Raw genomic sequence first — 56,359 nt, 5'->3', positions numbered from 1 at the left:
GTGTTTTCGGTTTGGGTATTTGCTGGGCTGATCGGCGCCGCCGGATGCCCATCGCGGACGGAGTCCGCTCCTACGTAACCGTCTGGCGTAGGAGCGGACTCCGTCCGCGATGTTTCACCGGCCGCTGCGGCGCCGAGCCGGAATCAGGCGCGCCCCTGCCGGGCGGTAACCTTCGGATACTCGCCGAACAGCGCGAAATACGACTGGGAAAACCGCCCCAGGTGCCAGAACGACCATTTCATCGCTACCTCGGCCACGCTCATGCCGGACTCGGCGGCGGCCAGCAGGTCGCGCCGCGCCGCGTTCAGGCGGCGGTTGCGCAGCCAGACGATGGGCGGAATGCCGGCGTAATGCAGGAACGACTGCTGCAGCGTGCGCGGTGAAACGCCCGTTTTGGCGGCAAGGTCGGCCATGCCGAACTGCTCGTCAGGGCAGTCGTTCACCACTTCCTTGACCCGCTGCACCACGCGCTTGGCCTGGACGATGGAGCGCGCGCGGCGCTCCTCTTCCAGCGGCGCCTCGCAGAGCAGCGAGAAACAATGGGAGACGATGCTCTGCGCCACACCCGGCGCCTCCGTCGGATCGCCGCCCCTGGTCGCGCCGGTGAGCAGGTTGCTCAGCGAGGTCGCCACCGACTGGCAGTGCCCCGAGCGCAGCGGCGTCAGCACCAGGCCGGCAAAGGTATCGGCAGGCGGGCCCCAGTTCGCCGCGTCCTTGATCACCACCGCCACCTCGCGGTAGTTCTCCGGCGTGACCCAGGCGTTGCGGGTGTCCCCGTCGAGCAGATAGAGGGCGTTGTCGGACATGTCGAAACTGAACACCAGCGCACCGGGCGGGGCGTGGAACTCCTGCTCCACGCGCAGGTTCATCTGCTCCTCGTAGAGCTCGATCCCCTCGACCTCGGCATGCAGGATGCGCCCGGCGAACCGCCCGGCGGACATCTGCGTGTACTGCTGCTCCCAACCAGGAATGGCTATGCGCTGCTGGTCTACTTCCTGTGCTTCGACAACCCGGATCGCCATACCCAGCCCTGCTGGTTTTTTCAGATGCGGAAGGCTAACAACCGGCGCGACACCCGTGCAAGATCTCGAACAGCAAAGGCGAGCAGTAATTACTCGCTCAGACGGGAAATCCGCCGACCGGAGCTGGCGATCAGCCCGGTCGCCCGCGCACGCAGCTGGCCGCACCCGCCCTCGACCTCCTGCCCGGCGCTGTTGCGCACCTTGGTCAGCACGCCGCGACTGTGCAGGTAGCGGACGATCTCGACGATGCGCTCGCCGTCCGGGCGTTGGTACTGGTCGCCCTCCAGCGCGTTGAAGGGGATCAGGTTGAGCACGCCGAACTTGCCCTTGAGCAGGCGCAGGATGCCGTCGAGCTCTTCCTGGCTGTCGTTGACGCCCTTTAGCAGCGTCCACTGGTACTGGATCGGGTAGTCCGTGGCGCGGGCATAGGCTTCGCCCTGCTCTACCAGTTCCTCCGGCGTCAGCTTCGGCGCGCGCGGCAGCAGGTGCTCGCGCAGCTCGGCATTGCTGGTGTGCAGCGAGAGCGCCAGTGCCGGCTTGATCCGTTGCAGCGGCAGGCGCTCGAAGACGCGCGGATCGCCCACGGTGGAGAACACCAGGTTCTTGTGGCCGATGCCGCCGTCGGTGCCGAGACGGTCGATGGCCTCGAGCACGTTGTCGAGGTTGTGCGCCGGCTCGCCCATGCCCATGAACACCACCTTCTTCACCGGCCGCACGCGCCGCGCCAGCACCAGCTGGGCGACGATCTCGGTGGTGGAAAGCTGGCGCAGCAGGCCGCTCTTGCCGGTCATGCAGAAGCGGCAGCCCACCGCGCAACCGACCTGGGTCGATACGCACACGCCGCCGCGTGGCAACAGCACACTCTCCACCATCTGCCCGTCGGCCAGGCGCACCAGCAGGCGTTCGGAATTGTCGCCCGCAGGATGACGGGAATGGAGAGTCGCCAGCGCATCCAGCTCGGCGGCGATCTGCGCTACAGCGTTGCGCACGCTCAGCGGCAGGAAGTCCTCGGTGGCCTGCCGTTTGGTACCGGCATCCAGCGGCCGGCCCTGCAGCCAGGCACGCAGCATCCGCCCGCGGTGCAGGGGCAGCGCGCCAAGGTCGGCAAGGCGTTGGTCGAGGTCGGAGATTCGCATGGGGCGCGAATCCTACCATCAGCGCAGGCCCAGGCGTAGCGCTGCCGGTCTGGCTGGAGACCTGAGCGCAGCGGTGCTAGGGTCAGCCCATTGACTGCCCAGGAATTCGTCATGCACCGGACCGCGCCGCTCGTATTCAGCCTCACCTCCCTTCTCTTCGCCGGCCTCGCCCAGGCCGCCCCGCCGGACTTCGACGCCAAGGTGAACAAGCTCGCCGAGCAGGTCATGCGCGAACAGAACATCGCCGGCCTCGCCATCGGCATAACCGACCATGGCGAACAACGCTTCTACAACTTCGGCGTGGCCTCGAAGGAGAGCAAGCAGCCGGTGAGCAGCGACACGCTGTTCGAGATCGGCTCAGTGAGCAAGACCTTCACCGCCACCCTGGCCGGCTTCGCCCAGGCCGCCGGCAAGCTCAAGCTGGAAGACAGCCCGACGCGCTACCTGAAGGAACTGCACGGCAGCGCCCTGGACAAGGTGACACTGATCCAGCTCGCCACCCACGTCACCGGTGGCTTCCCGCTGCAACTGCCCGACGAGGTGAAGACGCCCCAGCAGCTCACCGACTACTACAGGACCTGGCAGCCGCAGTATCCCGCCAATACCCAGCGCACCTACGCCAACCCCAGCATCGGCCTGCTCGGAATCGCCACCGCGCGCGCCCTCGACGTGCCGTTCAAGACCGCGATGCAGCGCAACATCTTCGCGCCGCTGGGCCTGAGCAACACCCACATCGACGTACCGGTGACCCGCCAGGGCATCTATGCCCAGGGCTACGACAAGGACGATGCCCCCGTGCGGGTCAACCCCGACCAGATCGCCGACGAGGCCTACGGCGTGAAGTCCAGCAGCCGCGACCTGTTGCGCTTCGTGCAGATCCAACTGGGCGAGGTGAAGCTTGGCGACAAGCTGCGCTCGGCTGTGGACGCCACGCGCACCGGCTACTACCAGGTCGGGCCGATGACCCAGGACCTGGTCTGGGAGCAATACGCCTACCCGCCCAAGCTCGCCGAACTGCAGCAGTACAACGGCAGCAGCATGGTGCTGCAGAGTCAGCCGGTAACGGCGCTGCGCAAACCGCTGGCACCGCAGCAGGCGGTCTGGGTGAACAAGACCGGTGCCACTGGCGGCTTCGGCGCCTACGTGGCGTTCGTCCCGGCGAAGCAGCGCGGCATCGTCATCCTTGCCAACCGCAACTATCCCAACGAGGTGCGGGTGAAGCTGGCCTGGGACATTCTGTCGAAGCTGAACTGAGCCGGTTCCATCGATGACGGTGATGTTCTGAATCAAAACGCCGGTAATGATCCCTGGCGGCGGAGTCTGTAGCGTGCTCAGCTGACAGACTCCGCCACCAGAGGATCAGTGCCTTGCCCCGCCTCCCACTGCAACGCGCGCCCATCGACGACTACAGCCATTCGCCGCATTACATCGCCGGGAGGTTCCGCAATCTCAAGGCGCGCCCGGCCGATATGCCCGAACCGAGCGCGAAGGTGCTCTGGGATGTGCTGTTCAACAAACCGAAGAACACCGTGCCGCGCGCCCCGGTGCCCGTGCGCGCACTAACGCCGGAGGAACTGGAGGCCGCACCTGATCGCAGCCTGTACCGCCTCGGCCACTCCACCCTGCTGCTCAAGCTGCGCGGCGGCTGGTGGCTGACTGACCCGGTGTTTTCCGAACGCGCCTCGCCGTTCAGCTTCGCCGGGCCCAAGCGCTTTCACGCACCGCCCATTGCCCTGCAGGACCTGCCGCCGATCCGCGGCGTGATCCTCTCCCATGACCACTACGACCACCTCGACCGCACCACCATCGCCGTGCTGGCCGAGCGCGCGGAAGTCTTCCTCACCCCGCTGGGCGTGGGCGACCGCCTGCTGGATTGGGGCGTACCGGCGGAGAAGATCCGCCAGCTGGACTGGTGGCAGAGCACCACGGTGGACGGCCTGTGCCTCACCGCCACCCCGGCGCAGCATTTCTCCGGCCGCGGTGTGCGCGATGGCAACCGCACCCTGTGGTGCTCCTGGGTGATCGAGGATGACAGCCTGCGCATCTTCTTCAGTGGCGACACCGGCTACTTCGACGGCTTCGCCGAGATCGGCCGGCGCTTCGGCCACTTCGACCTGACACTGATGGAAACCGGCGCCTACAACGAACACTGGCCCTACGTGCACATGCACCCGCAACAGACCGTCCAGGCGCACCAGGACCTGAACGGCCGCTGGCTGCTGCCGATCCACAATGGCACCTTCGACCTGGCCATGCATGCCTGGTACGAACCCTTCGAGCGCGTGCTGGAGATCGCCGGCGAGCGTGGGCTCATCGTCACCACGCCGATGATGGGCGAGCGCATCGACATCGAGGCGCCCCATCAGGGCGAACGCTGGTGGCGCGGCGTGGTCGCCGAGGAAGCCCGCGCGCCGGCGCCGCGTTGTGGCTGCCGCACTGCCCGCGAGGGTTGAGTACACGCCCTTGCAGGATGGCGTGGAGCGCAGCGGCACCCATCGACGCCTCACGCCAACCGCATGGGTATCGCTGCGCTCCACCCATCCTGCGCTCAGGGTTTCCGAGATATTCCACCGTCGGTTGAATCAGTCGCTGGCCAGCTCGAACAGCTGCCAGCGCACCGAGCTGACACCCTTCTCCAGGCTGATGCGGCTGACCATGCGTTCCAGCTGGCCGGCGGCGCCGTGGCCGCCGAGCAGCTCGGCGCGCACTTCGAGTTTCGCCGGGTTGGCCTGATCCTCGCTGTGCAGCGATTGCAGGCGCAGCTCGCTGCTGTCCAGGCTGTGCAGCATCAGGCTGCGCACCTGGATCTCGTCCTCGGCGCGGCAGACGATGGCGACGCCATAGCGCTGCTCCACCTCGTTGGCTGGCAGCACATCCTGATGGTTGATGCGCTGGGCGATGTCACGCAGCAGGATGTTGGCGCAGAGCACCACCACGCTACCCAGCGCCGCCTCCAGCAACAGCCCCATGCTGCACAGCACGCCGATGGCGGCGGTGCACCAGAGCGTGGCGGCGGTGTTCAGGCCGCGCACGTTCAGGCCATCGCGCATGATCACGCCGCCACCCAGGAAGCCGATTCCGGACACTACGTAGGCAGCGATGCGCGGTGCATCCGCGGACAGCCCCGGCATCGCCTGGGTCATCAGCACGAAGAGGCAGGCACCGGTGCTGACCAGCGCGTTGGTGCGCAGGCCGGTGAGACGCTGGCGCAGTTGGCGTTCAGCGCCGATCAGGGCGCCGAGGATGAGAGCCGCGGCGACCCGCAGCAGGAAGATTTTCCAATCCATGTTCCACCTCGTTCGCGGCGCAGGGCCGCTCCATGCGCCGAGCTATGCCGGCGCGCATTCGGGGGATGGATTGCGAGAGTGCGAAGGGCCAGGCTGGCCCCGCAGGGGAATGGTGAGACGTCATCCCTTGGCGGGATGCGTATCGCCACTGTCCGCAACGCAGCGAGACAGTGGCAGGGTTCTGCCGGACGGCTCGCTGTTCAGGCCTGTCGCAATCGACCAGGGCAAGTGTCCAAGGCAGGACTCCTCTGTGATTCAAAAAAAGCGACCGGACCCGGTGTGAGCACTGCCCGGGACAGCTCCGGCCGCGAGTCGTCATCATCCCGGAGCTGCCTTAAGGTTTTCTTAGCGGCTCTCAGGAAGCGCCTTCGCGCCAGCGCGCCGGGGTGGATCCGACGCGCGCCTTGAACAGGCGGACGAAGAAACTGACGTTCTCGTAACCGACCCCGGTGGCGATCTCGCGTACCGACAGCTGGGTCGCCAGCAGCAGCTTCTTCGCCTTGTCGATGCGTACCTGCTGCAGATAGAGATTCGGCGGCAGCTTCGTCGCCTCGCTGAAGCGGCGCTTGAAGGTCCGCTGGCTGACGCCGGCCTGGCGCGCCATGCGCTCGATGGTCAGGGGCTCGGCGTGGTGGCTCTCGATCCAGTCCTGTACCCGCAGTACCGTGTCGTCGCAATGGTTGCGATGGCCCGGCAGGATCGGCCCGAGGCGGTGCGGATCGGCAACCAGCAGGTGGGTGGCGCAGAGCTGGGCGAAGCGGTCACCGCGGTCGCGCGCGAGAATGTCCAGCAAGGCGTCGAAGCAGCCATTGAGCGAGCCGGTGCTGTAAAGCCCGTTCTCCTGCAGGAAGGACTCCCGCGCCACAAAGCGGCACGCCGGGTAGCGCTTGCCCAGCGGCCGGACGAAGGCCCAGTGCGTGGCCAGCAGTCCGCCGTCCAGGCGCCCACTGGCTGCCAGCCAGGCGGCCCCCGTGGTCAATGCCAGCACCCGCGCGCCGGCGTCGATGTGCTGGCCCAACCATTCCAGCACTCGCGCATCCGCTTCGAAGCCGGCCAGGCGCGGTCCCTCGATGGCCGGCAGGACGATCAGAGAAGCTGCCCTGACGTCCTCCAGCGCAGCGTCCGGTGTAATGACGTGACCGCCTGCTGCGGACACTTGCGCGCCATCGACCGACACCACCCGCACAGTGAAGGAAGGTTGCATCCCCAAGTGCTTCTCCAGCAAAGCCGCAATGCGGAAGAAATCCGCGGCCGAGAACAGCCCCATCGCCCAACAGCCGTCATAGGCCAGTATCGCTACCTGTTCCAAACCCCCTCCTGGCCCGATCGGACCATGCATGAGCCCATCTGAACATCGCCTTGGTCACCTGCCGGGAATACTATGACCGAACCCACAGCGAGTCAGTACAGGAGCGTGTCATGTCGTTGCCCGTCACCACCCGGGAACACTGGATCAGCAGCGAAAAGGGCCAGTTGTTCGCCCAGGACTGGACGCCCGCCGAAACCGTCGGCGAGCCGATCCTGCTGCTGCATGACTCGCTGGGCTGCGTGAGCTTGTGGCGCGATTTCCCGCAGCAGCTCGCGCGCACCACGGGTCGCCAGGTCATCGCCTACGATCGCCTCGGTTTCGGCAGTTCCGATCGCTATCCCGGCGCCCTGCCCCTGGACTTCATCGACGACGAGGCGCGCCGCTTCTTCCCCCTGCTGCAACAGCACTTCGGCTTCGAACACTGTGTGGTGTTCGGCCACAGCGTCGGCGGCGCCATGGCCGTGGCCTGCGTGGCGCAGCATCCGCAAGCGTGCGTGGCGCTGGTCACCGAGTCGGCACAGGCCTTCGTCGAGCACCAGACCCGCGACGGCATCCGCGCCGCCGAGGTGGAGTTCGCCCGCGATGGCCAGCTGGAGCGCCTGCAGAAGTACCACGGCGACAAGGCCTTCTGGGTGCTGCGTGCGTGGGTCGATACCTGGCTGTCCGACGATTTCAGCGACTGGAACCTGGACGCCGAACTGGCACAGGTGAAGTGCCCGATCCTCAGTCTGCATGGCGAACAGGACGAGTACGGCTCGGCCGCGCACCCTGAGCGTTTCACCTCGGTCCCCGGCGTTCCGACCATGCTCCGGCTGCTGCCCGATTGCGGCCACGTGCCACACCGCGAACAGCAGCCGGCGGTATTGCAGGCTGTTACCGAGTTCTTTCAGCTCCACCTGCTGCAGGCCACGGCATCCGGGGGTTAGAGGCGTTACCGCCTGGCTGGAAAATTGAATCAAAACTCACCGCGTACAGTCACATCCAGCAGGCGCAGTCGCTTCGCTTTTCCCACTCCGGGAGCGGCCTCAAGGGCGCCGTCGCAAAGGCCTGAAGCAGGCTGTCGACGGCCGGACGGGCTTCGCTGCGCAGGTAGGTTTGACCATGCACCGCCAATTGCTTCCGTTGCTGCTGTTCGCCTGCTGGACGACCTCTTTCCCCGCCGCCTCAATCGGCACCTCAACCGACGAGAAAGCCCAGGCCGCGGTGAACAAGGCCGAAGTGCTGGAGCAGCAGGTCGCCCACCCAGCCAACGCCGTGGCCAGCCCGGCGCCCATCACAAAATCCGAGGTCAAGGCAGTGGACCCGGCCGGCAAGGCGCCACTGGACGACGCTCTCACGTGCCTGTCGCGGACCCTCTACTGGGAAGCCAAGGGCGGCGGCCAGGCGGACATGGAGGCAGTGGCCAACGTGGTGCTCAACCGCATGGGCCACGGTGGCTTCCCCGACACGGTGTGCGGCGTGGTCAAGCAGGGCCAGGCGCAGAAGCACTGTCAGTTCTCCTGGTGGTGCGATGGGCGCCCCGATCAGGTGGAAGAAAAGAACCGCTACGACATCGCCAAGGAAATCGCCCGCCGGGCGCTGAACCAGCAACTGAACGACCGCACGCGCGGCGCCATGTACTTCCATGACCGCCACGCCTCGCCGTCCTGGGCGAAAAAGTACATCCGCACGGCGGAAACCGACGAGTTCGTCTTCTACAAGCCGCGCGGCGGCGATGCGCGCTAGCTGAGGGAGCAGGGACCGTCACGCTGGGCGTCCATCCAGCGCACCAGCGCTTCGCCGAACTCCGGCGGCGCCTTGCGCCCGACGCGGCGTGCGAGATCGAGCACGGTGTGCTGGGCCAGGGCTTCTTCCATGCGTTTCTGCGCGGTGAGCATCACCGCATGGATCGAGCAGGTGCCGCAGGTTGCCCACTCCGGCGGCGAGCCTTCGAACACCGCGCAGCGCCCACGGATATCGCGGCACTCGAAAATCACCTTGTCGCCGTCGATGGCCTTGACGATATCCAGCACGGTGATCTCGTCCGCCGGCCGCGCCAGGCGGAAACCGCCGCGTACGCCTTCGGTGGCTGCCACCAGCCCGGCCTTGGCCAGCTTGGTGAAGACCTTGGCGAGCAGTTCCTGGGGCACGCCCTGCAACTCTGCCAACGCCCGCACGCTGGAGTCGCGGCTGTCGCCCTTCTCGTCGGTCAGAAAGAGCAGGCAGTGAATGCCGTACTCCACCCCCGCACTGTACAAAGCCATTACAAACTCCGACTAATTCAGTCGCACTATTTTCAAGCCACGCCGGGCACCCAGCAAGCACTTAAGCACGCATCCTGACGAGCTGTCACCCACGCCACGGGCATCTCCAGACTTCCCGGTGTTTCGCCAATGAACAGAAGCGGCGCCTCCTCCCGGAGCGCCGTCGTGACCAGCGGTCGGAGTTTGATGCAGAAACCGCTTGCCTCGGATAACTACGACCAATATAGTCGCAGTTATCCGAGGCAAGCCGGGAAGCAAAGCGCTCCGATGTCGGGCACTCGGGAAACCCACACCCTGGATTCATCCTTTTCGTCGGAGACCACCATGAAACAACGCATCCTGATCGTCGGCACCGGTTTCGCGGGCATGTGGAGCGCCCTGAGCGCCACGCGACTGCTCGACCTGCACCAGCGCGGCGACATCGAAGTCGCGGTGCTCGCCCCCCAGGCCGAACTGCGCATCCGCCCGCGCTTCTACGAGCCGAACGTGCACCAGATGGCCGCACCGCTGGGCGAGCTGTTCGCCGCCGTGGGCATCACCTTCATCCAGGGCAGCGCCGAGAAGATCGACGTCGATGGCCGCCAACTGGACTACCGCAACGCCAGCGGCGACATTGCTACCCTGGGTTTCGACCGCCTGATCCTCGCCAGCGGCAGCAAGGTCGCCCGCCCCGCCCTGCCGGGCATCGAGCACGCCTTCGACGTGGACGACATCGACCAGGCCGTGCGCCTTGAAACGCACATTCGCTCGCTGCACCAGCTGCCGGAATCCGCAGCGCGCAATACCGTGGTCATCGCCGGCGGCGGCTTCACCGGTATCGAGACCGCCACCGAAATGCCGGCTCGCCTGCGAGAAGTGCTGGGCGCGGACGCCAAGGTGCGGGTCATCGTGGTCGATCGCGGTGCCGAGATTGGCAGCGCACTGGGCGTCACTTCGCAATCCGTGGTGGCCGAAGCCTCGGCCGAGCTGGGCGTGGAATGGCGCCTGAAATCTTCGGTGGAATCCATCGACGAGAACGGTGTGACGCTCTCCAGCGGCGAGCGCATCGACGCGAAGACCGTGGTCTGGACCGCGGGCGTGCGCGCCAGCTCACTGACCGAGCAGGTTCCCGCCGAGCGCGATCGCCAGGGTCGCCTGCACGTGGACCGCAACCTCCAGGTGATCGGCCAGGACGCGGTGTTCGCCACAGGCGACGTCGCTTACGCCGCGGTGGATGATGCCGGCAACTATGCGCTGATGACCTGCCAGCATGCCATCTCCCTGGGCCGCTCGGCCGGCAATAACGCCGCCGCCGACCTGCTGGGCGTGGCGCCCATTCCCTACAGCCAGCCCAAGTACGTGACCTGCCTGGACCTCGGCGCCTGGGGCGCGCTGTTCACCGAAGGCTGGGACCGCCAGGTGCGCTTCCAGCGCGAGGAAGGCAAGAAGATCAAGACCGAGATCAACACTGTATGGATCTACCCGCCGGCTGCCGACCGCACCATCGCCCTGGCGGCTGCCGACCCGATGATCCCGGTCGTGGCCTGATCGCCCGGAACCTGTGGGAGCCGACCGTGTCGACGAATCCTCCGAGCGGGGTCTGAACTCGCCCGGGGAACCGTGGCGATGCTTCCGTGGCGCCGGCCCTGCCGGCGGGTCGCGGGCGTGGTTCGCTCCTACAGGTGACGTCTGGCGCGAACCTGCAGGGCGCAAAGAGCGCCAGCGTTATCCGCCGCGAGGCAATCGGAGGCCACGCCGCCGCACCGATGGCAACCGAGGACACGCGCACCTGGCGACAGACGACAAAAAAGACGGCACTCGAAAGGCCCTTCGGTGATCCATTTCAGCAAGAGCCGCCGAGGAGCCCTGCATGAGCACACCGCCCGAGCTGCTGGACCTGCCCCCCGACCTGCACTACGTCGACGACAGCCTGCCGGGCATCAGTCGGCGCCTCCTGCGCGGACGCTTCGCCTATTTCGATCCGGGCGGCGAGCGCATCCGCGTCGAGTCGGAGATCGAGCGCATCAACCGCCTGGCGATCCCACCAGCCTACGCCGACGTGTGGATCTGCCTCGACCCGCTGGGCCACCTGCAGGCCACCGGGCGCGACGTGCGCGGGCGCAAGCAGTACCGCTACCACCCACGCTGGACCGAAGTGCGCGACAGCGCGAAGTACGAACGCCTGCTGCGCTTTGGCGCCGCCCTGCCGACACTGCGTGCACAGATCCAGCAGCATCTGGCGCTGCCGGGCCTCGGCGCGGAAAAGGTCATGGCCACCGTGGTCGAGCTGCTTGACCGCACCCTGATCCGCATCGGCAACCAGCGCTACCGCAAGCAGAACCGCTCCTTCGGCCTCACCACCCTGGACACCCGCCACGTCGAGGTGCAGGGCTCGCATATCCGCTTCGCCTTCCGCGGCAAGAGCGGCGTGAAGCACAGCGTGGATGTCGAGCACCCGCGCCTGGCGCGCATCCTCCGGCGCTGCCTGGAGCTCCCCGGCCAGCAGCTGTTCCAGTACCTGGACGAGGAACGCCAGCGGCGCATGATCGACTCGCGCGACATCAACGCCTACCTGCGCGAGCACGCCGGCGAAGGCTTCACCGCCAAGGACTACCGCACCTGGGCTGGCAGCACCCTGGCGCTGGAGTACTGCCGCAAGGCGCCCTGGCAGGACGCGAAGAGCGCCAGCCGCCAGCTCAAGGAGATCATCGGGCAGGTCGCCAGCGAGCTGGGCAACACCCCGGCGATCTGCCGCAAATGCTATGTGCATCCGCGGGTGATCGAAGCCTTCCTCGCCGGCGAGCTGGTCAACCTGCGCAAGGCCCGCAAGCGCAAGCACCTGAGCGCCGAGGAAGCCACCCTGCTGGCATTCCTGGCCGCATCTTGACGGGAACCGGGCGCGAAAAAGGCGGTCCAGAGCGTAACGGAACGAAAAATGGCCCACGGCCACTAGTGCCAAAAACGCTCAAGACAGCCACACTGACGTGCTTTCATACAGTGTCGTCAGAAATTTCTCTCTGCCCGCCCGACTCGCGAGCCGGGCCCAACCGGAGTGCCCGCCTTGCCCGCCGCCGACACCGCCCTCGACCAAGCCATCGAGCGTTGTGCCCAGGAACCGATCCAGCTGCCGGGGAGCATCCAGCCTCAGGGCTTTCTGCTGGTACTGGACGAAGCCGACCTGCGCATCCTCCAGGCCAGCGAGAACGCCCAGCGCTGGCTCGGCCTCAGCGCTCGCGAATTGCTCGGGCGCGACTTCGCCGCCCTGATCGCCGAGGATTTCGACCTGCGCGCGCACCTGGAGCGGCTGCCCGAAGGGGAAATCTTTCCCTTCCACATCGGGGATGTGCGACTGCGCCTGGGACCATCGGCCGGTGAGCGCACCACGGTGCTGGTGCATCGCTACGACCAGGTCCTGATCGTCGAGTTCGAGCCGCGCAGGCCGCGTCCGGCCGGTGATCCCGACGTCGATTTCTACCCGTTGGTACGCGCCTTCGTCAGCGGCCTGCATACGGCCGACAGCATCGAAGAGCTGCTGCAGCGTTCGGTCGCGGAGATCAAGCGCATCACCGGTTTCGGCCGGGTCAAGGCCTATCGGTTCGACGCCGAGGGCAATGGGCTGGTCATCGCCGAGGCGGCCGACGCCGGCTACCCGCAGTACCTGGGCCTGTGCTTCCCCGCCTCGGATATCCCGCGCCAGGCCCGCGAGCTGTACCGGATCAATCGCATTCGGGTGATCGAGGATGCCAACTACCAGCCTTCGCCGCTGGTCCCGGCGGACAATCCGCGCACCGGCCGGCCGCTGGACTTGAGTTTCGCCGCCCTGCGCAGCGTGTCGCCGGTGCACCTGCAATACATGCGCAACATGGGCACGCTGGCGTCCATGTCGCTATCCATCGTGGTCGATGGCCGTCTCTGGGGGCTGATCTCCTGCCATCACAGCGAACCCCGCGCCGTCGGCTTCCAGACGCGTACCGCGTGCGAGCTGCTGGGCAGCGTGCTGTCGCTGCAGATCGAATCCCGCGAGTCCCACGCCAGCACCCGCCAGTTACTCGACCTGCGCCAGCGCATCGTGCGCATGCTCGCGGCCATGGCCGACCACGACAGCATCAGCGAGGGCCTGCTGGAACTGCCCGAAGTGATGCTCGGCTTCGCCGGCGCCACAGGCGCGGCGATCATTTCCGCCGAGCATTGCGAACTGATCGGCGACACGCCCCCTGCCGCGCAGGTCAACGCCCTGGTGCACTGGCTGTCCAGTCGCGGCGACGGGACGGTGTTCCACACCGACAACATCCAGCGCGACATCGAGGAGCTACCCGAACTCACCGAGCACGCCGCCGGCGTACTCGCCGTCGCCATCTCGCAGATCCACTCGCATTACCTGCTGTGGTTCCGCCCCGAGCAGGCGCGCACGGTGAACTGGGCCGGCCGTCCGGAAAAGGACCTCGACCCGCAGGGCAGGCTCAGCCCGCGTCACAGTTTCGAGCGCTGGCAGGAGGAAGTGCGCGGTTTCTCCGCGCCCTGGGAGCCGCTGATCGTCGATGCCGTGCTGGAACTGCGCACCGCCGTGCTCGGTATCGTGCTGCGCAAGGCCGAGGAACTGGCGCAACTGGCGGGCGAACTGCGCCGTTCGAACAAGGAGCTGGAAGCTTTCTCCTACAGCGTCTCCCACGACCTGCGTGCGCCACTGCGGCATATCGCCGGCTACGCCGAGCTACTGGGCGAGATCGAGGGTGCGGCGCTGACCGAACGCGGCCGCCGCTTCCTTCAGCATATCGAGGACGCCGCGGGCTTTGCCGGCACGCTGGTGGACAACCTGCTCGCCTTCTCGCAGATGGGCCGCTCCGCGCTGCGCCTGTCGGAGGTGGACCTCAACGCGCTGGTGGAAACCATTCGCGTGGAAATGCAGCCCGACTATGCCGGCCGCAACATCGTCTGGGAAGTGCAGGCGCTGCCCAAGCTGATCGGCGACCCGGCCTTCATCAACCTGGCGCTGCGCAACCTCATCGCCAATGCCATCAAGTACACTCGCGGCCGTGACCCGGCGCGCATCGAGATCGGTGCTCGGCAGACGCCCGAGGAAACCCAGGTATTCATCCGCGACAATGGCGTGGGCTTCGACATGACCTACGCCAACAAGCTGTTCGGCGTCTTCCAGCGCCTGCACCGGATGGAGGAATTCGAGGGCACCGGCATCGGCCTCGCCAGCGTCCGGCGCATCGTCGAGCGCCATGACGGGCGGGTCTGGGCCGAGGGCGAGGTCGACCGCGGCGCCACCTTCCACTTCGCCTTGCCCCGTCACCCCCAGCCCAACTAACGGAAGCCACACGCACCATGCTCAAACCCATCCTGTTGGTGGAAGACAATCCCAGGGACCTGGAACTGACCCTGGTGGCCCTGGAGCGCAGCCAGCTGGCCAACGAAGTCATCGTCATGCGCGACGGCGCCGACGCCCTGGATTACCTGCTGCGCCGCGGCGCCCATGCCCAGCGCGACGACGGCAACCCGGCGGTGCTGCTGCTGGACCTGAAGCTGCCCAAGGTCGACGGCCTGGAAGTGCTCAAGGTGGTACGCGACACCCCGGACCTGCGCAGCATCCCGACCGTCATGCTGACTTCCTCGCGGGAGGAGCCGGACCTGCAGCGCGCCTACGAGCTGGGCGTCAACGCCTACGTGGTCAAGCCCGTGGAGTTCAAGGAGTTCGTCACTGCGATTTCCGATCTCGGCATCTTCTGGGCGGTTCTCAATGAACCTCCGCCCGGCTCGCTGCGTCTGAACCGTAGACGTAACCCGTGATGGAGCGCTGATGCCCGAGGTAGCGCTGAAACTGCTGATCGTCGAAGACAGCGCCATGGATGCCGAGCTGACCCTGTTGCGCCTGGAGCGCAGCGGGATGAAGGTCGACGCACGGCAGGTATTCGACCACATCGGTGTCGAACACGCCCTGCATGAGGACCGCTTCGACCTGATCCTCTGTGACTGCGTTCTGCCCGGCTCCTCCGGCACCCACGTGCTGGCGATCGCCCAGCGCCTGGCGCCGGACGTCCCGTTCATCTTCCTGTCGGGCATTTACGGTGAAGAGCACGCGGTGGAAATGATCCGCCTCGGCGCCACCGACTATGTGCTGAAGAAGAACCTGTCGCTGCTGCCCAAGGCCGTGCGCCGGGCGCTCACCGAGGTGCAGGAACGCCAGCGTCGTCGACGTGCCGAAGAAGCCCTGGCCGACGTCGAGGCGCGCGCGCGGATCGCCATCGACGCCGCCGGCATGGGCACCTGGGACCTGCGCCCGGAGGACGGCCTGCTGCTCTGGGATGATCGCTGCAAGACGCTGTTCGGCCTGCAGCCGGACACCGAGATGAGCATGGACGTGTTCCTTGCCGGGATCCATCCCGATGATCGACAGCGGGTTCGAGACGCCGTACAGCGCGCCATGGACCCGCAAGGCGATGGCCGTTACCGCGTGGAGTTTCGCATCGAACAGCCCGACGGCCTGGAGCCGCGCTGGCTGCTCAGCACCGGCCAGGCGCAGTTCGTCGATGACCGCTGCGTGCGCTTCTCCGGCGTGCTGCAGGACATCCACCAGCAGCGCAAGGCCACCCAGGCGCTGGAGCAGCTCAACGAGATGCTCGGCGAACGGGTCGAACGCCGCACCCGTGAACGCGACCGCTCCTGGGACCTGTCCCAGGACCTGCTGGCCGTGCTCAACAGCGATCTCACGCCAGTAGCGCTGAACCCGGCCTGGGAAAACATCCTCGGTTTCAAGCGCCAGATGCTCTCGCGCATGTCGCTGCTGCAGTTGCTGCCCGAGCAGGACCAGGAGTCCTTCCTCACCGAGCTGGCTGCCTTCGCCCACGGCGGCACCAGCGCGCGCTTCGACGGCCGCATCCGCCACGCCAGCGGGCGTCAGCGCTGGCTGTCGTGGGTGGTGGTGCCCGAGGACACCCTGCTCTACGTGGTCGCCCGCGACATCACCAGCGAGCGGGAAGCCGCGCTGGACCTGGCCGAGGCCAACTCGCGGCTGCGCGAGCAGATCGCCGAGCGCGAACGCATCGAGGCGGCCCTGCAACAGATGCAGCGCCTGGAAGCGGTCGGCCAGCTGACCGCCGGCGTTGCCCACGACTTCAACAACCTGCTGACGGTGATCCTCAGCGGCGCGACTTTCCTCGAGCGCGACCTGGCAAAGGGCGACCTGGAAAAGGCCAACAAGCGCCTGCAGCACATCCGCGAAGCCGGTGAGCGCGGCGCCAAGCTGACCTCGCAGATGCTCGCCTTCTCCCGCCGCCAGCGCCTGGAGCCGGTTCCGCTGAACCTCAACGACACCCTCGCCGGGCTGGAGGAGCTGCTGCGCCGGTCACTGGGCGGCAACATCTCGGTGCGCCTGGAGCTTGACCAAGGCATCTGGCAGGCGCTGACCGACCCGACCCAGACCGAGATGATCATCCTCAACCTGGCGATCAACGCCCGCGACGCCATGCCCGGCGGCGGCCAGCTGATCCTCTCCACCCACAACACCCGCATCACCCACAAGCCCAGCCGCCCGGAGCATCCCGAGCCGGGCAACTACGTGGTGCTGTCGATCCGCGATACCGGCTGCGGCATGGACGAGGACGTGCTGGGCAAGGTCTTCGAACCCTTCTTCACCACCAAGGACATCGGCAAGGGCTCGGGCCTGGGCCTGGCCCAGGTGTTCGGCTTCGCCAAGCAGTCCGGCGGCGGCGTGCATATCGACAGCGAGCCGGGGCGGGGTACCCAGGTGAATGTCTACCTCCCGGCCGTGGAGCACTCGCCCACCGCCGTGGACGGCCCGCAGGATCCGGTGGCGACGCCGGCCGACAGCGGGCGTGACCGCAACATCCTGCTGGTGGACGACGACGACCTGGTCCGCGAGCTGCTCGGGGACGCCCTGCGCCTCTATGGCTACCGGGTGCGCCAGGCCAGCAGCGGGCAGCAGGCGCTGGACATGCTCGATGGCGAGGTCGACCTGTTGCTGACCGACTTCGCCATGCCCGAACTCAACGGCGCGCAGATGGCGAAGATCGCCCGCCAGCGCTTCCCCTACCTGCCGGTGGTGTTCCTCACCGGTTATGCCGAGCTGCAGGGGCTGGAGCTGCCCGGCAGCGTGGTCATCCAGAAACCGGTGCACCATGAGGACCTGGCGCGCGCGCTCGGCGAGTTGCTGGGCACCGAGTAGGCGTATCGGTGTCATTGCTCGGCCCGGCTGAACTCCACCGCGCCTGGCCGGCTCTACCGTCGTGCCGACGTCCTGCCCGGACGTACGCCACGCAAGAGACGGCCCGATGACTCTGCTCGCACCTTCACGCCAGCGCCTGCCCGGCGATATCCAGCGCACCGACCTGCCGGCGCGCCTGGACCGCCTGCCCTGGGGGCGCTTCCACACGCTGCTGGTGATCGCGCTGGGCATCACCTGGCTGCTCGACGGCCTGGAAGTGACCTTGGCCGGAGCCGTGGCGGGTGCGCTGAGGCAGAGCCCCGCGCTGCACCTGTCCAGCGCCGATATCGGGCTGGCTGGCGGCGTCTACATCGCCGGTGCGGTCTTGGGCGCTTTGCTCTTCGGCTGGCTCACCGACCGTCTCGGCCGCCGGCGGCTGTTCTTCGTCACCCTCGCGGTCTACATCGGCGCCACGGCGGCGACGGCGCTGTCCTGGAACCCGGCCAGCTTCCTGCTGTTCCGTTTCCTCACCGGCGCGGGCATCGGCGGCGAGTACTCGGCGATCAACTCGACCATCCAGGAATTCACCCCGGCGCGCTTTCGCGGCTGGGTGGACCTGGCCATCAACGGCACCTTCTGGCTCGGCACCGCGATGGGCGCGGTGGGCTCGCTGATCCTGCTCGACCCGGCGCTACTGGGTCCCGAACTGGGCTGGCGGCTGTGCTTCGCCATCGGCGCGGCGCTGGGCCTGGTGATCCTGGCGATGCGCCTGTGGCTGCCGGAGAGCCCGCGCTGGCTGCTGATCCACGGCCAGCCGGAAGCCGCGCGGGAAATAGTCGAAGGCATCGAACAACGCCTGCGCCAGCAGGGGCATCGCATCGCACCGGTCGGGACGGACGCCGTGCTGCTCCTGCGCAGCCGCCACCACACGCCTCTGCGCGAGGTCATCGCCACCCTGCTCGGCAGCCACCGCCGCCGCTCGCTGGTCGGGCTGACGCTGCTCACCGCGCAGGCGTTCTTCTACAACGCGATCTTCTTCACCTACGCGCTGGTGCTGACCGACTTCTACGGCATCGCCGCCGACCGCGCAGGCTGGTACCTGCTGCCTTTCGCCCTGGGCAACTTCTGCGGGCCGCTACTGCTCGGGCACTGGTTCGACCGGTTCGGCCGGCGCCTGATGATCAGCGCCACCTACCTGATATCCGGGGCCCTGCTGCTGGCCAGCGCCTGGCTGTTCGAACGCGCGCTGCTGGACGCGACCGGGCAGACCATCGCCTGGATGGTGATTTTCTTCTTCGCCTCGGCGGCGGCCAGCTCCGCCTACCTGACGGTGGCCGAAACCTTCCCGCTGGAAATCCGTGCCCTCGCCATCGCCCTCTTCTACGCCCTCGGTACCGGGCTGGGCGGCATCGCCGGGCCCTTGCTGTTCGGCCAGTTGATCGAGTCCGCCAGCCGCTGGAACCTGTTTCTCGGCTACCTGATCGGCGCCACGCTGATGCTGCTGGCGGGCGTGGTCCAGGCGGTCTGGGGCGTCGCGGCGGAACGGCGTTCGCTGGAATCGGTGGCGGCGCCGCTTTCTCAGGTGAGGTCGTCGCAGGTGAACGCCGATCAGGATCCGTAGCAAGATTGTTCAAGCCAGGCGATGAGTTCCTCTGCCACGCTTGAGGCACTCATCGGCCTGCAAGAAACCTTCATGTCCCAACACCCGCTTCCCTCACGCGCCTTCCTGCGGGGCGCCATCGACATCATGCCGCTGTCGCTCGCGGTCCTGCCCTGGGGACTGCTCGCCGGCTCCCTGGCCATCGACGCGGGTCTCTCGCCGCTGCATGGCCAGGGCCTTTCCGCCATCGTCTTCGCCGGCGCCGCGCAACTGGTGGCCATCGGTATGCTCAAGGGCGGTGCCGGGTTCTTCTCGATCATGATCACCACCCTGCTGCTGACTTCGCAGCACCTGCTCTACGGCATGACCCTGCGCCCGGTGATCTCCGGGCTGCCGGGGCGCTGGCGCGCCGGGCTGGGCTTTCTGCTCACCGATGAACTGTTCGCCCTGGTCAGCGGGCACGACCGCGAGGCCTTCAACCGCTGGTACGCCCTGGGTGTGGGCCTGACCTTCTACATCGCCTGGAACCTCTTCACCCTCGTCGGCGTACTGGTGGGTTCCAGCATCCCCGGGCTTGAACACCTGGGATTGGACTTCTCCATCGCCGCCACCTTCGTCGCGCTGATCGTGCCGGTGGTGAAAAACATCCCCACCGTCGTCTGCGTCGCCGTCTCGCTGTTCTGCTCGGTGCTGCTCAGCTATTGGCAGGTCGGCTCGGCGCTGGTGCTTTCCGGGCTGGCGGGGATGTTCGCCGGCTTCCTCTGCCAGAAATTCTCGGGGGTGCGCGCATGATGGCCTGGGCAGTGATCTTCGGCATGGGACTGATCGTCTTCTTCAACCGCTACGTGTTCCTTGAACCGCGCCTGCCGATCCGCCTGGACAGCAACGTGCGGCAGTTCCTCGGCTTCGCCGTGCCGGGGATGCTCACGGCCATCTGCGGCCCCATCGTGTTCCTCCCCGAACACCAGCTGAACCTGCAGCTGGACAACCCCTACCTGCTCGGCGCCGCGGTCGCCGTGGCGCTGGTGCTGTGGACGCGCAACGTGCTGCTCAGCGTGCTCCTGAGCATGGGCGCATTCTATTTGCTGCGCTGGTGGTTGTAGCCCCCGTAACTTGAGCCCGAAAAAACCCCGGCAGCTGGCCGGGGCTTTTTCTTCTGGGGCGAGTGGTCAGGGCGTGGCGATCTCGCCGCGCTGCCACTGCTCCTCGCGGCTGGCCAGGCCCTGGCCGATGTCGCTGAGCGAGTCGGATTTCAGCTGGGCCGGCAACGGATCGAGGCCGACGCTGGCGAATACCTGGCCGTAGGCGTTGCGCAACTCGGCGTAGGCCAGGTCGCGCTGCAGGTCGGCCTGCAGGTTGTTCAGCTCGCCCTGGATCAGCTCGAGCTCGCCAATGCCCTGGGCCTGGTGGCGATTGCGCAGTTCCTGGGTGATCTGGCCATCCAGGCTGGCCAGCTCTTCGCTGGTCTGGAACTGACGGCGGGCCTCCTGGTAGTTCGCCTGGGCCACGTACAACTGCGCCAGTACCGCCATGGAGAGTGCCTGACGGCGCGCCGCGGCAACATCCTCGCCGGCCTTGGCGACCTTGATCGCCGCCGGGGCGGAGATCACGTTGAACAGGTTCCAGGTGACCTTGACGCCGTAGTCCGCCCAGCTCTGGTTCACCAGGTAGGAGTTGCTGTCGTAATGCCCGCCGGCAGAGAACTCCAGGCCCGGCAGCAGGCGCAGCATGGCCTTCTTGGTCTCGGCGGCGCTGATCCGGCTCTGGTAGTCCTGCTCGCGCAGCTCCGGGCGCGAGGCCAGTGCTTCGCGCTCGAGACTGTCCATGCTGACCTTCAGCTCTGGCAGCGGGTAGCCCTCGGCCGGCATCGCCAGCTTCACATCGGTGCCCGGCGGCAGGTTGATCAGGGTGGCCAGCTCGGTCTTGGCCAGCGACAAGGCCTTGCGCTGCACTTCCAGCTGGCGCGTGGCTTCGATCAGCGAGCGCTGATAGCTCATCGCCTGGACCGGGTCGCCGATACGCTGGCTGCTGAGGTTCTGGCTGTCCTTGCGCGCCTGCTCGACGCGGGCGGTGAGGCTGTCGATGCGGCCCAGCAGTCGTTCGGCGGCCACTGCACGCCAGTAAGCCGAGCGTACGTCCTGGACGATGGTCTGGCGTACCTTGCGGCGGCGTTCGTCGAGGATCAGGCGCTGGTCGGCCTGCTGCTTGGCGCTGACGTAGCTGACGCCGAAGTCGAGCACGTTCCACACCATGGTCAGGTCGGCGACGTCGCGATCACGGTCCTGCGAAGTGGACGGCTCCAGGGACTGCTGGTTCGTCAGCACGCTCTTGCTGGAGGACGCGCTGACGTTGTTGCGCCCGGCATAGCCGGCTTCCAGCGCCATGCGCGGCAGCATGTCGAAGGTCGCCAGGTCCACCTGGCGGCTGGCCAGGGCCTGCTCCATGACCTTCAGGCGGCCCTCGAGGTTGTACTTGATGGCCCGGGCGAGCGCGTCGTTGAGCGTCAGCGGGCCGCTGAGCGGCTCCTGGGACCGGAACATGCCGGCCAGGTCATCACGCGCACGCTGTTCACTGTCGGCACGGCTGATCGGCTCGCTGGTCACGGCGCATCCGCTGATGGCCAGCGCCAGCAGGCTGACGCTGAAGAATCGAAAATGCTTGTTCATTGTTATCGAGCCGCCCCCTGTACGGCTTCTGAAGATTCCGAGCCCTGTCACCTTCAACCCGCCGGCCGTTCCTGGCCCAGCTCGCCGAAAGCCCGTGCCAGGTCGGCGACCTGACGCTGTTCGCGCTGGTTCATTTCCTGCAATTGCTGGTCGAGCCCCCTGCCGGCGAACACGCCGCTCAGGCCCCCGCCAATGTCCCCCTGGCGCGGGCCGAAGGCCGACAACGCCTGCTCGTCGCCCTCGCGGGCTTCGCCGAAGATCGCGCCAATGGTGCTGCTGGCGAAGACGCCACCATCGCCGCCGCCGAAACCGAGGAAGCCGTGACCGCTGCCGTCGCCGAAGCCATTGCTGCCGTTGTTCGAGAAGACCAGCGCAAGCTGGGTCTGGCTCGGCGCCTGGCGGAACACGCTGCCCAGTGCCGACTGCGCAGTGCCACGGTTGCTGCTGTCGAGCAGCGGCACCTGGCCAAGCGTCGGCGGGCCGGCGTTCTGCAGCACTGACGGAACCTGCGGCCTGTTGCCCGGCAGGTCACCGCCCACCGCCACCGGGCGCACACCCTGTTCGACAAGGTACTGCGGGTCGCCGCCCTGGGAGATGCTGTTGATCGCGTAAGTATTGGACTGGCTGACGCCGACACCGGTATTGCCGGCGGCATCGGTGTAGCCAAGGTTGTTCAGCGTCACCACGTTGCTCGCGCCGATCACGTTGAGCAGCGGCGTCAGCGTCGCCGTCCAGGTCAGCCCGCCATCGCTGCTGCTCAGGCCGGACAGCGTGGCGTTACTGGCGCTCAGGTCGGAAAGCTCCAGGTCGGTGACCGGCTCGCTGAAGGTGATGGTCACCTGCGACGACTGCCCCTGGCGCAGGTCGGTATTGGCCACCACCACTGTCGCACCTGGGCGCTGGGTGTCGATGGCGAAGGTATTGGACAGCGTGGTTCCCGTGCCGCTGTTGCCAGCGGCGTTCTGCACACCGCCGTTGTCCAGAGTGATCAGGTTGCTGGCGTCGGTGACTGCGCTGGCCGGGGTGAAAGTAGCCGTCCAGGTGACACCGCCGTCATTGCTGCTGACTGCACTCAAGGTGCCATTCGTGACAGACAGGTCGGCGTTGCTGAAACCGCTCACCGCCTCGGAGAAGGTGATGGTCACCTGCGAGGTTTCACCGATTTTCAAGGCATTCTCGGCCACCACGATGGTCGCGGTCGGGCGTACGGTATCGATGCTGAGACTGGCCGACTGGGTCAAGCCGACGCCGGAGTTGCCTGCCAGATCGGTGTAGCCGGCATTGTTCAGGCTGAAGAGATTGTTGGTGACGCGGACGTTGGCGTCAGGGGTGAAAGTTGCGGTCCAGGTGATACCGCCATCGCTGCTGCCGAGTTCACTCAGGGTACCGTTGGCGATGCTCAGGTCGGCATTGGAGAAGCCGCTCACCGGCTCGCTGAAGACGATGGTTACCGTCGTCGTTTCGCCAGCGGTCAGCGTTGTGTCGGCAAGACTGATAGTGGCGCTCGGACGCACGGTGTCGACGGCGTAGCTGTTGGAGTCGGTGCTGCCGGCTCCGGCATTGCCGGCAGCGTCGATAAAGCCTGTGTTGTTCAGCCTGATGACGTTGGTGGCGGCCGTGACGTTCGACGAAGGCGTGAAGGTCGCGGTCCACGTGATGCCGCCATCGCTGCTGCTCACCGCGCTCAGGGTTCCGTTGGCGACGTCAAGGTCGGCGTTGTCGAAACCGCTCACCGCCTCGCTGAAGGTGATGGTCACCAACGAGGTCTGGCCAATGTTCAGGGCAGTGTCGGCAACCTGGATGGTTGCACTGGGCCCCTGGGTATCCACCCGCACTCCGGCGGTGGAGCCGACCGCGTTGAGCGGGGCGAGGCTCAGGTTGCCGGCAAGATCGCGCACGCTTCCGCCATGCGGATCGATGCTGCCGCCCAGCGCGATGCCATCGGCATCGTTCTGCCCGTTGCCGACGATAAGTCGGAACACCAGCGCGCTGCTGCCGCTGCCGGACAGGTAATCGGCATGGACGGTGCCGCTGCCCAGGGTGATGGCGATGCGCGGGGTGCCGCCGGTGGTGTCGACCACCACGGCTTCGCTGTAGTGGACCACGAAATCCAGCGCCTGGCCGGCAACGTAGGTGCCCGGTGGCGGCACGGTCACGCTGACCACAGCGGGCGCCACGCCGTCGATGAACAGGTCGCTGTGGCCGGCGAGGCTGTCGGGGCTGCCCATGCCGGGCAGAGTGTTGAAGGCGGGATTGCCCTGGCCGACGCTGGCGATGCTGGCGCCATTGAGCGACAGCGCGTTGGTGCCGATGTAGTCGAGGTCGGCGCTGTGGTCGCCAGCCTGCACCACATAGGCGAAGGTCAGCGTGTCGGTGCCGCTGCCGCCGACGTAGACCGCGCTGCGGTCGATGGCGCCGGTTTCCAGCAGCAGCGTCGGTACGCCGCCACTGACGGTGACGGCCTGATCGAAGGTGACGGTGATGTTGACGGTGTCGCCCACCTTGTAGGTGCCGTCCGGGCTGGCGCCGGCCACGCTGATGATCCCAGGGTTCGGTTGGGCCACGTTGATCAGGATGGTGTCGGTATCGGTCTGACCACCGCCGCTGCCCGATTGGCCAAGGTCGTCGGTGGTGATCTGCACCGAGGCGGGGCCGTAGTAGCCGCCGGTGGGGGCGAACGACAGGCCGGCCAGGGCGTTGTTGATGGCGCTGAGGTTGCCTTCGAACACCATGGTGCCGTCACCGGTGCCGTTGCCGACCAGGAAGCTCACGCCGCTGAGGCTGCCCAGAGTGAGCAGGCCGTTGCTGGCGGTGAGGGTGACGCGTATCGTGCCGCCGCCGACGTCCACGTCGGCGATGGAGATCGGGTTGCCGTTGCCGCTGCTGAACACCAGGGTGCCGTCCTGCAACACGCTCTGGGTGCCCGGCACGCTGTTGACCGGGGCGTCATTGACGGCGGTGACGGTGAGGGTAACGGTGGTGTGGTCGCTCTGGCTGCCGCCGCTGCCTGTGTTGCCGCCGTCGTCGATCGAGACGTCCAGCACCACGTTGCCGGTAGCGTTGGGCGCAGCGGTGAAGCTGACCGCGCCGCCGCTGACGAAGGCATTGATGTCCGACAGCATGCCGCTGAGGCTGAGCGTGCCAGTGCCCGAGCCGAGCACGGTGACGCCGGCGAAGCTGGTGGCAGCCAGGGTGCCGCTACCAGGGGCGACGCTGAACTGCACACTGACCACGCCCGAGCCGGCGTCGAGGTCGCTGAAGCTGATGCCGGTGAGCGCCTGCGGCACATCCTCGGTGACGCCGATCGACGGGGGCGCGCTGACGTGTGGCGCGTCGTTGACCGGGGTGATGGCGATGCTGACGGTGCCGCTACCGGTCTGTACCGCGCCGCCGGAGTGGCCGCCATCATCGATGCCGGCGGTAAGGGTGACGTTGGCGGTGCTATTGGGCGCGCCCAGGAAGTACACGGCGCCACCGGCGATGAAGGCGTTGATGTTGGCGATCGAACCGGAGAGCGTCAGCGCGCTGGCGGTGCCGCCCACGGTGACGCCGCCGCCGGCCACGGCGGACAGCGTGCCGCTGCCGACCGACAGGGTGACGGTGACACTGGCACTGCCTGCATCCGCATCGGCGAAGCTGATGCCGGTAATAGCGGTGGCAGTGTCCTCGGCGGCGGTCAGGCTGCCCGGCATCGACACGATCGGCGCGTCGTTGGTGGCGGCGACGGTGACGATGCGGTTGGCCGGGACGCTGTCACTGTTGCCATCGTTGACCTTGAAGGTAATGGTGCGGTCGATGCTGGACGGGGTATCCGAGCTGTTGCTGTAGGTAACGCTGCGCAGCGCGGCCTGCCATTGGGCGGCGGAAGCGCCGGCGGCCGAGGTCAGCGTCAGGATGCCGGTGCCGCTGTCGTAGCTGGCGACGATGTCGCCCATGGTGGCCGGATTGTTGGTGAAGGCCAGCACGTCCTGACTGCCGAGGAAGTTGCCGCTGATCGCCACCGTGGCGCTGGAGAGCTGCGGCGAATCGCTGTCGGAGACGGTGAGGCCGCTATCGATCACCACCGGGATCGAGGTCACGTTGTTGCCTTCGACGAAGGCGGCGCTGCCGCCACTGGCGGTGACCACCGGCGCGTCGTCGATGGCGGTGACGGTCAGGGTGGCGGTATCGCTGGCGGCCGAGAATGGATGGGTGCCGCCGGTAGCGCTGGCGTCGACCTTGGTGCCCTGCTGGCCGGCGGTGGTGCCGCTCTGGTCCCAGGCGTGGTAGGTCAGGCTGACGTTGCCGCCGTTGATGCCATCGGGCACGAAGCGTACCCGGTCGCCGCTGCGCAGCAGCAGCGCGGAGGCGTCGGAGACCGCGCCGACGTTCTGCCAGCTGGCGCCGCCGTTGGTGCTGTATTGCCAGGTGCCGGTGCCCGAGGTCAGGCCGGTGAGGGCGATGCCCTGCACCGCGCCGGTGTCCGCATCGGTGACATGGCCGGCCAGGAAGCTGGACACTGCTACGCCGGGATTGTTGGTGTCGGAATCGGTCAGGCCGGTCAGTGTCGGGCTGACCGGGGTCAGCACCGGGGCGTCGTTGACGCTGCTGACGGTGAGCGTGGCCTGCGCGGTACCGCTGGAATACGCGGCGCTACCGCCGTTGGTGCTGGTGTCGGCGGTATTGCGCGTGCCGTTGGTGGATGCGGTGCCTGCACTCTGGTCCCACGCGCGGAAGCTGAGGCCGGCCGCGCTGCCGTTGGCGCCATCCGGCACGAAGCGCAACTGGGTGGTACTGGACAGCAGCAGCGCGGCGCTGTTGGAGACTGCGCCGACACCGGCCCAGATGACGCCATCGGTGGAGTATTGCCAGGTGCCGCCGCCGCTGCTGCCAGTGATGGCGATGCCGCTGGCGGGGCCGTCCGGGTCGGCGTGGGTGGTGCTGCCCAGCAGGGTGGAGACGGTGACGGCGGACGAGATGGCGTCTTCGCTGGTGCCGGCCCAGGTGTAGGGGCCGCCGGACAGCGTGGGCGCGTCGTTGACGGCGGTGAGGGCCACCTGCGCGGTGACCGCGGTGGAAGTGGCGCCGCCACTGTCGGTGACGGTGAAGTTGATCTGGCGGGTGGCGTCGGTGCCGCCCGCAGTGGGGTCATCCGAGGTCGAGGAATAGGTGATCGAGCGCAGCGCGGCTTGCAACGAGGCCAGCGAGCCGCCACCGCTCAGCGTCAGCACGCCGGTGCCGCTGTCGTAACTGACGGTGAAGCCGTTGGGCGCACCGACGGACAGCACGTCGCCGGCACGGAAGTCGCTGACGGTGACGGTCGCGCCCTGGAAGGTGGTGCTGTCCACGTCGGTGAGCGTCAGGCTGCCGCTGAGCACGGCGGCGCTGCCGCCCTCGGTATAGCTGGTGTTGCTGTTGGCCGGGCTGAGCGTGGGCGCGTCGTTCAGCGCCACTACGGTGGCGGTGACGGTGTTGATGGTGGTGGTGTAGCTGTCGCCGTCGTAGACGGTAACGCTCAGGGTGCGCGCCGACGCGGTGGGGTTGTCGACGTTGCTGTTGTTGTACACCAGGTTGTGCAGCAGCGCTTCGACTGCGGCCGGCGTGGCCGAAGCCGAGTTGAAGGTGATCACCAGATCGTTGCTGCCGCTGCCGCCGGTGAAGGTGCCGATGGCGACGCCACCGTAGGTGATGGTGCTGCCGCTGACGCCGATCTGCCCGGCGCCGGTGCCCTGGTTGCGGATCGACAGCAGGTCTTCGGCGGTGACGCGGTTGGTGGTGATCGACACCCGCACGCTGCCGCCGTTGTAGTCGGCCGAATCGCCGTCCGACACCGTGGCATTGCTGCCCAGGTCGATCAGCCGGGCGCTGTCGCCCTCGGTGAAGGTGACGCTGTCGCCTTGCAGGCCGCCCAACACGGGGGGTGCATTGGGGACATAGGTGGTGTTGAGCGTGCCCTCGTTGTAGATGCCGGTGACCGCGGCGGGGCTGGGGCCGGGCGAGCCGGTGCCCAGTTCCTGGCCGCCGGCGCCGCTGCCGGCGCCGTTGCCGGTCATGGCCGCATTGTTGGCCGCGGTGATGTTGAAGGTGCCCTTGTTCCACACTGCGCCGACGCCGCGCCCACCGGCGCCGCCGTCCTGGTTGCCCAGCGAGCCGCCCGCACCGCCGCCACCGCCGCCGCCACCGGCACCGAGGTTGGTACTGATGATCGAGTTGCCGATCACATTGATGGTGCCGCCGACCGCGTTGTAGATGCCGCCCACCGCCGAGCCGCCGGCGCCACCGGTGGCGTCGGTGCCCAGGCCGCCGCCGCCGCCGCCGATGCTGATGCTGCCGTTGGTAGCGGTGCCGCCCGTGCCGCCGGTGGAATAGCCCAAGTAGCTGCCGCCGGCGCCGCCGACGCCGGTACCGCCCTGCCCGGCCATGCCGAGGAAGGCGCTATCGGCGCCGCCACGGCCGCCCTGGTTGGCGCTGCCGCTGGTGCCGAGATTGCTGGAGACGCCCGATTCGCCGCCCCTGCCGCCGATACCGCCGCCCAGTGCGCCGCCGCCACCGCCGCCACCGCCGTCGTAGGCGAAGTTGCCGCCACCACCACCGCCTCCGGCTGCCGCGTTGGCGGTGACCGAGGTGTTGAGCAGGGTGAGGGTGCCGGCGTTCCAGATGCCGCCGCCGAAGGCGTTGCCAGCGGCTGCCGCCGCGCCGACGTCGGCATTGCCGCCGTTGCCCGAGACAAGGCCGCGGGTGATTACCAGGCCCTCGAGCATGACGTTGCTGGCGGCCTGCACCTGGAGCACGCGGCTCCTGTAACCGGCATCCACCGTCACATCGGCCACGCCGTCGTTGTTCAGGTCGCCGTCGATGGTCAGGTTCTTGGCGATCACCAGCTCGCCGTTGGTGAGGCCGATGGTCATGCCGCTGCTGAAGGTGATGGTGTCGCCGGCCGCAGCGCTGGCAATGGCGGTGCGCAGGGTGCCGGCGCCGCCGTCGGCGTTGCTGGTGACTGTGATAATGGCCAGGTCATGCAGATAGGCGGCTGCAGAGGCGACCGAGAGCACGGGGCGCGCTTCGATGACGCCCGTGGTCACTTCCAGATCCCAGTCCGAACTCTGGCCGGTGCGATCATCGGAAGCTGCGATGTCACGCCCCGTCAGGCCGGCCAGCTCGTTGACGAAGGCCTGCCCACGCTCACCCTGGGCGGTGCTGCAGGCGTAAATGAAGATATCGCCGCCGGCCTGCAGGCTGGCGCCCAGCTGGCTGAGCGAATTGCCGTAGTCGGCGATGTTCTCGGCGCTGACGTAGCTGCTGCCCAGCCACAGGTCGCCGGCGTTGCCGTGGGCGATGATCTGGACAGAAGCGGCGCCGGGATGCGCAGCCAGATACTGGGCCATTTGCTGCACGCCGTTGCCGCTGCGGTCGAGGAACACCACGTCGGTGTTGGCGGCCACGCCCTGCAGCAGTTGCTGGGCATCCTCCACGCGCGAGTCGACGAACACCACGTTGCGCCCGCTGCCGGCGACTGCGCCCTGCCCCGCATCGCTGCGGGCGTCGCTGGTGGCGGCATGCGAGGTGTCGGCGTTGTCCTTGCTGGCGACGCCCGCGTCAGCCTTGTCGGCAGCCGCATCGTGGGCGTCAGTGGGCTTGGCCGCTTCGGCAGCGGTGGCGGCAACGGCGCCGTCGAACATCATGCGCGGCTCCAGCGCCATGATCAGCGTCGGTTGGGAAACCCCGGTTGCTTCCTGGCGAGACGCAGCCCCGCCGAACACGCGCTTGATCCACTGCATGCGATGCACCTCTTCGGCACCGGCGATCTTCTGCCGCCGTGTCCATTCTTGTCAGTTGTTTTTGATGCGAATCACGTTGGCCGGGCTGGCGCTGCCGTCTTCCCAGAAGGAAAGCTTGCTGTACTGCTCGAAGAGGTCCGGCGGCAGCAGGGTGCGGCGCTCCTGCAGCGACACTTTCGGCCGCACGCGATGCAATCCGCTCACACCCAGCGCGGCATCGAAATCCGGCGCGTCGTAGGCGAGGTTGTCGAAGTCGTGCTCGAACCAGGGTTCGTCGATGAACTGGTAGACCAGACGCAGCACCTTTTCCGGGCTATGCACCAGCAGGTCGTAGTCGATCAGCAGCAACGAGTCGGCCTGGTCGCCGTAAAAGGCTTCCTTCAGCGCACTCCAGGAGAAGCCCACCAGCCGGTTGCGCTGGGCCAGCGTCTCGACGCGGCTGTAAACGGTGTTGCGCTCGCTGGCGTCGGCGAACAGCTTGGTATTCTCGAAGGGATTGGCGCGGAACAGCCTTTCCAGACTGTCCATGATCCAGGCGACGTTGCGCACGCAGGCGATCACCTTGCCCTGCGGGAACATCTCCCGCAGAGCCGGCAGGTTGGCGCACCAGAGGCGATTGGTGTCGAACACCACGGATTTGTCGTGCTGGTCGGCGTAGTAGGAATCGAACAGGCCGCAGAGCAGGCGGCGGCGCTGATCCTCATTGATCAGCGGGGCGAACTCACTACCGGCGCTGCATTGCTCGCGGACGCTGGTGAACAGCCCGCCGACGGGGCTGGACATGCCGGCGTGAAAGCGTGGGTTCTGCAACAGGATGGCGGACAGCAGCGTACTGCCCGAACGTGGCAAACCCGATATGAAGTGAAAGTTCTGCATCCCTGCGCAACAGCCCACTGGCATTTTGCAATTGCCGAATCCTATTCCTTTCAGGAACTTTCGTACAGATTATCCAGCCAACAATTGAGACAACCGACAATCCTGCTGAGTCTCCGCTGGCGCGCCGAGTATCATGGGCATCTCTTCCAGAACCTCAGCGAGCCACGTCCTTGAGCAGCCCCCTTCCCTTCGGCACTGGCGATGCCTCCTACCAGGCCGCTGGCGGCATCGACGGCCTGCGTCGCCTGGTCGACGACTTCTACCGGCTGATGGACCAATGGCCGGACGCCGCCGAACTGCGCCGCATGCACCCGGAAAACCTGGAACAGTCTCGCGACAAGCTGGCCTGTTTCCTCAGCGGCTGGCTGGGCGGCCCGAGGCTGTTCAGTGAAAAATACGGCTCCATCTCCATCCCGTCCTTCCACGCCCAATGGCCGATCGACGAAACCCGCAGTGCCGCTTGGCTGGGCTGCATGGAACGCGCCATCGCGTTGCAGCCCTTCTCGCTGGAGTTCGCCGAGTACCTGCTGACGCAACTGCGCGTACCGGCGCACCGGGTGGTGCAGGCGAGCCAGGCGCGGCATGGCTGAGCCGCCCGGCCTGGGAATGGTCGAAAACGAGGCTTGGACTACCGCCTGCCCCAGGGCCGCCTGGGGTCGCCAGAGCCTCTCGCCAGGCGATGTGAGCGACCGGTGGTCGGTCTTTCCGGCAGGTGATTCGACCTCGCCCGGATGTTCTTGCCTGCAACATCGAATATCCTTGCACTTCGCATTCACTCGAAGCTGTGACTTGAACGATGGGTTTTGAACAACTAGCTGGACTACGTGACCGCCTGCGGGCTGAAAAAGAACAGGCCAAGGCCGACAGTGCGAAACGCGCGAAGCCGTCCTCACCGCGCGCGAAACCTGCCGAGCAGGATCCTGCGGTGGAAGCCATCTGGCGCCTGCAGAAGCATTTTCCGTTGGCCTTTCCGGTAAATCCGGCGCCCAAGGTTCCGCTCAAGGAGGGCATCCTCAAGGATGCCCAGCAGCATCTGGAACTGCTGGGGCTGACCGACGAGCAACTGAAGCTGGGCATCTCCACCTGGTGCCGCGGAGCACGTTACTGGGCAAGCATGGTTGAGGATGCACCGCGCCGCGATCTGGCCGGGCAGGCAGTGGGCACCGTGACGGCGGCCCAGGCGGCCTATGCGAAGCAGCAGGCTTCGCGGCAACGCGGCCAGGACCGCCGCAATCGCGCGAAGGCAGCGCGGGGGCAGGCTCCTGCCTCCTCAGCTCCGACGGTAGAATCTGCAGCCGAGCCGACAGCGGACTGAGATCGTCGCCCCTTGCCCGTCGCCTATCGACGACAAGGTGAATGGCCCACCGCCGATCGCGCGCTGGGCCTGATGGCGCGTCCTGAAGGCCGGTATGCTTAGCGGGTCCAGAGCGGATCGGTGGTAAAGGCTATGGTCAGCCAGCGATTGGGACCTTCGTCGCCGATGGCCTCACCGATCTTATCGCGCAGCCTGTCCCACTCGGCCAGCGTCTGCGCCGGCCAATTGGGCGGCACAATGAAATACAGCTCGATCTGCTGTGCCCGGCCGACCTTGGCGACATAGGCCTGGTACGCCGTGAAGCCATGCTGCGCGACCACCTCCGCAGCCACCTCATCGACGTGCTGCTTGAGCTCGGGCGGGGTGACCAGGAGGATCTCCTTGAGCGCCTGGCGAATGGTCAGGAAGGGAATGGGCAGGATCACCAGGCAGATCAGTGCCAGCACCGCCGGGTCGACATAGGGCCCGATCTGCGCGTACCCGCTCACGCTGGCCAGATCCCCCACCAGGAAGGCGATCAGCAAGGCCAGGGAGATGCTCCCGGACATCACCCAGGACTTGGCGTCGAGGGCGACGAAGTCCGAGCCGATGCGCTTGTTGGCGCGGAACTGCACCGCCGCCAGGGAGAAACACACCAGCGTGGCGACCGCCGCGTAGAGGATGGCGAAGCCGAATTCCAGCGCGTGACCGCCCGTTAGCAGCCGGCCGATGGCATTGATCAGGGCGTACAGCGTAACGCCGCACAGCAGGGTGCCGTTGAGCGCCAGCACCATCGGCTCCAGGTGCCAGAAGCCCATGTTGAAGCGCTCGGCCAGGCGCCGGCTGGCATCGCCTTCGGTGGTGTGCCGGCGGATCAGCGTCGCCACCATCAGCGCCAGGCCGCTCATGCTCGCATCGGCCAGCGAGTAGACGCCGTCGAAGACAATGGAAAAGGATCCCGACAGCAGGCCGACGATGATCCCGAAACCGGCGAGCAGCACCGTGACGATGATGGAAAGCCGCAGGATGCCCTGTTCTGTTTTCATGACTGGCGTGCTCCTCGCGCCTTGGTGATTGTATTGCCGCAAACAGGCCCGAAGGAGGCTGGCGGTTTCGCTGGGGGGCGCGACTATAAGCCAGGGCCCGAATCATGGCCATTGCGCCCCGGCAATGTGGTTATGCAAGTTCGCATGCTCCGGCAACCCGCGGCCGGCATACAGGCACACGGACCGGGGTCATACCCCTTTGAACGAACGCCGCTGCCGGACAGAACAACGTCGGTGCGCCGCCTTCCCAAGCGTCACGAGGGCCCGGCAAGATAGCGGCATTCGCCGCCGCGTTTCGGTGGCCCTTCTGCCTTGCGCCACCGGAGTCGTATGCAACCGCGCGACCTTGCCGCCTACCTGTTCCTGGCCATTGGCTGGGGGCTGTCCTTCCTTGTGCTGCTCAAGGCCATCGCCGGGTTCGGCTGGGTTGGCGCCGTCAGCTTCCGCGCACTGATCGCCAGCTTCACGCTGTTTGCCGTGGCCAGGCTGTCCGGCCGCCGGTTGAACTTCGACGGCCTGTGGAAGCCACTGTGCGTGGTCGGCGCGACCACGGTGGCCGGCCAACTGATCGGCATGACCTACGCCACTCCACGCATCGGCACAGCCATGGCAGCCATCTTCGTCGCCGGCATTCCGCTGTTCTCCATGCTCATCGGCCGTCTCTGGGGCCTGGAGCGCATCACCTGGAGCGGCCTGGGCGGGCTGCTGCTGGGCTTCTGCGGCATGGTGCTGCTGGTGGGCTTTCCGGCGGTGCCGATCACCCACGAATTCATCCTCGGCTGCGCGGCTTCGGTGTTCGGCGCTATTTGCGCGGCCTTCGGCAGTAACTACGCGAGCCTGAAGCTGCGTACCGCCGGGCCCTGGGAAGTGACCTGCGGCGCCTTCCTGATCGGCGGGCTGCTGACGCTTCCGCTGCTGATCTGGGTGCCGGTGCCCGGCACGCCGCAGCCTATCGACTTCCTCTTCCTGCTGCTCTGCGGCTGCGTGCTCAGCGCGGTGAACTACGTCGTGTACTTCCAGCTCGTCGCGCGTATCGGGGCGACGAAAACCATCAGCGTGGAATTCGTCGTCACCGTCGTCGCCGTTCTGGTAGGTGCACTGGTGCTGGGCGAAAGCCTGTCGCTGATGCAAGGCGTGGGCGCGCTCATCATCCTGATCGGTTGCGCCCTGGTGCTCGGTCTCGTGCCGGGCACCAGGGTCCGCGCGGTCAGTTGATCGCCTGCACCGATACGGCACTTGGCGCCGCATCGTCGCGGTCGATCACTTCCATGGGCAGGCGCGAGGTTTCCCGCAGCAGCCAGGAACACACTGCCACCAGCAATAGCGCCGCCGCGCCGTAGAGCGCCACGCCGAACGGGTTGCGGCCCGTGGCGATGAGGATGGCGGTGGCGATGCTCGACGCCGTGCCGCCGCCCAGCGCCGCACCGATCTGGTAGCTGAAGGAAATCCCCGAATAGCGCATTTCCCGCGGGAACTGCTCGGCGAGGAAAGCCGGGATCGGCCCCTGGGTCGCGCCCATGAAGAAGCCCACGGCGACATAAGCCAGCAACGCCAACGGCAGGTTGTGCAGACCGATCAGCGGGAAGAAGGCGAACAACCCCAGCGCCATGATCGCCGCCCCGAAGATCATCACCGCGCGGCGACCGAAGCGATCCGACAGGTGCCCGAAGAACGGCGCGGAAGCGACGATGGCCACCGACAGCGAGAAGTCGAAGAGTAAGGCATGGCTGCTGCTGTAGCCGATGTCGGTCGCGTAGGCGAGGAAAAAGGTGCTGCCGATATAGGCGATGGTGACGTAGCCGAAAGCGATGCCGATGCACAGCAGCAGCTCGCGCGGCCGGCGGCGGAAGGCCTCCATCAGCGGCATGCGCGCCTCGGCCTTCGGCGCGGCCTCGGGCTTCGGTGCAGTGTTCTGCAGGCGCGCGTAGAGGCCGACCAGCACCAGCAGGCCGCCAAGCCAGAACGGGATGCGCCAGGCGATGCCGGAGAGGTCATCGTCGAAGGCGAAGCTGACAATGGCGAACACCGCCGAACCGAAGATGCCGCCGATGCCGATGCCCATGCTCGTGAAGCTGCCCCACAGACCGCGACGGCCCCTGGGTGCAACCTCGATGCCGAACAGCGCCGCCCCACCCCACTCGCCGCCGGCGGCAAAACCCTGCACCAGGCGCAGCAGCACCAGCAGGATGGGCGCCGCCGCGCCAATGCTGGCGTGGGTTGGCAGGAAGCCGATCAGCAGGGTGCTCGCCCCCATCAGCACCAGGGTGGCGACCAGCGCCTTCTGCCGGCCATAGCGGTCACCCAGGTGGCCGAACACCACGCCGCCCAGCGGACGGGCGAAGAAGCCGGCGCCGAAAGCTGCAAAGGCAACCAGCACGGCGGTCAGACGATCCATGCCGGGGAAGAACAGCTGCGGGAAGATCAGTGCGGCGGCGTAGCCGTAGATGACGAAATCGTAGAACTCCAGCGCGGTCCCCATGCCGGAGACGCAGAAGGTGCGAAAGGCCGAGCGCGAGCCAGGGGCTGCGGGCGTGTGGTCGATCATGGCGGTTCACTCTTGTTTTTGTGGCAACACGAAACCCGCGCGGCGGCCGGCAGGCCGCCACGGGGCGTTGGTTTGGATGCGATGACGCGTAGGGCAAACAACCCGGAACGGGTTTTCCGCCGACAGCTCGGCGGCGGATAACGCTGGCGCGTTATGCGCCCTACGAACTAGAAACGCAGGAAGCCTTCGTCGGCCAGCTTCTTCGGCGTACCGGCGACGTACTCCAGGGCGCAGTTCGTGGTGTCCAGGCCGATGCTCAGCAGGGTTTCCCAGCGCTCGGTATCCGGCTCGGACATGTCCGGGTGGAAGCACACCACCGCCTGTTCGCCGTCCGCGCCGCAGAAGGCGTCGGCACGTTCGCGCAGGGCCTTGCCCGTCATGCCGGCGGTGGCGGCCTTGAGGTGTTCCAGGCGCGCATAGGTGGTGGAAACGTCCGCCGTACGCTCGCCCCAGCTCAGTTCGCCGTCGAGGAAGTGGTTGGTGTGCAGCAGCCAGCCATCTTCGCGCGGTACCACCACGGCGGTGTGTGCCGGACTCATCTCGATGCTGGCGGCGCGGGCGCGGACTTCGTTGCGCGTGAACACAGTGAGCACGGTGGACGCACTGACCCGCGCCGAGCGCGCCAGATCGATGGCTTCGGTGACGCTGGTGGCCTCCTCCAGCACCCGACGGGCGATGGCATGCACCGGCACCCCGGCGCTGCCGTCGTCACTGGCGTGGTGCAGGATATTGAAGTGCACACCCAGCCCGGCGCTGTTCACGCCGATCTTGCCGAGCATGCCGAACTCGGTGAACAGCTTGGCAGTCAGGCCGGTGCTGCCCGTAAAGCCCAGCAGCAGACCGTGGGGCACCAGGCTGTCGTGCCAGTCCCAGGTCTGCAGACTGAGCGGTGCAGCAGCGCCCGCCGGGGCATAGACGGAGGTGGAGCATTCGCCTTCCACCGGTTGCTCGGGCATCACCGCCAGAATCTCGGTGCGGGCGTTCAGCGCCGCCAGTTGCCAAAGCGGCAGGCCGACGCCCAGGGCCAGGCCTTCGACCTCCTTCGCCAGGGCCGGGCACCAGTCGGCCAGCGCTGCCAGGCTCGCTTCGCCAATGGCGCGCGCCTTGTCCAGCTCCACGCCGACGCGCGGGAAGAAGTCCAGATACAGCGCCACGGTCTGGCGGATCTGCTCGGCGAAGGTTTCGCCGATCTGCCGGCCACGCTGCAGCGGGTCGCGGATGTCGGTGGTGAAGGTGTGAAGAATCACGGCAAGGCTCCTGTTACTACATGAACGAATGAATTGAAGCAAAGCGCACTTTGTTGGATGGGTGGAGCGCAGCGATACCCATCGATCCGGCGTCGCTACAGCATGGGTATCGCTTCGCTCCACCCATCCTACGAATGAAGCAAGGCCAGGGTTTGTCGCACGCTTTTAACTATGGCCGACTATAGACTTCGCGGCCGGCGAACCAGGTCTTGAGCACACGGGTATCACGCAGCGCTTCAGGCTTGACCGTGAACACGTCGCGGTCGAGCAGGACCAGGTCCGCCTGCTTGCCCGGCTTGAGCGAACCGATGCTCTGCTCCAGGCGCAGAGTGCGCGCGGCGTTGAGGGTGTAGGCCTGGAACATGGTTTGCCGATCGATGTCTTCGGCGGCGTTGAGTACGCCCTTCGGGCCGACGCGCTGGAGGCCCTGGTAGATGGCCTTCCACGGGTCGGGCGTGGTGATCGGCCAGTCGCTGGCGCCGGAAATGGTCGCGCCGTTCTTCAGCAACGAGCGCGCCGGGTACATGTGCAGGAAGGCCATGGCACTGACGTAGGGCTTGACCAGGTCGACGCTGTTCTCGTCGGCGGCGGCCCAGTACAGCTGCATGGCGGCGATCACGTCGAGCGCCTTGAAACGCGGGAAGTCCTTGGGATTGACCATCTGCAGGTGCGTAATCGAATGCGGGATGCCGCTGTGGCGCTCCTTGCGCGCCTGTTCGATGCCGTTGAGCGATTCGCGCACCGCTCGGTCGCCGATGGCGTGGATGTGCACCAGCCAGCCACGGGCGTCGGCAGCGCTGACCAGCTCGCCGAAGTGCTTGGGATCGATCAGCAACTCGCCGTACTTCTTCGAATTGCTGTAGGGCTCGATCATCGCCGCGCTTTGCGCCGGCACCTCGGCCACGCCGTCGGCGAAGACCTTGATGCCCGGCAGCGTCAGGTTGGGAACATCGATGAATTGCTGGCGCACCTTGTCCAGTTCGTCGAGGTCGGCGGGAGTCGCCTTGGAGTCGGCCATCAGCAGCGCCGCGACGTGCGCAGTCAGTCCGTCCTCTTCCGCCAGCAGCTTGTAGGCCGGCAGCACGCCGACGGAATCGTTATGGATGTCACCACCGGGGTTCTCGTTCGCCAGGGGCTCCATCCAGGCGGTGATGCCCAGCTCGTGGTAGTAGCTCTGCGCGCCCTTCAGGGCCTTGAGCAGCTCGTCGTTGCTCGCCAGCGGCAGCAGCGCCTGCACCGGATACAGACCGGCATCCACCAGGAAGCCGTTGGGCTTGCCGTCGGCGTCGTGGCCGATGGTGGCCTGCTCTTCGCCCTTCAGCGACTTGACCTTGGCCACATCGATCCCGGCGAGGTCGAGCAGCGCCTGGTTGGCCCAGCCGGTGTGATAGTCGCCGCCGGCCAGGAGAATCGGCTGCTTTGCCCATTCGCCCTGGTTGAAGCGCTGCTGCAATTCACCGAGCTCGTCCCAGTACGCCGTCGGCACACCGCCGACATAGAGGAACGGGCCACGCCGCGCGCGGCCGTCGTCACGCCACTGGCGCAGCTTGCTCTCGAACTCGGCCAGTGGCAGGTCCTGGTTGTCCAGGTTGGCCTGGAGCATCTGCAGACCGCCCTTGACCAGGTGGGTATGGGCATCGATGAATCCGGGCATCAGCACCTGACCCTGCAGGTCGATGACCCGGGTCGACGGCTGCCGGAGCTTGAGGACCTGCGCATCGGAGCCGACGGCGAGGATACGACCGTTCTCCACCGCCACCGCCTGCTGCAGCGCCTGGCCGGGTTCGGCGGTATAGACCTTGCCGCCGTGGAAGATGAGATCGGCGGCGGCCATAGTTTCCATCGAGGAAAAAGCGCAAGCCGCCGACACCAGCGCCGGAATCAGTAGTTTCATCGCAGAGCCTTCGTTATTGTTGATCTTTGACGAAGGTTAAGCAAAAGCCCCGGCGGCTTTAACACTGACTTCCCGCACAACTTCTGTTCCTGTCAGGAATCAATCCATGGACAAGATGACCGCCCTCACCATGTTCGTCGCTACCGCCGAACACGGCGGCTTCAGCCGCGCCGCCGAACAGCTGGGCAAGACGCCTTCGGCCATTACCAAGGGCGTGGCGCAACTGGAGGCCGAGCTGGGCCAGCGCCTGTTCGAGCGCACCACGCGGCGCATGGCACTGACCGAGGCCGGGCACATCTACCTGGAAGGCGCGCGCTCGGCGCTGATGCAGCTGCAACGAGCCAGCGAGGAAGTCGAGCAGTTGCAGACCGAACTGCGCGGCAGCCTGCGCATCGTCTCGCCGCCCTCCTTCGCGCCGGCCTTCTTCAACGCCGTGTGCTGCCGCTTCCTGCGCGAGCATCCGCAGGTGCGCCTGGAGGTGGACCTGCTGGACGAGTTCGTCGACCTGGTGGAAGGCGGCTACGACATCGCCCTGCGCGACGGCCCCATCGACCTGCCCGACGTGATCGCCCAGCCACTGCTGGAAAACCGCCTGATGCTCTGCGCCAGCCCCAGGTATCTCGCGGAAAAGGGCCTGGAGGTGACATTGGAGAACTACGAGCAGCACGACTGGCTGATCTTTCGCCACCCGCTGCTGAACCGGAATTTCTGGTGGGTGCAGAAGGACGGCGAACGCCTGCGCATCCGCCAGCCGGTGCCGCGTATCGCCAGCGACAACTACGACTTCCTGCTCTCCTGCCTGCTGGACGGCCAGGGCCTGCAGTTCCTGCCGCAGTGGAGCGCACTGCCCTACCTGGAAAGCGGCGAACTGGTGGAGCAGCTGCCCGATTGCTGGCGCGACCAGAGCGCCTTCGGGCCCTGGGTGCATGTGCTCTACCTGCCGCACCGGCGCAGCACCCGCAAGGTGCGGGTGTTCATCGAGTACCTGCGCGAACATCTGCAAGGCAAGGGGCTGGTCTGACCGGCCACGACGACGCAGGCCTGCAGGGGCGCGCCATGCGCGCGATCGCAGGCGTGGCCCGCTTCAACAGACTCCCGGCGGAACCCGGCGAGCGTAGGAGCGGACTCTGTCCGCGATGTGCCACCGGCCCGTTCGAAGCCGCCGGGAAGCAATCGCGGGCAGAGTCCGCTCCTACACAGAGGCTCCCCTCCCGGACCTATTTGATGTACCAACCCCAGGGCTGGTCGCTGAGGTACTCGGTGACCTGCTTGGTCTCCAGGTAGTTGTCCAGGCCCCACACACCCAGCTCGCGGCCGATACCGCTCTGCTTGTAGCCGCCCCAGGGCGCCTGGGTGAAAGTCGGCTGCGAACAATTGACCCAGACGATGCCGGCGCGCAGGCCCCGGCTTACCCGCTGGCATCGCGCAGGGTCGGCAGACATCACCGCCGCGGCCAGGCCGAACTGACTGTCGTTGGCCAGGCGCAGCGCCTCGGCTTCGTCCTTGAATCGGCGCACGGCGAGCACCGGGCCGAAGATTTCCTCGCGCCACACAGCGCTCTCCAGCGGCGCGTCGATGAACACCGTCGGCTCGACGAACCAGCCCTTGTCCCGATGCGCCGGGCGCTTGCCGCCGGTCACCAGTTTCGCGCCATCGCGCACGCCGGCCTCGATGGCCTGCAGCACCTTGGCGTGTTGCCCGGCACTCACCAGCGGGCCGAGCAGCACGCCCGGCTCCAGGCCATTGCCGATCGTGATACGGCGGGCCTCTTCCACCAGGCGCTCGATCAGCCGGTCATGCAGGCCGTCCTGCACCAGCAGGCGCGAGGTGGCACTGCACACCTGGCCCTGGTTCCAGAAGATGCCGAACAGGATCCACTCCACGGCCGCTTCGACATCCGCATCATCGAAGACGATGAACGCCGACTTGCCGCCCAGCTCCAGGCTGACGTTCTTGATGTCCTGGGCCGCCGCCTGCATGATTGCGCGCCCGGTGGGCACGCTGCCGGTGAAGGCCAGCTTGTCCACGCCCGGGTGCGCCGACAGCGGCGAGCCGGCATCGCGGCCCAGGCCGGTGAGCACGTTGAGCACGCCCTTGGGCAGGCCCACGGCATCGGCCGCGGCGGCCAATTCCAGGGAGGTCAGCGGCGTCAGTTCCGAAGGCTTGAGCACGGCGGTGCAGCCAGCGGCGAGAGCCGGCGCGACCTTCCACGAAGCCATCAACAGCGGGTAGTTCCACGGGATGATCTGCCCGGCCACGCCGACCGGCTCGCGCAGCACGCGGCAGGCGAAACGCTCGTCGGGCAGCGCGACCACTTCACCGTCGTCATTCAGCCCTTCGGCCAGCTCGGCGTAGTAGTCGAAGCAGCCGATGGCGTCGTCGATGTCCCACTGCGCCTCGGGCAGCGGCTTGCCGTTGTCCTGCACTTCCAGGCGGGCCAGGTCTTCGCGGCGGCCACGCAGGTTATCGGCGATGGCGCGCAGGTAGCCGGCGCGTTCCTTCCCGGTACTGCGGCCCCACTCGCCCTCATCGAAGGCCCGGCGCGCGGACTGCACGGCGCGGTCCACATCCTCGCCGGTGGCGGCGGCGACTTCGGTCAGCACGGCTTCGCTGGAGGGTTCGTACACCTCGAAGCGGCCGCCTTGTGCGGGTGCCTGCCACTGGCCGTCGATATAGAGCTGGTCGCGCATGGGAAGGTCTCCTGAGCGGGTTGGAATACTTGTCGGCCGAGCATAGGGAAATGCGCATCAGGTTGATAACGCGGGCGCCCTGCATGCGGGCACGCGCGGAGGGACCACGCCGGGCACGTGGCAACCCGTAGGATGGGGGGAGCCTGCGATACCCATCGCCAGTGTAATCAGCGATTGATGGGTATCGCTGCGCTCCACGCCATCCTACAAAAGCGATTCGCTCACGCAGTCGCCTTCTGCTCCAGATACGCCTTGGGCGACAGCCCCGTCTCCTCGCGGAAGCAACGGTAGAAGGTCGACAAAGAGCGGAACCCCGCCGCCCGCGCCAGTTCGTCGATACGCGTGACGCTGGTGGCGTCGCCCAACTGGCTGAGCAGATGGCGCAGGCGCAGCTGGTTCAGGTACTGGTAGAAACTCAGGCCCAGCACCTGGTTGAGGAAGTAGGAAATCTGGTTGCGCGTATAACCGGTGGCCGCGGCGACCTGGGGCATGTCCAGGTCCGGATTGAGAAACGGCCGGCTCTGCTGGAAATACTGCTGGATGTCGCCACCCAGCTGGCTCAGCTGCCGCGCTGAAAGCCCCAGGCGGCTGTCGGCCATGCGCGGCTGCGGCTCGCTGGCGGGTTTCTGCGGCTGGCCGACCAGCGCGGCGTGCTCGTTGACCCGGATGATCCGGCCATCGCGCACGGTATAGGCCTCGGTGGTGCGAAAGGACACCAGCCCTTGCGTGCCGCGCAAGGTCACCTGGTATTGCAGGAAAGCCGTGTCGCCGTCCACCCGCAAGCGGTCGGTATAGACCTGAGACTCATCCCCTGCCGCCGGCATGCTGGTCTGCAGGTAGTCGCGCAGTTCGCTCGGCGCGATCCGACGCCCCTGGAAGAAATCGTTGTACTCCACCTGCGGGTCGAACAGCGCCATCAGCGCCTCGATGTCACGGCGGCGCCAGGCCTGGTGATAGCGCAGCACCACGGCATGGGTAGCGGCGCTCGCCGGGTCGGACTGGTAGGTCGCGCCTTCCAGCGTGGCGCTCCAGCCCAGTTCTTCGCTCATGGATTTCCCCTGCCGGTCTTGGCCGGCTATTCCTGCTCCGGGCGTGCCCGCAAAGAGAGGCAAGCCGTATGCCTGGGCACCCCGGAGCGATTACAAAACTCGGACGCGGCCCGAAGACCGCTATTTCTTCCGACATTCTGCCGGAGTTTTCCGATGACATCCGCCCTTCTTGCGCACGCCATTCCCAGACCCTTCTGGCTCGACACACTCGAACCCGTTCCCGCTACACCGGCGCTGGAAGCGGATCGCCGTTTCGACCTGGTGGTGGTCGGCGGTGGCTTTACCGGTCTCTGGACTGCCCTGCACGCCCGCCAGCGCTGGCCCGGCGCGAGCATCGCGGTGGTCGAGGCGCGTCGCTGCGGTGGCGAGGCCAGCGGACGCAACGGCGGCTTCTGTGCACCGAGTATTTCTCACGGCGTAGGCAATGCCCTGCGCCGCTGGCCGGAAGAAGCCGAAACCCTCGTACGTTTGGGCCGTCAGAACCTGGACGAGTTCGAGGCGGACCTGCAGCGCTTCGGCATGAAGGTTGAGTTCGAACGGCGCGGCAAGCTCAGCGTCGCCGCCCAGCCCTGGCAGGTCGAAGGCTTGCGTGGCATGCAGCGCAACTACCAGCGCTTCGGCATCGACTGCGAGTGGCTCGAAGGTGCGGAACTGGCACAGAAACTCGATTCGCCGCTGTACCAGGCCGGCGTGTTCGAGCCCAACTACGCGCTGCTCAACCCGGCGAAGATGTCCGCCGAGCTGCGCCGGGTCTGCCTGGAACAGGGCATCGAGCTGTTCGAGAACACTCCGGTACACGAGCTGCATCAGCGCGGAGACCGCCTGCTGCTGCGCTGCGACCGTGGAGAGCTGGAGGCCGGGCAGATCGCCCTGGCGACCAACATCGCGCCGCCGCTGCTTGGCCACCTGAATTCCAGCGTGATCCCGGTGTACGACTACTCGCTGGTCACCCAACCGCTTTCCGACGACCAGCTGCGCGCCATCGGCTGGGTCGACCGCTACGGCATCGCCGATGCCGGCAACCAGTTCCACTACCTGCGCAAGACCGCCGACAACCGCATTCTCTGGGCCGGCTTCGACGCCATCTACCATTTCGGCAGTCGCCGCGACGAATCCCTGACCCAGCGCCCGGAAAGCTTCCAGCGCCTGGCCGGGCAGTTCCGCGAGGCCTTCCCGCAGCTCGGCCCGGTGGAGTTCAGCCATGCCTGGGGCGGCATCATCGATACCTCGGCGCGCACCACGCTGTTCACCGGTTGCGTGCTCGGCGGGCGCGTCGCCTACGCGCTGGGCTTCACCGGCCAGGGCGTCTCCGCCAGCCGTTTCGCCGCCTTGAACATGCTCGATCAACTGGGTGGCGAGCGCACCGAGCGCACCGAACTGCGCATGACCTCGCAGAAGCCCTTCCCCTTCCCGCCCGAGCCGCTGCGCTACCTCGGCGTGCGCCTGGCGCAGCATTCGCTGGCCAAGGAAGACCGCACCGGCCGCCGCGACCTGCTGCTCAAGACCCTCGATGCCTTCGGCGTCGGTTTCGATTCCTGATGGAGAACACCATGTCCACCCTGCCCCGCCACGTCATCGACTTCGCCAACCCCGCCCTAACCCCACAGGAGCGCGAGATCAACGACCCGGCCATCGTCGATGCGCCGTACCGGAGCCGCAGCTGGCGGCACTTCAGTGCGCCGGAAAAGAACGCCATCGCCGGCATCTGGGAAGCCGGCGCGCACCTGGAACGCTGCGAGTGCGACTACGACGAGCTATGCCACATCCTCGAGGGCACCGTACGCCTGACCGATGCCGACGGCGTGGCGAAGACCTTCGGCCCGGGGGATTCCTTCGTGGTCGCGGCGGGCTTCAAGGGCACCTGGGAAAACCTCACGCCGGTGCGCAAGGTGTATTTCATTCTCGGTTGAACCCTGCTCCGCGATGGATTAACAGCCTTCGTAGGAGCGCCGTCCGCGATTGGCTTCGCCCAACGCCCAGACGAATCGGCGTGGCGGTGGATCGATCGCGGACAGAGTCCGTTCCTACGCAACAGCTGACTCTTGCGCAGCGTGCGCGGCCAGCGATGTTCCGGACCGCCAGCCAGCCGTACGTCCCCCCAAGCTCCACAACCGTTTGAAAGGACTATAACTAGCGAAACGAAACGGCAGGTCAGCAGGTTCAACCCGGCCAAGACCGCCCATGATGGCTCTTTCCCTTTACCCGGATCAGGTTTCCCCGGCCTGATCGGCGCCCGCGGCGCGGAGCGGTTTGATGAGTTCCAGAACCTGGCGATGGGCTCGCAGGAGCCTTCCTGGCTGCATCGGGCTGGCCTTGCTGGTCGCTCCGCTTTACGCCAGCGCCCTGTACAGGTGCCAGGCCCGCGACGGGACCGTCAGCCACACCAGCCACGCTGTTGTCGGCGCCCACTGCACGCTTCAGAACGGCAAGACTGGCCAGACCAGCAAGGCGAGTGCGACTGCTGGCGCCAGGTCAAAGGCCGCGCCCGCGTCCGCACGCGGGGACGATCCGGGCTCAGGACGGGTTCGGGTGTACACCTTCGTCCACAAGGGCGTTCGCCAGTATGTGAGCCGCCGCCCGGTCGGGATCGCCGCGCGGGTCGATGTGATCGATGTGTATTACATCAAGGGCTGCTACCTGTGCATGGCGCCGAAGGATTTCAACGTCGCCACGCTGCGCCTCGACACCCGTTCCTATCGCCGGGAAATCGAGGCCGCTTCACTGCGCTACGGCGTCGACAGGGCGCTGGTCCGCGCGGTGATCCATGCCGAATCGGCGTTCCAGCCCAGAGCCATTTCCATTGCCGGTGCCCAGGGGCTGATGCAGTTGATGCCCGACACCGCCGAGCGCTTCAACGTCAGCGATCCGTTCGATGCGCGGCAGAACATCCGCGGCGGCGTGCGCTATCTGGCCTGGCTGCTCAAGCGCTTCAAGGGCAACCAGCGGCTGGCGCTGGCCAGCTACAACGCCGGGGAAATGACCGTCGACAAGTACAACGGCATCCCTCCCTACGCCGAGACGCAAACCTACGTCGCCCGCGTGCAGTCCCTGACCGAGCGCTATCGCAATCATCCGTAGGGCGCCCCTTCGAATGGTTGATCCGTCCCACTTTGCCAAAAGCTGGTGCGGCCTTCTGAGCGGGCGTAGGAGCGGACTCCGTCCGCGATGGGCTTGCCCGCGCCGTGGTCGGCCGGAGCGGTGGTGAATCGATCGCGGACGAAGTCCGCTCCTGCGCCAAGCCAAGCCAAGCCCTACGCCCTACCACTCAGCCGAACTTCCACCCCGCCGTCGCCAGCCGCGCGTCCAGCGCGGCGAGGTCGGCTTCGACCCGCGCAGCCGGCTCCGGCATGTACGCCAGCGGATCGGGCAGCGTGGACGACTCACCGAGGAAGCCTTCCGTCGCCGCATGCAGGCAGTACGCGCTGTAGGCCGGGTTATAGCCGCCCTCCTGCACCACCAGCAGTCTTCCCTGGCAGAGCTCGTCGGCCAGCGCGCGAGCGCGGCGGGCCAGGCGGTTGAAGCCCTGCATGGTCACCAGCTGGCGGCCGTTGGGGTCGAACTGCGAGGCATCCAGGCCGTTGGCGATGATCAGCAGGTCCGGCTTGAAGGCGCGCAGCGCCGGCTCGACGAAGCGGTTGAAGACCCTCTCGTAGAGCTGATCGCCCGAGCCCATGGGCAGCGGCAGGTTGAGGTTGCTGCCCAGCCCCGCGCCATAGCCGCGCTCGTCCACCGCGCCGGTCTGCGGGTGGCTCGGGCCCCAGGCGCCGTGGTCCATGTGCAGGGACACGGTGAACACCGACGGATCGTCGTAGAACCCTTCCTGGGTGCCGTTGCCGTGGTGCACGTCCCAGTCGACGATGGCGACGCGTTCGAGACCGGCCGCCTGGGCGGCGCGCGCGGCAATCCCGGCATGGTTGAAGAAGCAGTAGCCGTCGGCCATGGCCGGCGCCGCATGGTGGCCCGGCGGACGCACCAGGGCCATGGCCGGATTGCCGCTGGCCAGCACGCTCTCCAGCGCCGCCAGGCTGGTGCCGGCGGCGGCCAACAATCCGGCAAGACTGCCGGCGGCCATCAGGGTGGTGCTGCTGAAGCGCTTGCCCTGGGCATCCGCCTCGAAGATGCCGCGCAGGTAATCGGCATCGTGGAAGCCCAGCAACTCCTCTTCGCTGGCATGGCGGCCTTCATGCCAGCGCAGCGAACCGGCCACCGGCCCGCGCTGGAGGATCGCGCGCATGTTCAGCAGCCGCGGATTGCTCTCCGGGTGCTGCAGCTGTTCGGCCAGCAGGTCGCTGGGCGGCGCCTCGAACACGCCGGCAGCAGTGTCGTGGCGCAGCACGTCGTCGTGCCAGAAAACATCCATCGTGTGACTCATCGGAAGCCCTCGGTCTACTTCACTGCGCCTGTGGCGCAGGCACGCTTCAAGTACATCCATACGGGTTTGCATTTAGCCGGAGAACTAGGCGGGCGGCCGAAGACAGTCCTTCTAGCACGGCGAGGCCGCCCAACGACGCTATACGGCTGAAGGCGAGCCCGTATCAGTCGATGATCGTCAGCTCCGGCGGAAGCTCGGACAGACTCGCCGAGCCCTTCTCGCCGCACAGCACGGTGTCGCCGAGCTTGATACCGAAGCCTTCGTTGTACAAGGACAGGTTCGGCTCGATGGAGAACGACATGTTCGGCTGGAACACGTGGTCATCGGCCTCGTCCACCATCATCGCTTCCAGCCAGGTCGGCGGGTACGCCAGGCCCAGGCTGTAGCCGATGCGGTGCACGCGGGTGCGCGAGAGGTCGATGCGGTCGAGGATCTGGTTGCACACGCGGTTGGCCTCGCCCACCGGGGTGCCCGGCTTGGCGATCTCGATGGCAGCGTTGAAGGCTTCGGTGAGCAGGGTCGCCACTTCCTTCACCCGCGGGCTGGGTTTGCCGATCACCGCGGTGCGCATGAGGATGGCGTGGTAGCGGTTGCACACGCCGGCATGTTCGAGGATCACCACATCGCCGTGGCTGATGGTCTGGCGGTGCGGCATGGCGTGGGTCATGGTGCTGCGGCGGCCGGTGGCGCACATCGGGCTGATCGCCGAGTACTCGCTGCCGGCGCGGCCCAAAGCGTTGGCGACGATGCCGGCCACCTCCACCTCGGAGATGCCCGGACGCAGCGCCTCGAAGGCGGCCAGCATGCCCTGGTCGGCCATGCGCGCGGCGCTGCGCTGGTATTCGATTTCCTCGGCGGTCTTGATCAGGCGGTTCTCCGCGACCAGCGGGCCGGCGTCCTCGAAACGGGCCTCGGGCATGTAGCCCAGCAGTGCGTTGTACTGCGCCGGGGAGAAGGTCGAGGCGGTCATTTCCAGGCCGATGCGCGCCTGGCTCAGGCCAGCCTGGGCGAGCACATCGGCGACGATCTTCAGCGGGTCCTGCTTGGCGATGTCATAGAAGATCGCTTCGTTGATGCACGACAGCTCCCAGGTGCAGGGCTCCTCGCTGGTGCGGGTGAGGAACACCGGTTCGGCCAGCTTGGGCGAGATGATCAGCGCCTGGTACCAGAGGAAGCCCAGGCTGTCGAAGCCGGTCAGGTAGTTGATGTTGTCCGGGTAGTTGACCACCAGGGCATCCAGGCCACGGTCGGCCATGCGGCGTTTGACGGCTTCGACGCGTTGACGGTAGGTGCGCGCGGGGAAAGCAGTAAGCATGGGGATTCCCTCCTCAGGGACAAGGTGCAAGCGATACAGGCGTTTTTGTTTGAGGCCGCCATCCAGCGGCCATATGCGGGGTAAAACAGTCAGCTGGGTGGCTGGTGCCGCGCCAGGTACAGGCGCACCAGCATCACCACCAGGGTGAGGACGATCATCAGGGTGGACACGGCGGCAATCGCCGGATCGAGGTTGTAGCGCAGGCCGTCCCAGATGCGCTTGGGCAGCGTCACCACGTTCAGGCCGCTGGTGAACAGGGTCACCACCACTTCTTCCCAGGACATCACGAAGCCCATGAAGAAGCCGCCGGCCACGCCGCCGCGCACGTTGGGCAGCAGCACGTTCCACAGCGTCGGCCAGAGCCCGGCGCCAAGGGAGCGCGAGGCCTTGTACAGGCTCTGGTCGAGCCGCGCGTAGGCCACCAGCAGGGCGATGACCGAGTACGGCAGCGCCATCAGCAGATGGCCGAAGCCCACGCCCAGCAGGCTGTCGAGTACGCCCAGGCGCGCATCGAGGTAGTAGATCGACATGGCCGAGACCACCTGCGGCACGATCATCGGCAACAGCACGATGGCGGTCAGCAGGGTGCGGTGTCGGCGCTGCAGCCAGATGCCGGTCGCGAACAGGAAGGCCAGCGCCGTGGACAGCGCACCGACCACCAGCGCCAGGCCGAGGCTCTGCAGGATCGACACCAGCCAGGCGCCGTCGAACAGCGTCGCGTAGTGGCGCAGCGACCAGTCGCCGTCCGGGAAGGCCAGGTAGCGCTGGTTGCCGAACGACAGCGGGACGATCACCAGGATCGGCAGCAACAGGAACAGTGCCGACAGCGACAGCGCGAACCAGGACAGCCAGCGGCCGACCGGCGGGCGTGGCAGTTGCGGCTTTTTCACCGGCATGGCGGCGAGATAGGTTCCCTGCGGAGTCACAGCTCAGTCCTCCCGAGCAGCCGGCGGTAGCCGATGAGTTGTCCGAACAGCAGCGCGCAACCGACCACCAGCAGCATCAGCACGATGCTCAGCGCCGCGCCCAGGCCCCAGTTGGACAGCTGGAACATCTGCACATAGATGTACTCCGCAAGCATCGCCGCCTTGCCGCCACCCAGCAGCGCCGGCGTGACGAAGCAACCGAGGCTGAAGACGAAGACGATGGCCGACGCAGCAACCACACCTGGCAGGGTCAGCGGGATGAAGATGTCCTTGAGCGTCTGCCAGTGGCTGGCGCCCAGGCTGCTGGAGGCGCGCAGCAGGCTGTCGTCCACCTGTTTGAGCGAGGACAGCAGCGGCAGTACCGCATACGGCACCATGAAGTGCACCATGCCGATCAGCGCGCCCAATTCGTTGCGCACCAGCGGTGGCGGCGCATCGAACCAGCCGGTGGCCATCAGCCCCTGGCTGACCAGCCCACCATTGCGCAACAGCACCAGCCAGGCGAAGGCGCGGATCAGCATCGACAGCCAGAACGGCAGCAGCACGAACAGCTCGATCAGCTGCCGGCCGCGTGGCGTCGCGAAACGCCAGCGGTAGGCGATCAGGTAGGCGATGCCGACGCTGATCGCGGTGGTCAGCAGACAGATGCGCAGGGTGCGCCAGATCACCGCCTGCAGGTTGGCGTTGTCGGCGATGGCCGCGTAGTTCTGCGTGCCCCACTCCGGCAGGCTGAAGCTCCAGCCCAGCACGCCGAGGGTCGGCAGCAGATAGCCGACCACCACGAGCAAGGGCAGCGGCAGGATCAGCAGGCCGTAGACCGGCAGCACGCCCGGTGCGAAACGTCGCATCTCAGCCACCGATCAGCGCGAGGTAGCGCTCCAGGGTTTCGCCGTAGTGCTCGGCGTGCCACTTGTTGTTCAGCGATACCTGCTTCTTCAGGTTGTCCGGCGCAGTGGGGTTGATCGCCTGCAGCTGGGCACTGAGCAGGTCATTGGCCTTGAGGTTCACCGGGCCCATGTTGTAGACCTCCATGAGCTTGGCCTGCACCTCCGGTCGCAGCGCATAGGCGATGAAGTCCATGGCCGCCTTGGCGCCGGCCGGGTTGCCCTTGGGCACCATCCACACCGAGGGCGAGACGATACCGCCATCGAAGCTCCAGTCGATCTTGCCGGCGGTGTCGTTCTTCACCAGCTCCGCGCGGGTGTGCCACATCTGCGCCATGCTCACTTCGCCATCGCGGATCAGCTGCTGCGACTCGGCGCCGGTGGACCAGTGGGTGGCGATGTGCGGCAGCAGCTCCTCGATCTTGCGCAGGGCGCGGTCCACATCCAGCGGGTAAAGCTGCTCCGGCGGTACGCCGTCGGCCAGCAGCGCGCACTCCAGGTTGGCGCTCATCCACTTGTAGAGGGTGCGCTTGCCCGGGTACTTCTTCACGTCCCAGAAGTCGGCCCAGGACTTGGGCGGGTTCTTGCCGAACTGCTCGTGGTCGTAGCCGATCACGTAGCTGTAGGTGTAGTTGGCGAGGCCGAAGTCATGCACGTCGCCGTAGCCGATCAGCGACTTGTCGACGATGCCGTAGTCGATGGGCGCGAGGAACTTGTCTTTGCCCAGGCGGTAGGACGAATACATCTCGCCGTCGCACACGTCCCAGCGCACCGCGCCGCTGCTCACCTGGGTCTTCAGCGCACCTTCGGTGGGGCCGCTGCCGTCCACTTTCAGCGTGAGACCGGACGCCTGGTCGAAGCCGCCGAAGCTCTTCTCGAAGGCCGGCACCGCGTCACCGCCCCAGTTGGCCAGCACAAGGTTGCCGCCCGCAGCGAAAGCACGGCTGCCGGCACCGAAAGGCAAGGCGCTGGCAGCAGCAAGCAGCAGCAGGCTGCGGTTGAAATCGCGGCGGCTGATGCCGGCGCGCTCGCCCTTCTGGGTGGCGATTTCGATGGCGTCTTCGATGAAGCCTTGGCGTTCTTTCATTGTGATTGCTCCCCGATCGTTGTTTTCGTTATGTGGTTGTCAGGCGGACAACAGGTGGCAGTGCTGCGGCGACCAGCTGCACCAGTAGCGCTGGCCGCTGCGCAGATCGGCCAGCAGCGGGTGCGACACCGGCAGGCGCAGGTCGAGGCGTTCGCCCTGCTCCAGGGTCAGTTCGAGATTGACGTGGGCGCCCTGGTAGGTGGCGCTGCCTGCGGTGGCACAGAGACCGTTGTCGCGGCCGGCATCCTGCAGCGGGCGCAGGTCGATGTGTTCCGGGCGCACCGCCAGCCAACTCCTGCCGCCCAGGCTCGCCTGGGCCGAATGGCCCACGCGCAGGTGCTGGCCACGGAAATCGCAGAGCGTGGCTTCGGCTTCGCGACCGACCACGCCGACCTCCAGCAGGTTGGTGTCGCCGAGGAAGTTGGCGACGAAACGGCTGGCCGGTCGCTCGTAGACCTCGCGCGGGGTGCCAAGCTGCTCCAGGCGGCCCTTGTTGAACACGGCGATGCGATCGGACAGCGCCAGCGCTTCTTCCTGGTCGTGAGTGACGAAGACGAATGTGGTGCCGAAGTCCTTGTGCATGCGCGCCAGCTCGCCCTGCATTTCCTGGCGCAGGCGGCGGTCGAGGGCAGACAGCGGTTCGTCGAGGAGCAGCAGCCTGGGCTTGAATATCAGCGCGCGGGCCAGCGCCACGCGTTGCTGCTGGCCGCCGGAGAGCTGGGCGATGCCGCGATTGCCCATGCCGCCCAGGCCGACGCGTTCCAGCACGTCCGCCACCCGGCGCTCGATCTCGGCGCTCGGCACCTTGCGGATACGCAGCGGGTAGGCGACGTTCTGCGCCACGCTCATGTGCGGGAACAGAGCATAGCCCTGGAACACCACGCCGAAGTCACGCGCATCTGGCGCCAGGTGGGTGATGTCGCGGCCGTCCATCTCGATGCGCCCTTCGCTGGGTTCGACGAAGCCGGCGAGCATCATCAGCGTGGTGCTCTTGCCCGAGCCCGAAGGGCCGAGCAGCGTGAGGAATTCGCCCTGGCGGATGCTCAGGCTGAGGTCGCTCAGGACCTGCAGGTTGCCGTAGCGCTTGCCCAGGCCGAGCAAGTCGACGAAATGCTGCATGGCGGATCTCCAGCCGTTTTTTCTTGTTGATCGGTGTTGGCTTGGCGTCATCTTCTGTGCAAATTTAACTAACGACAATTCAATAGATTTCCGCCTGAATCGTTAGTCAAATTCACGAAATAAGGTCCTTCATGCGTCAGAACAGTGCGTTTCGCCTGCCCTCGCTCATTGCCCTGCGCGCTTTCGAGGCGCTGGTCCGCCAGGGCAGCATCAGCCGCGCGGCACTGGAGCTGCACGTCACCCATGGGGCGGTCAGTCACCAGGTGAAGAAGCTGGAAGAAGAGCTGGGCATGGCGCTGGTGGAGCGCCAGGGCAAGGGCGTGAAACTGACCGCCGCCGGGCGCCAGCTGAGCCAGCAGATCAGCAGCGCCTTCGACCAGCTGCGCGACATCCGCCGCGCCCTGCCCACCGAGGAACCCGCCGGCGAGCTGCGCATCGCCTGCGCCCCGGCGTTGCTGGCGCGGGTGTCATCGCTGCTGGAGAAATTCCTGCGCAACTACCAGGAGGTGGCCCTGCACCTGCTGCCGATGAGCAGCGACCTGGGCCAGGTGGACATGGTGATTTCCTTCGGCGAGACGCACATCGAAGGCCAGCGCTTCGCCGCGCTGGGCGACATCCGCTACTTCCCGGTGTGCAGCCCGCGCCTGCTCAACACCCAGGAACACCTGCGCAAGCCGCGCGACCTGGCGCGCCAGGTGCTGCTGCACGAGGATGACGGTTTCGACTGGAGCCGCTACTTCCTCGCCGCCGGGGTGCCCGGTTTGCAGGCGCGGCAGAACGTCTTCCTGCCCGACGCCTACCTGACCATCCGCGCCGCGCTGGCCGGCGGCGGCGTAACCATCAGCGACCATATCCTCGCTGGCGAGGAGCTGGCCGAAGGCCGCCTGGTGCGCCTTTTCGACATCGACTTCCCGGCACCCCACCCCTACTTCCTGATCATCCCGCCCCACGGCAACCAGGCCCTGGCACGGGAGTTCGCCGATTGGCTGCTGCATGAGCTGGAGGCGATTCCGGCGTTTGATTGAAACGGGATAGTCCTCTGCGCCCTGCACCCGATCGCGGACGGAGTCCGCGCCTACCCCCCATGCGGGGCCTGGGGGGGTGCCCGGGGGGCCGGGGCCCCCCCCCCGCCGCGGGGGCGCCCCCCCCGCCCCCCCCCCCCCCCCCCCCCCCTCGACTCACCGGCGGCTCAGAGCCTCCGCCCACCCAACAGGAAATGCGACAACGCCGGAATCAGTATCAACGCCCCGAGCATGTTCCAGAGGAACATGAAGGTCAGCAGGATCCCCATGTCCGCCTGGAACTTGATCGGCGACCAGGCCCAGGTAATCACGCCCGCCGCCAGGGTCACGCCGACCAGCGCCACCACCTTGCCGGTGAAGGCCACCGCCTGCTGGTAGGCCACCGACAGCGGCAACCCGGCCCGCTGCAGTTGCAGCTGCACGCTGAGCAGATACAACGCGTAATCCACCCCGATCCCCACGCCCAGCGCGATCACCGGCAAGGTGGCGACCTTCACGCCGATGCCCATCACCACCATCAGCGCCTCGCAGAGGATCGAGGTGAGCACCAGCGGTAGCAGCGCCACCAGGGTCGCGCGCCAGCTGCGGAAGGTGATCAGGCAGAAGATGCCCACCGCCGCATAGACGTAGAACAGCATGCGATGGTTGGCCTCGCGCACCACGCGGTTGGTCGCTGCCTCGATGCCGGCGCTGCCGGCGGCCAGGAGGAACTGGCGGTCAGGCGTGCTGTTGGCGCGGGCGAAGTTCTCGGCGATGCCGGCCACCTCGTCCAGGGTCTGGGCCTTGTGGTCCTTGAGGAAGGCGATCACCGGCATCAGCGAGCACTCGGTGTTGAACAGCTCCGGGGTGTTCACCGAGGCCTGCTGGGCGGCGTAGTTGAGCACATCCTGGTTGCGTTGCAGACTGGCGAACTTGGGGTTGCCCTCGTAGGTACCGGCGGTGATCTGCCGTACCGCGTTAACCAGCGAGGTGGTCGCCTGCACGCCCTCGTGCTGTTGCAGCGCCCAGCCCAGCCGGTCGGCGAGGACCAGCGTACGGTAGTTCAGGCAGCCTTCCGGCGCGGTCTTCACCATCACCGCGAAGAGGTCGCTGGATAGCGCGTAATGGCTGGTGATGTAGGCGTTGTCGCGGTTGTAGCGCGAGTCGGCGCGCAGCTCCGGGGCGCCGGCGTCGAGGTCGCCGATCTGCAGATGCTGACTGACCAGCAGGCCGCCCACGCCCAGCAGCGCTGCCACGGCCAGCGCGATGGTCGCCCAGCGACGCTCGGTAAAATGGTCCAGCAGTGCCCACAGCTTGCCGATGCCCTGCTGGCGGTCCACCTGGCGCTCCTCGCGCAGGGCACGCTCGGCGGCACGCTGGCTGACGCCGACATAGGACAGCGCCACCGGCATCATCAGCAGCGAGGTGAAGATCAGCACCGCCACGCCGATGCTGGCGGCAATCGCCAGGTCCTGGATCACCGGGATGTCGATCAGCATCAGCACGGCGAAACCCACCGCGTCGGAAAGCAGCGCAGTGACGCCGGCCAGGAACAGGCGGCGGAAGGTGTTGCGCGCCGCCACCTGCTTGTGGGTGCCGCGGCCGATGTCCTGCATGATGCCGTTCATCTTCTGGGTGGCGTGGGACACGCCGATGGCGAAGATCAGGAACGGCACCAGGATCGAATACGGGTCCAGCGCATAGCCCAGCCAGGCCACCAGGCCGAGCTGCCAGACCACCGCCAGCAGCGAGCAGCCGATCACCAGCAGGCTGCTGCGCAGGCAACGGGTGTAGAAGAGGATGATGACGAAGGCGGTGATCACCGCCAGCCCGAAGAACAGCATGACCCGCACCAGGCCGTCGATCAGGTCGCCCACCAGCTTGGCGAAGCCGATCACGTGCAGGCGCACCGGGCCCTTGCCCTCCTCGCCGGCGGCGAAGGCGCGGGCGTCGCCCAGGTATTCGTACTTCAGGCGCAGGTCGTCGAGGGCGCGGGAGAATTCGCGGTAGTCGATGCCCTTGCCGGTGGCCGAGTCGCGGTCGAGCAGCGGCACCACCAGCATGCTGGAGCGGAAGTCGTTGCCCACCAGGCTGCCGACAATGCCGGCGCGGGCGATGTTCTCGCGCAATTGCCCGATGGCCTCGGGCTTGCCGTCATAGCCGTCGGGCATCACCGGGCCGCCCTGGAAGCCCTCCTCGGTGACTTCCGTCCAGCGCACCGCCGGCGACCACAGCGACTTCATCCAGGCGCGGTCGACGCCGTGGCTGAGGAACAACTGGTCGCTGATCTGCCGCAGGCTGTCGATGTAGGCCGGGTCGAAGATGTCGCCGCCGGGGTTCTCCACCACCACCCGCACCGAGTTGCCCAGGCCGCGCAGGGCGGCGCGGTTGTCCAGGTAGTTGCGGATGTAGGGATCGCCGTGGGGGATCATCTTCTCGAAGGCCGGGCGCATCTCCAGGCGGGTCACGGCCATGTAGCCCAGCACCAGGGTGACCAGCGCGATCAGGGCGATGAACAGCGCGCGGTGGTTGAACACCAGGCGCTCCAGCAGGTTGCCGCTGTGGGTGTCGAAGTCCCGCAGTTCGCGGACTACAGGCATCTCACCTTGCTTCAGGTCGACCATGAGGCTGTCTCTCTATCTCTTGTTCTTATGGTTCTTGTACGGGTGGAGCACCGGTGCGCTCAGCGCACCGGCATCGCGTTCTCGCGTACGCCACGGGCACCGACCAGCAACAGGCGGCCGGGACCGGCCAAGGCGCCGCTGACGGGCAGGCGCTCGGCCAGGTCCAGGGCCTTGAAGCTGCCACCGCTGTCGTCGCTGACCAGACCCTGGCCGGCCTGGCTGAACAGGTACAGCCGGCCGTTGGCGTCGAAGCTGGCGGCAGTCAGGCTGACCGGCAGGCCGGTATCGACGGCGCTCCAGCTATCGCCGCCATCGAGGCTGCGGATGGCGTGGCCGCGCAGGCCGTAGGCGAACACCAGGCCGGGCCGCGCGACCACGCCGAAGAAACTGCCGGCGTAGGGCGACGGCAGGGCGACGAAGCGCTGCTGGCTCTCCTGTCCACTCACTGTTCGAGGAGCCAGACGCAAAAGCAGGCCCTGCTCGCCAACGATGAACAGGTCATCGCCGCTCGCCGTCATGGCGGTCAGGTGCAGCGCCTGGGGATTGTCGATGCGGTGGTTCCAGGGTTCCCAGCTCTGCCCGCCGTCGGTGGTGTGCAGGATCAGGTTGAAGGCACCGACCACGAAGCCTTCCTTCGCGTCGCGGAACCACAGGTCGAGGAACGGTTTGTCAGCGCCCTCCTCCTTCAGCCGCTGTGCCTGCGCCAGCCAGGTGGCGTTGTCCGGCTGCGGGTGGGCGTTGTAGTAATCGATCATCAACTGGCCGACCTGCCGGCCGTCGAGCTGGCGCTCCCAGTGCTTGCCGCCGTCGGCGCTGTGCAGCACCACGCCGTCGTGGCCCACCGCCCAGCCGTCCTGCGGCGTGGGGAAGCGCACGGCGGTCAGGTCGGAGCTCACCGGCACCTCGGCCTGGCGCCAACTGCTGCCGCCGTCATCGGAATACAGGATGTGGCCACGCGCGCCCGCACTGACCAGCCGGTTGCCGGCGCGGCTGATGGCCAGCAGCGGGACACGACTGGGGACATGGCTGTAGGCGGCAGGCAGGTCGAGCACATCGACGAAGCCACCCGCGTCGTCACCGGCGTGGGCGCCACCGGCCAGCAGCAAGGCGCCCAGGAGCAGCAGGCGCTTGAAGGGAATCTGCATGGAGCTTTCCTCGGGTAGAGCAGCGGCGGCCCCGGCCGGGGCCGCCCCCCCGGGGCAGCGCAAGGCCCGCACCCCCCAC

General features: G+C 66.9%; 42 protein-coding genes. 20 read left to right on the top strand and 22 right to left on the bottom strand.

Annotated features, from left to right (window positions below; genetic code table 11):
* Window positions 1-143 precede the first annotated feature (143 nt).
* Together MJ122_RS12365 and MJ122_RS12360 are read right to left on the bottom strand one after the other, a co-directional pair.
* Window positions 144-1,022, bottom strand: a complete 879-nt coding sequence (locus MJ122_RS12365) for a helix-turn-helix domain-containing protein (RefSeq protein WP_239744367.1) — start codon at window positions 1,020-1,022, stop codon at window positions 144-146.
* 89 nt (window positions 1,023-1,111) lie between these two features.
* Window positions 1,112-2,158 (bottom strand): RNA methyltransferase, encoded by a 1,047-nt coding sequence (locus tag MJ122_RS12360; protein ID WP_239744366.1) that lies wholly within the window; start codon window positions 2,156-2,158, stop codon window positions 1,112-1,114.
* 111 nt (window positions 2,159-2,269) lie between these two features.
* On the opposite strand from MJ122_RS12360, the gene ampC reads away from it, so the two are divergent.
* Both ampC and MJ122_RS12350 read left to right on the top strand, forming a co-directional pair.
* Window positions 2,270-3,412, top strand: a complete 1,143-nt coding sequence (gene ampC, locus MJ122_RS12355; RefSeq protein ID WP_239744365.1) for a class C beta-lactamase — start codon at window positions 2,270-2,272, stop codon at window positions 3,410-3,412.
* 173 nt (window positions 3,413-3,585) lie between these two features.
* Window positions 3,586-4,611, top strand: coding sequence for an MBL fold metallo-hydrolase (locus MJ122_RS12350; protein WP_239744369.1), 1,026 nt, complete (start codon window positions 3,586-3,588; stop codon window positions 4,609-4,611).
* A gap of 129 nt (window positions 4,612-4,740) precedes the next feature.
* Here the strand turns inward: MJ122_RS12350 and MJ122_RS12345 are convergent, their stop codons facing one another.
* Together MJ122_RS12345 and MJ122_RS12340 are read right to left on the bottom strand one after the other, a co-directional pair.
* Window positions 4,741-5,445, bottom strand: coding sequence for an MgtC/SapB family protein (locus tag MJ122_RS12345; RefSeq protein WP_239744364.1), 705 nt, complete (start codon window positions 5,443-5,445; stop codon window positions 4,741-4,743).
* A gap of 355 nt (window positions 5,446-5,800) precedes the next feature.
* A complete protein-coding gene (locus MJ122_RS12340) occupies window positions 5,801-6,754 on the bottom strand; it encodes a helix-turn-helix domain-containing protein (RefSeq protein ID WP_239744363.1) in 954 nt (317 codons plus the stop codon).
* Between the two features lie 110 nt (window positions 6,755-6,864).
* On the opposite strand from MJ122_RS12340, the gene MJ122_RS12335 reads away from it, so the two are divergent.
* Both MJ122_RS12335 and MJ122_RS12330 read left to right on the top strand, forming a co-directional pair.
* Window positions 6,865-7,680, top strand: coding sequence for an alpha/beta hydrolase (locus MJ122_RS12335; RefSeq protein WP_239744362.1), 816 nt, complete (start codon window positions 6,865-6,867; stop codon window positions 7,678-7,680).
* A 175-nt stretch (window positions 7,681-7,855) separates the two neighbouring features.
* Entirely contained in the window at window positions 7,856-8,479 is a 624-nt protein-coding gene (locus MJ122_RS12330) for a cell wall hydrolase (RefSeq protein ID WP_088417108.1), read from the top strand.
* Here the strand turns inward: MJ122_RS12330 and MJ122_RS12325 are convergent.
* Window positions 8,476-8,997 carry an Rrf2 family transcriptional regulator gene (locus tag MJ122_RS12325; RefSeq protein WP_239744361.1) on the bottom strand — a complete coding sequence of 174 codons (522 nt, stop codon included), beginning with the start codon at window positions 8,995-8,997 and terminating at the stop codon, window positions 8,476-8,478. The two genes, MJ122_RS12330 and MJ122_RS12325, sit on opposite strands and share 4 nt — an antisense overlap.
* Window positions 8,998-9,321: 324 nt before the next feature.
* Here MJ122_RS12325 and MJ122_RS12320 point away from each other — a divergent pair, with 324 nt between their 5' ends.
* From MJ122_RS12320 to MJ122_RS12285, 8 genes are all read left to right on the top strand, one after another.
* Window positions 9,322-10,524 carry an NAD(P)/FAD-dependent oxidoreductase gene (locus MJ122_RS12320; RefSeq protein ID WP_239744360.1) on the top strand — a complete coding sequence of 401 codons (1,203 nt, stop codon included), beginning with the start codon at window positions 9,322-9,324 and terminating at the stop codon, window positions 10,522-10,524.
* 322 nt (window positions 10,525-10,846) lie between these two features.
* A complete protein-coding gene (locus MJ122_RS12315; RefSeq protein WP_239744359.1) occupies window positions 10,847-11,863 on the top strand; it encodes a DNA topoisomerase IB in 1,017 nt (338 codons plus the stop codon).
* A gap of 174 nt (window positions 11,864-12,037) precedes the next feature.
* Complete coding sequence (locus MJ122_RS12310; protein ID WP_239744358.1) at window positions 12,038-14,290, top strand: ATP-binding protein; 2,253 nt, start codon at window positions 12,038-12,040, stop codon at window positions 14,288-14,290.
* Between the two features lie 17 nt (window positions 14,291-14,307).
* The gene (locus MJ122_RS12305) at window positions 14,308-14,769 is read left to right on the top strand and encodes a response regulator (protein WP_088417113.1); all 462 of its coding nucleotides are present in this window, start codon (window positions 14,308-14,310) and stop codon (window positions 14,767-14,769) included.
* Between the two features lie 10 nt (window positions 14,770-14,779).
* The gene (locus MJ122_RS12300; protein WP_088417114.1) at window positions 14,780-17,164 is read left to right on the top strand and encodes a hybrid sensor histidine kinase/response regulator; all 2,385 of its coding nucleotides are present in this window, start codon (window positions 14,780-14,782) and stop codon (window positions 17,162-17,164) included.
* Window positions 17,165-17,270: 106 nt separating this feature from the next.
* Window positions 17,271-18,764, top strand: a complete 1,494-nt coding sequence (locus MJ122_RS12295; RefSeq protein ID WP_239744357.1) for an MFS transporter — start codon at window positions 17,271-17,273, stop codon at window positions 18,762-18,764.
* A gap of 72 nt (window positions 18,765-18,836) precedes the next feature.
* Entirely contained in the window at window positions 18,837-19,535 is a 699-nt protein-coding gene (locus MJ122_RS12290; protein WP_088417582.1) for an AzlC family ABC transporter permease, read from the top strand.
* Complete coding sequence (locus MJ122_RS12285) at window positions 19,532-19,846, top strand: AzlD domain-containing protein (protein WP_239744356.1); 315 nt, start codon at window positions 19,532-19,534, stop codon at window positions 19,844-19,846. Before MJ122_RS12290 ends, MJ122_RS12285 begins: the two co-directional genes overlap by 4 nt.
* A gap of 66 nt (window positions 19,847-19,912) precedes the next feature.
* Here MJ122_RS12285 and MJ122_RS12280 read toward each other — a convergent pair whose 3' ends face one another.
* From MJ122_RS12280 to MJ122_RS12265, 3 genes are read right to left on the bottom strand one after another with little or no spacing between them, the layout of a single operon-like run.
* Window positions 19,913-21,409, bottom strand: a complete 1,497-nt coding sequence (locus MJ122_RS12280; protein WP_088417116.1) for a TolC family protein — start codon at window positions 21,407-21,409, stop codon at window positions 19,913-19,915.
* Window positions 21,410-21,462: 53 nt separating this feature from the next.
* Entirely contained in the window at window positions 21,463-29,166 is a 7,704-nt protein-coding gene (locus tag MJ122_RS30040; protein ID WP_275590673.1) for an Ig-like domain-containing protein, read from the bottom strand.
* Window positions 29,167-29,217: 51 nt separating this feature from the next.
* On the bottom strand, window positions 29,218-30,042 hold the full coding sequence (locus MJ122_RS12265; RefSeq protein ID WP_239744355.1) for a sulfotransferase: 825 nt from the start codon (window positions 30,040-30,042) through the stop codon (window positions 29,218-29,220).
* A gap of 170 nt (window positions 30,043-30,212) precedes the next feature.
* Between MJ122_RS12265 and MJ122_RS12260 the strand changes: the two genes are divergently transcribed.
* Together MJ122_RS12260 and MJ122_RS12255 are read left to right on the top strand one after the other, a co-directional pair.
* A complete protein-coding gene (locus tag MJ122_RS12260; RefSeq protein ID WP_239744354.1) occupies window positions 30,213-30,632 on the top strand; it encodes a group II truncated hemoglobin in 420 nt (139 codons plus the stop codon).
* Between the two features lie 206 nt (window positions 30,633-30,838).
* Complete coding sequence (locus MJ122_RS12255) at window positions 30,839-31,357, top strand: ProQ/FinO family protein (RefSeq protein WP_088417120.1); 519 nt, start codon at window positions 30,839-30,841, stop codon at window positions 31,355-31,357.
* A 98-nt stretch (window positions 31,358-31,455) separates the two neighbouring features.
* Here MJ122_RS12255 and MJ122_RS12250 read toward each other — a convergent pair whose 3' ends face one another.
* Window positions 31,456-32,382: a cation transporter gene (locus tag MJ122_RS12250; RefSeq protein ID WP_017517913.1), complete on the bottom strand. Its 927-nt coding sequence runs from the start codon at window positions 32,380-32,382 to the stop codon at window positions 31,456-31,458.
* A 330-nt stretch (window positions 32,383-32,712) separates the two neighbouring features.
* Between MJ122_RS12250 and MJ122_RS12245 the strand changes: the two genes are divergently transcribed.
* Complete coding sequence (locus MJ122_RS12245; protein WP_239744353.1) at window positions 32,713-33,597, top strand: DMT family transporter; 885 nt, start codon at window positions 32,713-32,715, stop codon at window positions 33,595-33,597.
* Here MJ122_RS12245 and MJ122_RS12240 read toward each other — a convergent pair.
* The 3 genes from MJ122_RS12240 to MJ122_RS12230 form a co-directional block, all read right to left on the bottom strand.
* Window positions 33,590-34,927 carry an MFS transporter gene (locus tag MJ122_RS12240; RefSeq protein WP_239744352.1) on the bottom strand — a complete coding sequence of 446 codons (1,338 nt, stop codon included), beginning with the start codon at window positions 34,925-34,927 and terminating at the stop codon, window positions 33,590-33,592. The genes MJ122_RS12245 and MJ122_RS12240 overlap by 8 nt on opposite strands.
* 167 nt (window positions 34,928-35,094) lie before the next feature.
* Window positions 35,095-36,174, bottom strand: coding sequence for a C45 family peptidase (locus MJ122_RS12235; RefSeq protein ID WP_239744351.1), 1,080 nt, complete (start codon window positions 36,172-36,174; stop codon window positions 35,095-35,097).
* 169 nt (window positions 36,175-36,343) lie between these two features.
* Window positions 36,344-38,068, bottom strand: a complete 1,725-nt coding sequence (locus MJ122_RS12230) for an amidohydrolase (protein WP_239744350.1) — start codon at window positions 38,066-38,068, stop codon at window positions 36,344-36,346.
* A gap of 106 nt (window positions 38,069-38,174) precedes the next feature.
* On the opposite strand from MJ122_RS12230, the gene MJ122_RS12225 reads away from it, so the two are divergent.
* Entirely contained in the window at window positions 38,175-39,089 is a 915-nt protein-coding gene (locus MJ122_RS12225) for a LysR family transcriptional regulator (RefSeq protein ID WP_088417126.1), read from the top strand.
* A gap of 196 nt (window positions 39,090-39,285) precedes the next feature.
* Here MJ122_RS12225 and MJ122_RS12220 read toward each other — a convergent pair whose 3' ends face one another.
* Together MJ122_RS12220 and MJ122_RS12215 are read right to left on the bottom strand one after the other, a co-directional pair.
* Complete coding sequence (locus MJ122_RS12220; RefSeq protein WP_239744349.1) at window positions 39,286-40,758, bottom strand: aldehyde dehydrogenase family protein; 1,473 nt, start codon at window positions 40,756-40,758, stop codon at window positions 39,286-39,288.
* A 221-nt stretch (window positions 40,759-40,979) separates the two neighbouring features.
* Window positions 40,980-41,807 (bottom strand): nuclear transport factor 2 family protein, encoded by an 828-nt coding sequence (locus tag MJ122_RS12215; RefSeq protein ID WP_088417128.1) that lies wholly within the window; start codon window positions 41,805-41,807, stop codon window positions 40,980-40,982.
* 153 nt (window positions 41,808-41,960) lie between these two features.
* On the opposite strand from MJ122_RS12215, the gene MJ122_RS12210 reads away from it, so the two are divergent.
* From MJ122_RS12210 to MJ122_RS12200, 3 genes are all read left to right on the top strand, one after another.
* Complete coding sequence (locus tag MJ122_RS12210; protein WP_239744348.1) at window positions 41,961-43,346, top strand: FAD-dependent oxidoreductase; 1,386 nt, start codon at window positions 41,961-41,963, stop codon at window positions 43,344-43,346.
* Window positions 43,347-43,357: 11 nt separating this feature from the next.
* Entirely contained in the window at window positions 43,358-43,717 is a 360-nt protein-coding gene (locus MJ122_RS12205; protein ID WP_088417130.1) for a cupin domain-containing protein, read from the top strand.
* Window positions 43,718-44,060: 343 nt separating this feature from the next.
* Window positions 44,061-44,885 (top strand): lytic transglycosylase domain-containing protein, encoded by an 825-nt coding sequence (locus MJ122_RS12200; protein WP_239744347.1) that lies wholly within the window; start codon window positions 44,061-44,063, stop codon window positions 44,883-44,885.
* A 187-nt stretch (window positions 44,886-45,072) separates the two neighbouring features.
* Here the strand turns inward: MJ122_RS12200 and MJ122_RS12195 are convergent, their stop codons facing one another.
* The 6 genes from MJ122_RS12195 to MJ122_RS12170 form a co-directional block, all read right to left on the bottom strand.
* Entirely contained in the window at window positions 45,073-46,167 is a 1,095-nt protein-coding gene (locus MJ122_RS12195) for a hypothetical protein (RefSeq protein ID WP_239744346.1), read from the bottom strand.
* 175 nt (window positions 46,168-46,342) lie between these two features.
* Window positions 46,343-47,494, bottom strand: a complete 1,152-nt coding sequence (locus tag MJ122_RS12190) for a Xaa-Pro peptidase family protein (RefSeq protein WP_088417133.1) — start codon at window positions 47,492-47,494, stop codon at window positions 46,343-46,345.
* An 89-nt stretch (window positions 47,495-47,583) separates the two neighbouring features.
* Window positions 47,584-48,420 carry an ABC transporter permease gene (locus MJ122_RS12185; RefSeq protein ID WP_239744345.1) on the bottom strand — a complete coding sequence of 279 codons (837 nt, stop codon included), beginning with the start codon at window positions 48,418-48,420 and terminating at the stop codon, window positions 47,584-47,586.
* The gene (locus MJ122_RS12180; protein ID WP_239744344.1) at window positions 48,417-49,268 is read right to left on the bottom strand and encodes an ABC transporter permease; all 852 of its coding nucleotides are present in this window, start codon (window positions 49,266-49,268) and stop codon (window positions 48,417-48,419) included. Before MJ122_RS12180 ends, MJ122_RS12185 begins: the two co-directional genes overlap by 4 nt.
* A 1-nt stretch (window position 49,269) precedes the next feature.
* A complete protein-coding gene (locus MJ122_RS12175) occupies window positions 49,270-50,391 on the bottom strand; it encodes an ABC transporter substrate-binding protein (RefSeq protein ID WP_239744343.1) in 1,122 nt (373 codons plus the stop codon).
* A gap of 39 nt (window positions 50,392-50,430) precedes the next feature.
* Window positions 50,431-51,510 carry an ABC transporter ATP-binding protein gene (locus MJ122_RS12170; RefSeq protein ID WP_239744342.1) on the bottom strand — a complete coding sequence of 360 codons (1,080 nt, stop codon included), beginning with the start codon at window positions 51,508-51,510 and terminating at the stop codon, window positions 50,431-50,433.
* Between the two features lie 131 nt (window positions 51,511-51,641).
* Between MJ122_RS12170 and MJ122_RS12165 the strand changes: the two genes are divergently transcribed.
* Window positions 51,642-52,535 carry a LysR substrate-binding domain-containing protein gene (locus MJ122_RS12165; RefSeq protein WP_239744341.1) on the top strand — a complete coding sequence of 298 codons (894 nt, stop codon included), beginning with the start codon at window positions 51,642-51,644 and terminating at the stop codon, window positions 52,533-52,535.
* 164 nt (window positions 52,536-52,699) lie between these two features.
* Here MJ122_RS12165 and MJ122_RS12160 read toward each other — a convergent pair whose 3' ends face one another.
* Together MJ122_RS12160 and MJ122_RS12155 are read right to left on the bottom strand one after the other, a co-directional pair.
* Window positions 52,700-55,135, bottom strand: coding sequence for an MMPL family transporter (locus MJ122_RS12160; protein WP_239744340.1), 2,436 nt, complete (start codon window positions 55,133-55,135; stop codon window positions 52,700-52,702).
* 59 nt (window positions 55,136-55,194) lie between these two features.
* Window positions 55,195-56,280, bottom strand: coding sequence for a YCF48-related protein (locus MJ122_RS12155; protein ID WP_239744339.1), 1,086 nt, complete (start codon window positions 56,278-56,280; stop codon window positions 55,195-55,197).
* Window positions 56,281-56,359 lie beyond the last annotated feature (79 nt).

Origin of the sequence: Pseudomonas sp. DP-17 (assembly GCF_022380625.1) — a bacterium.
Lineage (GTDB): Bacteria > Pseudomonadota > Gammaproteobacteria > Pseudomonadales > Pseudomonadaceae > Pseudomonas > Pseudomonas nitroreducens_A.
The sequence above is the reverse complement of the archived record's forward strand: the minus strand, read 5'-3'. Positions and strand labels throughout refer to the sequence as shown.

Bases quoted from the DNA above. Each gene is read 5' to 3' on its own strand.
- MJ122_RS12300 (WP_088417114.1), top strand. From the start codon at position 14,780: ATGCCCGAGGTAGCGCTGAAACTGCTGATCGTCGAAGACAGCGCCATG.
- MJ122_RS12200 (WP_239744347.1), top strand. From the start codon at position 44,061: ATGAGTTCCAGAACCTGGCGATGGGCTCGCAGGAGCCTTCCTGGCTGC.
- MJ122_RS12215 (WP_088417128.1), bottom strand. From the start codon at position 41,807: ATGAGCGAAGAACTGGGCTGGAGCGCCACGCTGGAAGGCGCGACCTAC.
- MJ122_RS12330 (WP_088417108.1), top strand. From the start codon at position 7,856: ATGCACCGCCAATTGCTTCCGTTGCTGCTGTTCGCCTGCTGGACGACC.
- MJ122_RS12175 (WP_239744343.1), bottom strand. From the start codon at position 50,391: ATGAAAGAACGCCAAGGCTTCATCGAAGACGCCATCGAAATCGCCACC.
- MJ122_RS12165 (WP_239744341.1), top strand. From the start codon at position 51,642: ATGCGTCAGAACAGTGCGTTTCGCCTGCCCTCGCTCATTGCCCTGCGC.
- MJ122_RS12335 (WP_239744362.1), top strand. From the start codon at position 6,865: ATGTCGTTGCCCGTCACCACCCGGGAACACTGGATCAGCAGCGAAAAG.
- MJ122_RS12365 (WP_239744367.1), bottom strand. From the start codon at position 1,022: ATGGCGATCCGGGTTGTCGAAGCACAGGAAGTAGACCAGCAGCGCATA.
- MJ122_RS12220 (WP_239744349.1), bottom strand. From the start codon at position 40,758: ATGCGCGACCAGCTCTATATCGACGGCCAGTGGCAGGCACCCGCACAA.
- MJ122_RS12205 (WP_088417130.1), top strand. From the start codon at position 43,358: ATGTCCACCCTGCCCCGCCACGTCATCGACTTCGCCAACCCCGCCCTA.
- MJ122_RS12240 (WP_239744352.1), bottom strand. From the start codon at position 34,927: ATGATCGACCACACGCCCGCAGCCCCTGGCTCGCGCTCGGCCTTTCGC.
- MJ122_RS12265 (WP_239744355.1), bottom strand. From the start codon at position 30,042: ATGCAGAACTTTCACTTCATATCGGGTTTGCCACGTTCGGGCAGTACG.
- MJ122_RS12315 (WP_239744359.1), top strand. From the start codon at position 10,847: ATGAGCACACCGCCCGAGCTGCTGGACCTGCCCCCCGACCTGCACTAC.
- MJ122_RS12360 (WP_239744366.1), bottom strand. From the start codon at position 2,158: ATGCGAATCTCCGACCTCGACCAACGCCTTGCCGACCTTGGCGCGCTG.
- MJ122_RS12155 (WP_239744339.1), bottom strand. From the start codon at position 56,280: ATGCAGATTCCCTTCAAGCGCCTGCTGCTCCTGGGCGCCTTGCTGCTG.
- MJ122_RS12225 (WP_088417126.1), top strand. From the start codon at position 38,175: ATGGACAAGATGACCGCCCTCACCATGTTCGTCGCTACCGCCGAACAC.
- MJ122_RS12160 (WP_239744340.1), bottom strand. From the start codon at position 55,135: ATGGTCGACCTGAAGCAAGGTGAGATGCCTGTAGTCCGCGAACTGCGG.
- MJ122_RS12290 (WP_088417582.1), top strand. From the start codon at position 18,837: ATGTCCCAACACCCGCTTCCCTCACGCGCCTTCCTGCGGGGCGCCATC.
- MJ122_RS12250 (WP_017517913.1), bottom strand. From the start codon at position 32,382: ATGAAAACAGAACAGGGCATCCTGCGGCTTTCCATCATCGTCACGGTG.
- MJ122_RS12210 (WP_239744348.1), top strand. From the start codon at position 41,961: ATGACATCCGCCCTTCTTGCGCACGCCATTCCCAGACCCTTCTGGCTC.
- MJ122_RS12195 (WP_239744346.1), bottom strand. From the start codon at position 46,167: ATGGATGTTTTCTGGCACGACGACGTGCTGCGCCACGACACTGCTGCC.
- MJ122_RS12305 (WP_088417113.1), top strand. From the start codon at position 14,308: ATGCTCAAACCCATCCTGTTGGTGGAAGACAATCCCAGGGACCTGGAA.
- MJ122_RS12230 (WP_239744350.1), bottom strand. From the start codon at position 38,068: ATGAAACTACTGATTCCGGCGCTGGTGTCGGCGGCTTGCGCTTTTTCC.
- MJ122_RS12280 (WP_088417116.1), bottom strand. From the start codon at position 21,409: ATGAACAAGCATTTTCGATTCTTCAGCGTCAGCCTGCTGGCGCTGGCC.
- MJ122_RS12170 (WP_239744342.1), bottom strand. From the start codon at position 51,510: ATGCAGCATTTCGTCGACTTGCTCGGCCTGGGCAAGCGCTACGGCAAC.
- MJ122_RS12255 (WP_088417120.1), top strand. From the start codon at position 30,839: ATGGGTTTTGAACAACTAGCTGGACTACGTGACCGCCTGCGGGCTGAA.
- MJ122_RS30040 (WP_275590673.1), bottom strand. From the start codon at position 29,166: ATGCAGTGGATCAAGCGCGTGTTCGGCGGGGCTGCGTCTCGCCAGGAA.
- MJ122_RS12190 (WP_088417133.1), bottom strand. From the start codon at position 47,494: ATGCTTACTGCTTTCCCCGCGCGCACCTACCGTCAACGCGTCGAAGCC.
- MJ122_RS12320 (WP_239744360.1), top strand. From the start codon at position 9,322: ATGAAACAACGCATCCTGATCGTCGGCACCGGTTTCGCGGGCATGTGG.
- MJ122_RS12180 (WP_239744344.1), bottom strand. From the start codon at position 49,268: ATGCGACGTTTCGCACCGGGCGTGCTGCCGGTCTACGGCCTGCTGATC.
- MJ122_RS12345 (WP_239744364.1), bottom strand. From the start codon at position 5,445: ATGGATTGGAAAATCTTCCTGCTGCGGGTCGCCGCGGCTCTCATCCTC.
- MJ122_RS12285 (WP_239744356.1), top strand. From the start codon at position 19,532: ATGATGGCCTGGGCAGTGATCTTCGGCATGGGACTGATCGTCTTCTTC.
- MJ122_RS12295 (WP_239744357.1), top strand. From the start codon at position 17,271: ATGACTCTGCTCGCACCTTCACGCCAGCGCCTGCCCGGCGATATCCAG.
- ampC (WP_239744365.1), top strand. From the start codon at position 2,270: ATGCACCGGACCGCGCCGCTCGTATTCAGCCTCACCTCCCTTCTCTTC.
- MJ122_RS12325 (WP_239744361.1), bottom strand. From the start codon at position 8,997: ATGGCTTTGTACAGTGCGGGGGTGGAGTACGGCATTCACTGCCTGCTC.
- MJ122_RS12245 (WP_239744353.1), top strand. From the start codon at position 32,713: ATGCAACCGCGCGACCTTGCCGCCTACCTGTTCCTGGCCATTGGCTGG.